This window comes from Cryptosporangium arvum DSM 44712, from assembly GCF_000585375.1.
GTDB lineage: Bacteria > Actinomycetota > Actinomycetes > Mycobacteriales > Cryptosporangiaceae > Cryptosporangium > Cryptosporangium arvum.
Genome location: NZ_KK073874.1, coordinates 4,619,251 through 4,675,525 on the forward strand (window position 1 = coordinate 4,619,251; position 56,275 = coordinate 4,675,525).

Consider the following 56,275-nt stretch of genomic DNA (forward strand, 5'->3'; position numbering starts at 1 on the left):
AGCCGGGATCCCAGCCCGCGGCCACCGACGCACGGCAGCGGGCCGGGTCGTCGCCGGCCGCGGTCAGCACCGCGGTCAGCAGCGGCACGCAGTGCCCCAGCGCCTCGACCGGCAACGGCCCGGTGGCCACCAGCGAGACCACCCCGTGCCCCACCGCCCAGATCCGCACCGCGAGGTCCAGCGGGTCGGTCTCCGGATCGAACCGGTCCGCCGCCCGCCGGGCCGCCAGCACCAGCCGCTCCAGCGTCGAGTCCGCGGCCCCCGAGTCCTCCAGGTCGAACGCGGCGTCGAACATGACCCGGTACAGGTCCGGGTGCTCCAGCGCGTTGCCCACGTACCCCGCGGCCAGCGCGGCCAGATCACGCACGGGATCGTCCGACGGCGCGACCCGCGCGAGCCGGGCGTCCAGGCGGGTGAACCCCTCCTGGCGCAGCGCCCGCCAGAGCCCGTCCATCCCGCCGAAGTGCGTGTAGACGGCCATCGTCGAGACCCCGGTGCCGGCCACCAGCGAGCGCAGCGTGATCGGCTCCCGCGTCCGCAGCATCTGCCCGGCACGTTCGAGCAGTGAAATCCGCACCGCCGGGTCTTTCGTTCTCGCCATTGCCGAACCATAGCATTGCAATGCTATGGTTCACGCCATGACGATCACCTTGCTGAACCCCGAAGGCCTGCCCCAGTCCGGCGTCTACCACCAGGTCGCGGTCGCCACCGGCTCCACGCACGTGTTCGTCTCGGGCCAGGTCGCCCGGGACGCCGACGGCGGGAGAGTCGGCGAGAACGACCTCGCCGCCCAGACCGAGCAGGCCTACCTGAACCTGTCGACGGCGCTGGGGGCCGCCGGCGCCACCCTAGGTGACGTCGCGAAAGTGACGATCTACGTCGTCGACTGGGCGCCCGAGAAGATGCCGCTGTTCCTGGAGGGCGTCGGCCGCGCGTTCGCGAGGCTCGGCGCCGCCCCGGTGCCCGCCGTGACCATGATCGGCGTCGCCGCGCTCGCCGAGCCCGACCTGCTGATCGAGATCGAGGCCACCGCCGTTCTCTAGTACGTCTCGATGACCTCGCCGGCGAACCGGCGGGCCGATTCGACCAGCGCGGCCTTGTCGCGGAAGTCGACGCCGTACTGCCACCACGGGGCGGCCTGGCACTCGGTGACGCCGGCCTCCTCCAGGCGGCGGTAGTCGTCCCGGCTGACGTTGCCCACCGGTCCGGCGATGATCTCGAACGGCTCGTCGGCGCGGCCGTACTCGGCTCGTAGCGCGTGCAGCCGCGCACACGCCTCGATGATCTTGTCGGGCGTCGTGTTGACCGAGATCCAGCCGTCGGCGACGCGCGCGGTGCGTTTCAGGGCGGGTTCGCTGTGGCCGCCGACGAGGATCTTCACCGGCGCCGACGGCGCCGGCGCGATCATCAGCCGGTCGAAATCGTAGTGCTTGCCGTGGTACTCCACCCACTCCGGGCCGTTGCCCGCGCACACGAGTTTGAGGATGTCGATGGCCTCGTCCACCCGGGCGCCCCGCGTGCGCATGTCGGTGCGGGTGAACGTGAACTCCTCCGGGATCCAGGAGAGCCCCACGCCGAACGCGAACCGGTTGTCGGACATCACCGCGATCGACGCGACCTGCTTGGCGGTGAGCAGCGGATCGCGCAGCGGGAGCTTGCAGACGTTCGTGTGGAACTCGAGCCGCGAGGTGACCGCGGCCATCGCCGGGATCGCGACGAACGGGTCGACGAACTCGGTCTCCGGTGGCCAGAACCGGCTGCCGTCCTTGGTGTAGGGGTACTTCGCCGAGACCTTCTCGGGGTAGAACACCGAGTCGGGCATGGCGACCGAGTTGTAGCCGCTCTCCTCCGCGGTGCGAGCGACATCGACCAGGTGCCGGGCGGGCAGCAGCGCCGCTGCGAGGGTCCACTTCATGGCCGAATTCTAGAACAGGTTCTAGATGCCTGGGGTAGTGCCTGCGCTACCCCGATTCGCCCGTAGGCTTCATCGTCGGCGGCGGCCCGCGCTCCTAGCGTCGGGGTATGCCTTCTGAACAGCGACAACAGCCCGCGGTGCGGGTGGAGAAGCTCACCCGGGTCTACGGGTCCGATCGGCAGTCGGTGACCGCGCTGGCCGGCGTCGACGCGGCGTTCGGACGCAGCACGTTCACCGCGATCATGGGTCCGTCCGGGTCGGGCAAGAGCACGCTGCTGCAGACCGCGGCCGGTCTCGACCGGCCGTCGTCGGGGCGGGTGTGGCTGGGCGACACCGAACTGTCCGGCCTGTCGGAGACGAAGCTGACGATGCTGCGCCGCGACCGCATCGGCTTCGTCTTCCAGGCGTTCAACCTGCTCGGCGCGCTCACCGTCGAGGAGAACATCCTGCTGCCGTCGCGGCTGTCCGGCGTACGGCCGGACCGGGCGTGGTTCGCCGAGGTCGTCCGCCGGGTCGGGTTGGACGACCGGCTGCGGCACCGGCCGTCCGAACTCTCCGGTGGCCAGCAGCAGCGCGTCGCGATCGCCCGGGCGCTCGTGACGCGTCCGGACGTGATCTTCTGCGACGAGCCGACCGGCGCGCTCGACACGCAGACCGCGGCCGACGTGCTCGCGCTGCTGCGTGCGCTGGTCGACGAGCAGGCGCAGACCGTCGTCATGGTCACGCACGACCCGGTGGCCGCCTCCTACGCCGACCGGGTGCTGGTGCTCGCCGACGGGCACGTCGTGCAGGACCTGCCCCAGCCGGGTGCGACGAAGATCGCCGAGATCCTCGCGTCGCTGGGGAAGCGGAGGGCGGCATGATCGCGCTCGCCGGACGGCTGCTGCGCCACCGCTGGGGAACGGCGGTCGCGACGCTCGTCGCGCTCGCCACCGGCATCCTGATCCTGACCGGCATGGGGACGCTCGTCGAGTCCGGTCTGCGCTACCGGGCCGAGCCGCACCGCTACGCCGCGGCCGACCTCGTCGTCGCCCGGCCGGAGGTGTCGCGCACGGTCAAGGAGTTCGGCGGGGACACCACGACCACGACCGTGCGGCTGCCGGACGGCGGCGCGGTGCCCTCGTCGCTGGCCGCGGAACTGGCGCGGGTGCCCGGGGTCACCGGGGTCGTGGCCGACGTGTCGGTCCCGATCGGCAACCTCGCGGCCACCGGTCGCGGCTGGAGCAGCGCGGACCTCGCCGGCGATCGCCTGGTGGACGGGTCCGCGCCCACCGCCGACGACCAGGTCGTCGTCGGCCGCGGCGCCGGGGCCCCGGGGCGCCCGATCGACCTGGTCGTCGGCGGGGTGCCGCGCCGGTTCACGGTCAGCGGCGTCGTCGGCGGCACCGCGTCGGTGTACTTCACCGACGCGCGGGCGGCCGCGCTGAGCCCGACCCCCGGCCTGGTCCCGGCGATCGCCCTGCGTGCGGACCCGTCGGCGGTGGCCGCCGTCACGACCCTCGCCGACGCGTCCGGGGCCGACGTCCTCACCGGCGACGCCAAGGGCCGCGCCGAACCGTCCGCCGAGCTCGACGCCCGCGACCTGCTGATCCAGCTGTCCGCGGCGTTCGGCGGGTACGTGGTGCTGCTCATCGGGTTCGTCGTCGCCGGCACGGTGGGGCTCTCGGTGCGTCACCGCCGCCGCGACCTGGCGCTGCTGCGGGCGATCGCCGCCACCCCCGGCCAGGTACGCCGGATGCTGCTGGCCGAGGCGCTCCTGCTCAGCGGCGTCGGCGCGATGATCGGTGTGCCGCTGGGCGTGCTCGCCACCCGGTGGGTGCACGGCCAGCTCGTCGGCCACAAGTTCGTGCCGGACTCGTTCCCGATCGCGCCCGGTGCGCTCGCCGCGCCGGCCGCGGTGCTCGCGACGACGCTCGTCGCGGTGCTGGCCACGCTGGCCGCCTCCCGCCGGGTCACCGCGATCAAACCCACCGAGGCGCTCGGCGAGGCCGCGGTGGAGACCGGACCCGGCAGCCGGGCACGGCTGGTCGCCGGGCTGGTGACGCTGGCCGGTGCGGCCACGCTGAGCACGACGACGCTCGGCACCGGCGGGGTGATCGCGGTCGCGACCGCCACCGGCATGCTGTACCTGTTCGTGATCGCGATCGGGCTGCTCGCGCCGTGGGTCAACCGGTTCGCCGCCCGCGTGCTCGCCCCGGTCCTGCGGGTCGTGTGGGGATCGAGCGGGTACCTGGCCGCGGCCAACCTGCGGGCCAACGCGCGGGGCGCGGCCACCGTGCTGACCGCGCTGGTGCTCGCCGTGGGCCTCGGCGGGTCGGTCTGGTTCCTGCAGGACAACCTCGAGCGCACCACCGTCGATCAGCGTCGCGACGGCACGCTGGCCCGGCACGCGCTGGTGTCCGGTGCCGGGCTGCCGGCCGCGGCGCTGGCCGACGTGCGTGCGGTGCCGGGCGTCACGGCCGCGACCCCGGTGCGCGGCACGGCCGTCGTCGTCCCGTCGTTCGACGGGCTCGAACCGGCCGCCGCGCAGGCCGTCGACCCCGCGGCGCTGGCCCGGACCGTCGACCTGGACGTCACCGAAGGCTCGCTCGCCGACCTCGGCCCGCGCACGGTCGCGGTGTCCACGCTGCGCGCCTCGTCGTCGAGCTGGGAACTCGGGGACGACGTGAAGCTCACGCTCGCCGACGGCACGCCGGTGACGCTGACGGTGGTCGCGATCTACCGGCGTGGCCTCGGGTTCGGCGACGTCACGATGTCGACGGCCACGGTCGCCGGGCACACCAGGACCGGTCTGGACGACCAGATCCTCGTCTCCTCGTCCCCGGGCGCGGACCGCGCGCTGGCCGCGGTCGCCGCCCGGTACCCCGGGAGCGCGCTCGTCGCCCGGGACGACCTCACCGCCGGCCTGGCCGAGGATCTGGCGATCAGCGCCTGGGCGAACAAGCTGCTGATCGGCGTCCTGGTCGGCTACGCGGCGCTGGCCGCGGCGAACACGATGGTCGTCGCGGCGCTGGCCCGGCGGCGCGAGCTCGCGGTGCTGCGCCTGGTCGGCCTGACCACGCGCCAGGTGAAGCGGATGGTGCACGCCGAGCAGGTGGGCCTGCTCGGGGCGGCGCTGGTGATCGGCGGGGCCGTCGCGGCCTGGACGCTGGCCTCGGTGGTGCGGGCGCTGACCGGCAGCCCGGTGCCGTACGTGCCCCCGCTCGGGATCGCCGCGGTGGCCGGGGGCGCGACGCTGCTGGCGTTGGCCACGACCGTGCTGCCGATCGGGCGCCAGCTGAGGACGCCACCGCTGGAACACATCGGGATCAAGGAATAAGTGAACCGGAATTCCGCAATACTGGGCCGGACACCGCGGTCGGAAGGGGCCATTGTGGATTCGCTTGCGCTGGACATCGCCGACGGGATCGCGACGGTCACGCTGAACCGGCCCGCGAAACTGAACGCGTTCACCCCGGGGATGGCCCGGGAGATCGTGGCCGCGTTCGACGCGACGGATGCGGACGACGCGGTCCGGGTGGTCGTCGTGACCGGGGCGGGCCGGGCGTTCTGCGCCGGGGCGGACCTGTCCGGCGGGCCCGACACGTTCGACCCGGAGCGTCCGGAGCGCCGCGAGCGCGACCTGATCGACGGTGCGCCGCGGGACCTCGGCGGGGTGGCGTCGATGCGGATCGCGGCGTCCACGAAGCCGGTGATCGGGGCGATCAACGGCCCGGCGGTCGGCGTGGGCGCCACGATGACGCTGCCGATGGACGTGCGCATCGCGGCCGAGTCGGCGCGGTTCGGGTTCGTGTTCGCCCGGCGGGGCCTGGTGCCGGAGGCCGCGTCGAGCTGGTTCCTGCCCCGGGTGGTGGGGATCTCGCAGGCGATGGAGTGGGTCGCGACCGGCCGGGTGTTCCCGGCCGCCGAGGCGCTGGCCGGGCGGCTGGTGTCGCGGGTCGTGCCGGACGCGGAGCTGTCCGGGGTCGTGCGGGGGATCGCGGCCGAGATCGTGCAGAACACGTCCGCGGTGTCGGTGGCGGCGTCCCGGCGGATGCTGTGGTCGATGCTCGGGGCCTCGTCGCCGTGGGACGCCCACCGGCTCGACTCCCGGGTGATCGCGGAGCTCGGTGCGAGCCCCGAGGTGGCCGAGGGGGTGGCGTCGTTCCTGGAGAAGCGCCCGCCACGGTTCCCGGGTTCGGCCCGCGACGCCGCCGGGCTCGTCCCGGACTGGCCGGGCCCGGTCCCCGGCTAGGCCCGGTCCCCGGCTAGGCCCGGTCCCCGGCTAGGCCCAGTCCGTCCCGGTGCGGGCCCGATAGGCGGCGACAGCGTCCTCCAGCGTCGGGAAGAAGTGGGCGGGGTCGATCGTGCGGGTCAGCCCGTACGCGTCGATCTTCGCCCTGACCGGGGTCTTCAGCTCGGCGAACACCAGCGAGATCCCGCGGGCGTCCAGCTCCTCGTCGAGGTCGGCGAGCATGTCGGCCGCGGTCGTGTCGACGTCGGTGATCGGTTCGGCCGCGACGACGATCCAGGTCGGACCGCTCCGGGCCAGCGTCCGGACCTGGTGGCGGAACGTGCGGGCGTTCGCGAAGATCAGCGGCGCGTCGAAGCGGAACAGCACCAGGCCGGGCAGGTGCGCGGCGTCCGGGTGCACGGTCGTGTCGTGGTACCCGGCGATGCCGTCGACGCGGCCGAGCACGGCCTGGTACGGCCACCAGACCCGGCGGAACACGTTGGCGACCGAGAGCGCCACCGCGATCGCGATCCCGGCCAGCACGTCGAGCAGCGCGACGCCGAGGAACGCGACCAGGGCCAGCGCGAACTCGGTCCGCCGCTGCCGCCGGAGTCGGAGGAGGCCGGGCAGGTCGGCCAGCGAGAACGACGCGGCGACGACGACCGCCGCGAGGATCGGCTGCGGCAGGTCACGGAGCAGCCCCGGCGCCAGCACCAGCATCAGCGTGATGACGATCGCGCCGACCACGCCGGTGAGCTGCGTTTTCGCGCCGGCCTGCAGGGCGACGGCGGTCCGCGAACCGCTGGTGCTCACCGGGAAGCCCTGGAACAGCGAGACGGTCAGGTTCGCCGCGCCGATGCCGAGCATCTCCTGGCTGCCGCGCACCTCCTGGCCGGTGCGCGCGGCGAACGCGGACGACGTCGAGATCGTGTCGGCCAGCGAGACCAGCGTGATGCCGAACGCGCCGCCGAGCAGCAGCGCGAGGTCCGACCAGACGAGCGCGGGCAGCTGCAGCGGCGGGAACCCGGCCGGGAGCGGCCCGACCACGCGGACGTCCAGGTCGAACGCCCTGGTCACGACGATCGCGGCCACGACCACGAGCAGCACGCCGGGCACCCGGGGCGCCCACCGTTGCAGCGCGAGGATCAGCGCGAGGCCCGCGGCCCCGACGAGGAGCGCGGCCGGCACGGTGTCACCGAGGCCGGTCACGAACCCGAGCGCGTCACCGCGGAGGTCGTCGGCGTCGACCGAGAAGCCGAACAGCTTCGGCAGCTGGCCGACCAGGATCGTGAGCGCCAACCCGTTGAGGTAGCCGATCTGGGTCGGGCGGGAGAGCAGGTCGGCGAGGAAACCCAGCTTCGCGACGCCCGCCAGCGTCAGCATCAGGCCGGTGAGCAGCGCCAGGCCGGACGCCAGCGCCACCGCCCGCGCCGGGTCGCCACCCGAGCCCAGCGTGCCGACGAGCACCGCGGCGATCATCGGGCCGAGCGACGAGTCGGGCCCCAGCACCAGCACCCGGGACGGGCCGAACACCGCGTAGGCGAGCAGGCAGAACACGGTCGTGTAGAGGCCGGTGATCGGGGGCAGTCCGGCCAGCTCGGCGTAGGCCATGCCCTGCGGCACCAGCAGCGCGGTGAGGACGAGACCGGCGACGAGGTCCCGGGGGAGCCAGGCGGCGCGGTAGGTGCGCACCACTTCGACGCCCGGGACCGCTCTCATCCGAGCGCGGCCAGCGCGAGGTCGACCAGGCCGTCGGCGTAGGACTCGGTGAGCGGCCCGGTGCGCAGCATCCAGCGATGGTAGATCGGCCCGAAGAGCAGCTCGACGGCCTGGTCGAGGTCCACGTCGGGGCGGACCTCCCGCGCGGTGCTCAGCCGCGCCTTCACCGCGTCGAGCTGCGGGCGGAGCAGGCGGTCGCGGACCTGTTCGGCGAGCGCGTCGTCGGAGAGCGTCTCGATCGTGAGCGCGCGCGTGGTGGCCGACAGCCGGGGGTCGGCGAACTCCGCGACCGTGGCCCGGATGACGGCCCGCAGGTCGGCGCGCAGGTCGCCGGTGTCGGGGAGCACCACGTCGGTCGCCGCGGTCTCGGTGAGCGCGTCGAGGATCACCGCGCCCTTGCTCCGCCACCAGCGGTAGATCGTCTGCTTGCCGACGCCGGCGCGCGCGGCGATGGCTTCGACGGTGAGCTCGGCGTAGGACGTCTCGCCGAGAAGTTCGAGTGCGGCGGCCAGGATCGCGCGCCGGGAGCGCTCGTTGCGGCGGCCGGGATCGGGAGTGGGCACGGCGGGATCCTACCTGATTGACGAGACGGCCCGTCTCGTCTTAACTGGAGGGCGAGACGATCCGTCTCGTCTCGGAGAGAGGACCAACGATGGCGCACATCGCGATGGTGAGCATCCCGGCCCACGGGCACGTCAACCCGAGCGCGGACCTGCTGCGCACGCTCGTCGCCCGCGGGCACCGGGTGACCTACGCCAACGACGACTCGTTCGCCGAGGCCGTCGGCGCGATCGGCGCCGAGCTCAAGCCGTACGAATCCACCCTGCCCGGCGTCTGGTCCGACGACCCGATCGAGCAGCTCACCGTGTTCCTCGACGACGCGATCGCGATGCTGCCGCAGCTCGAGGCCGCGTACGACGCCGACCGGCCGGACCTGTTCGTCTACGACATCGCCGGCGCGCCGGCCCGGCTGCTCGGCGAACGGTGGGGGATCAGATCGCTGCAGCTCTCGTCGACGTTCGTGGCCTGGAAGGGCTACGAGGAGGACACCGAGCCGATGGTCGACGCCCTGCGCAGCGATCCGCGCGGCGCGGACTACTACCGGCGGTTCTCCGCCTGGCTGGAAGCGGAGGGCTCGTCGGTGACCGACAGCCTGGCGTTCCAGGGGCGCCCGGCGCGGTCGCTGGCACTCATCCCGCGGGCCCTGCAGCCGCACGCCGACCGGGTCGACCCGGCCGTCTACACGTTCGTGGGGCCCGCCGTCGGCGACCGGGGGACGTGGGAGCGGCCGGACGCGGAGAACGTACTGCTCGTGTCGCTGGGGTCGGCGTTCACCCGGCACCCCGACTTCTACCGGCGGTGCGTGGCCGCGTTCGGGACGCTGCCGGGGTGGCACACGGTGCTCCAGATCGGGCGGGACGTCTCGGTGGACGAGCTGGGTGACCTACCGGCGAGCGTCTCGGTGCACCCCTGGGTGCCGCAGCTCGCCGTGCTGGAACAGGCCGACGCGTTCCTGACCCACGCCGGGATGGGCGGGAGCAGCGAGGGGCTCTACTGCGGGACGCCGATGATCGCCGCACCGCAGGCCGCGGACCAGTTCACGAACGCCGACCAGCTCGCCGCGCTCGGCGTCGGGCGGGTCGTCGACAGCGCGACGGTCACCGCCGCCGAGCTGCGTGCGGCGCTGCTCGAGCTCACCACCCCCGAGGTGGTCGCGCGCAGCGCCGCGCTGCGCGCGGAGGTGCGGTCGCAGGGCGGCGCCGAGCGCGCCGCCGACCAGGTCGAGGCCTTCCTGGCGTGATCCGGTGGCCGCGGTGGGCAGGATGGGGGCATGGTCACACCGCTCGCCCCCACCCTGCACCGCATGGCCATCGAGCTCGCCGCGATGGCCCAGAACGGGCTCACGTACAGCACCGACCACTACGACGCCGATCGGTACACGCGCATGCGCGCGCTCTCCGCCGAGCTGATGGGCCTCATCACCGACGCCGAACCGGCCGCCGTCGAGGCGGTGCTGGCGCTGGAGGCCGGCCACGCCACGCCCAAGGTGGACGTCCGGGGCGCCCTGTTCGACGACGAGGACCGGGTGCTGCTGGTCCGCGAGGCCCGGGACGGACGCTGGACGCTACCGGGCGGCTGGGCCGACGCGCTCGACCGCCCGTCGCACGCCGCCGAGCGCGAGTTCGCCGAGGAGGCCGGGCTGGCCGTGCGGGCGACGAAACTCGCGGCCGTCTACGACGGCAGCGTGCACAACGGCCACTCGCCGGCCGGGCCGTGGCACATCTACAAGCTGTTCTTCGTGATGGAACGGCTCGACGACGCCGCCCCGGTGGCCGGACTGGACGGCGAGACCAGCGACGTCGCGTTCTTCGCGCTCGACGCGCTCCCCGAGCTCTCGACCGCGCGCACCACCGCGCACCAGCTGCGCCGGGCGCTCGTCCACACCCGCGATCAGGCCGAACCGGCCGACTTCGACTGAGTCCGCATGGCCCAGGCGTCGGTGATCAGCTCGGTGAGGCGCTCGACGCCGACCCGCTCCAGGCGGCACATCACCAGCGGCAGCCCGTCGTAGGCGGGCGTGGTGAAGAACAGCTCGGGCTCGCCGAGCACCAGCGCCTGTTTCTCGGCCTCGTCGCCGACGTAGAGCACCGCGATGTCGGTGCGCAGCCGGCGAGGGCGGCCCGGGACCCGTTCCGGGTACGACCAGACGAACCCCTGGCCGCCGACGCGGAAATCGAAGCCGTCGCTGTCGATCTCGACGACGTCGGCCAGCCCCAGCGCGAGCGCACGCACGTCGTCCGCATCGGCCACGCGCACATCCTAGGGCCCGCGCTAGTGGCGGCGCGCCGCCTGTTCGGCCACGCGTCGCAGGCGGGCGGTCTGGTCGGTGGGGGAGAGGTGGCGGGGCTCGGGTTCGTCGTCGGGCCGGCGGCGGGTCTCCTCCAGGAACAGCCAGAGCGCCTCGACCGCGCTGACCCGCACGCCCGCCGCGGCCGCGGCCGCGACCCGGCGCCGCGTGATCCGCATCAGCGCGAGCCCGGCGAACGCGATCGCCGCCCCGCTGCCGGCCACCAGCGGAATCTGCAGGTCGGAGCCGGTGATCGGCAGTTCCTCGGTGTGCTCGGTGGTCTGCTCGCCCGAGTCGGCGGCGTCCGGGTCGGCGCTCTCCGCGGCCTCGAGCGTCGCCTCGGTGGTGGCTTCGGCGTGCGCCGACGCGGTCGCCTCGGCCGACGCCTCCGCGCTGGCCTCGGCCGACTCCTCGGCGGTCGCCTCCTCCGCGTGGTCGGCCGCCGGTGCCTGCGCCCCGGACGCGACACCTTCACTCGGCGCGGGCGCCATCGGCTGCGCGGCCGGCGGCGTCGCCCGGGCCGACGCCGCGCGGGCGGCCAGCATGTCGTCGGATCGGCCGCGCCAGAGCATGATGCTCAGCGCGACCGCCAGCGCGAGAAAGATCGCGGTGGCGCTGGCCAGGATGATCACCGCGGTGTCGCGGTTGCCGGCCGCGAGCGCGGGCAGCGGCGAAGGGGGTATGTGGTCAGACCGCTCGTGAGCCGAGTGCCGCGGTGGCTCGGAGTGATCCGCCATGGGCCGCCTCCTCAGTAACGGCGGGAATGTCCGTTAAGAGATGTGTACCCTGTTCGTTGGCAAAAGTCACCCTCGGAGTCCGGCCTCCCGGGCGAGCAGGCCGGCCTGGGTGCGGTTGTCGCACCCGAGTTCGAGCAGCAGGCGCGAGACGTACCCCTTCACGGTCGCCTCGGACAGGTGCAGCCGGCGCGCGATCTGCTGGTTGGAGAGCCCGGCGCCGAGACCGGCCAGCACCTCGCGCTCCCGCGCGGTGAGCGCCGCGACCCGCTGCCGGGCCCGCTCCCGGTCGGCCCCGGCCTCGATCAGGTGCCGCCTGGCCTCCGGCGAGAGCACCGTGGCCCCGCGAGCCGCCACCCGCACGAGCGCGACGAGGTCCTCCGGCGCCGTCGACTTGAGCAGGAACCCGACCGCACCGGCCTGCAGCGCGCGCAGCACGTAGTCGTCGACGTCGAACGTCGTCAGCGCGACGACCTTCGGCGGGGACGGCAGCGCGGTGACGCGAGCGGTCGCGGTGATCCCGTCGACGTCGGGCATCCGCAGGTCCATCAGCACGACGTCGGGCCGGAACCGGACGACGGCCTCGATCGCCTCCGCGCCGTCGTAGGCCTCGCCCACCACCTCGAGGTCGTCGGCCGCTGACAGCAACGTCCGCAGGTGCGCGCAGACCAGCCGCTCGTCGTCGACGAGCAGGACGCGGATCACCGCGGGAACCGGGCCCGCACCGCGAACCCGCCCCCGGGTTCCGGGCCCGAGTCGAAGTCCCCGCCGAGCACGTCGACCCGGTGCCGTAACCCGATCAGCCCGCTGCCCGCGCCGAGCGACACGAGGTCGGCGTCCGGCGGGCGGGGCGACGGCGCGTTCACCACCGACACCCGCACGTCGTCCGGCCCGTAGCGCACCGCGACCCGCACGTCGGCGCCCGGCGCGTGCTTGCGGACGTTGGTCAGCGCCTCCTGGACGACGCGGTAGAGCGCGCGCCGGACCCCCGGGGAGGACTCGCCGCTCTCGCCGTCCCAGCGCACGGTCAACCCGGCCGCCCGCGACTCGTCGAGCAGCGCGGGCAGGTCCTCGGACGTCTCCGGCCGGCCGGGCCGGGGTGAGTGCCCCGCGCCCTCGCGCAGCACCCCGACCAGCTCGCGCAGCTCCGCGAGCGCCTCGCACCCGGTCACCCGCAGCTCCTCGGCGGCCCCCCGGGTCCGGTCGTCGGTGGCCCGGGTGCGCAGCGCTCCCGCCTGCAGCACCAGCAGGTTGATGCGGTGGGTCACGACGTCGTGCATCTCGCTCGCCAGCCGGATCCGTTCGTCGGCGCGCGCCTGGTCGGCGAGCAGCTGCCGTTCCCGCTCGGCGCGTTCGGCCCGGTCGGTGAGCTCGTCGAGCAGGCTCCGGCGCGTCCGCGCGTAGAGCCCTAGCAGCGACGACACCCCGATCGCGACCGGCGCGGTGAACGGGTCGGTCACCTCCCACGCCCGCATGCCGACCAGGAACGTGGCGGTGAGCGCACCGACGACGAGCCAGCCGCGACGCGTCCCGGACGCCAGCACCGTGTAGGGGACCAGGAACGTCGCCCAGACCGGCACGACCAGGTTGGCCACCCCCACCCCGGCCGCGACCGCGACCGGCCACCGGCGGCGGGCGAACAGCGCGGTCGCCGCGAGGACCTGCACCGCGATGCGCACCGCCATCGGGGCGCCGAACGTGTTGCCGGCCGGGTCGGAGTCGGCGAGCTCGAGCAGGACCCCCGTGGCCGACGCGACGAGCACCAGCGCGGCGTCGACCCCCACCTCGAGCAGACGGCGGCGGCCCATGCCCGGAACCCTAGACGGGAGCGGCCGGGCGGGAGCGTGCGCGCGACGAACGAGGGGTCCGGAACCGACGAAAGTAGCGTCGTTTCCCGCCCGCCGGGCCTGCCGGTGACCGGCCGGTCCCGGCTGGGATCGAACGATGACCCAGTATCGCCGGATCTCCGCGATCGACGCGTTACGCGGCTTCGCCCTGGCGGGCATCGTCGAGTTCAACCTCGTCCAGATGAGCGGTTTCACCCGCCCCACCGGTGACGCGGCCGACCACCTCGGCGCGTTCGTCTGGGAGTCGGTGTTCATCCAGCGCTTCTTCCCGATCTTCTCGTTCCTGTTCGGGGTGAGCTTCGCGCTGTTCCTGCGCACCGCGTCCCGGCGGGCCGACCGGCCGCGGCTGGTCCTGCTGCGCCGGCTGCTGTGGCTCGGCGTCCTCGGCGCGCTGCACACGCTGCTGCAACACGGCGAGGTGCTGAAGTTCTACGCGGTGTTCGGCGTCGTCGTGCTGCTGCCCGCGTCCTTCCTGTCCCGACGCTGGACGCTCGGGCTCGGCCTCGTGCTCACGGTGGCGGGCTGGGTGTTCCTCAACGGCGTCGCGATCATCCCCGGCCTGTTCCTGCTCGGCCTGGCCGCGGCGCAGTACGGGCTCGCCGACACGCTCGAGCAGCGCACCCGGCACCTGGTGGCCGCGCTGCTGGTGGTGCTGCCGGTGGCCGCCTTCCTGGAGTGGTGGCAGTTCCAGGGCGGGGTGGGGCAGGCGCACATCGGCCGGGTCGTCTCGGCCGGCACCGTCGTCGCGCTGCTCTACGCGCTCGTCTTCCTGCTGCTGTTGCGCACGCCGATCGGCCGGCCGCTGGAGGCGGTGTTCGCGCCGATGGGCCGGGTCGCGCTGACCAACTACGTGCTGGCGTCGGTGCTGATCCTGGCCGCGGACCGGGCGTTCGACCTCGGCTCCGCGACGACCTACGGTCCGCTGGTGGCGGTCGGGGCCGGGATCGGTCTCGCGCAGGCGGCGCTGAGCGTGCTGTGGCTGCGACGGTTCCGGTACGGGCCTCTCGAGTGGGTGTGGCGGTGCCTCACCTGGTGGCAGTGGGTCCCGTTGCGCGGCCGGGCGACGTGAGCGCTACCCCGGCGGACAGCGGATCGCGCCCCGGTCGGCGGAGGACACCAGCGCGGCGTAGGCGCGCAGCGCGGTCGGGACCGGGCGGTCGCGGTGCCGGGGGCGGTAGCCGCCGGCCGCCTCCAGCGCGTCCCGGCGCGCGGCCGGCACGGCGTCGTCCACCGCGACGGTGATCGCGCGGGCCGGGAGGTCGATCGTGACCGGGTCCCCGTCCTCGACCAGCGCGATGACGCCACCCGCGACGACCACCGCCGGTCCGGTGAACGTGGAGACCGCGGCGTCGACCCCGGCGGTCGTCACCACGCACCCGTCGGGAGCGAGGTTGCCGCGCAGCACGGCGAGCCCGCCGTCGGCGGAGTACGCGTGCGCGACGTCGCCGTCGGCGGCGACCCCGGCGGCACGCGGCAGCGCGCGGGCGCCGGCCAGCCGGTACTCCGAGCTCGGGGCCTTCCTGACCGCGCGCCGCAAGCAGCTGGTGCGGGCGGAGTTCGACCTGCCGCCGGTCGGGCGCAACCGGACGACCGGGCTGCGGCGCGAGGAGATCGCCTACCGGGCCGCGCTGAGCGTCACCTGGTACACGTGGCTGGAGCAGGGGCGGCCGGTCAACCCGTCCCGGCAGGTGCTCGACGCGCTCGCGGTGACGATGCGCCTGTCCGCGGCCGAGCACGACTACCTGCTCTCGCTGGCCGGGTACGCGCCCGCGGCACCGGGCGGTCCCGCGCCGGCGGGCTCGGTGCCGGCCGAGGCGCCCGCGTCGCTGCGCCGCCTGCTCGACGCGCTGCTGCCCTCGCCCGCGTTCGCGGTGAGCGCCGACTGGACGATCGCCGCCTGGAACGCCGGGTACGAGGCCCTGTACCCGAACGTGGCGACGGTCGCGCCGGCCGACCGCAACCTGCTGCTCGCGATCTTCACCGACCCGTACGTCCGCGCCCTCCTGCCGGACTGGGACGTCACCAGCCGCCACTTCCTGGCCGAGTACCGCGCCGACGCCGGGCCGCTGCTCGGGCAGCCGGCGCACGTCGCGCTGATCGGACGTCTGCTCGCGGCGAGCCCCGGGTTCGCCGAGGCCTGGGCCGCACACGAGGTCGAGCGGTTCGCGTCCCGCGAGCGGCGCTTCATCCACCCTGTCGTCGGCGAGCTCCGGTTCGAACACCACTGGCTCGCCCCGTCCGACCAACCGGACCTGCGCGTGGTGGTCTACCTCGCCGACGGCGACCCGGCAACCATGCCCACGATGCGGACGCTGGTACCGTACGCCGGGTTCTGAACCGTGCTCAGCTGGGAGAACAAGTGTCGCCGATCGCGTTGCTGCGGGCCGCAGGGGTCTCGCTCGTCCTGGATCTCGCCGGCCCGGTTCCGGCCGTGCTGCACTGGGGCGCCGACCTCGGCGAGCTCGACCGGGCCGACCTGGAGGCGCTGCGCCTCACCGGCGTCACCGAGGTGCCGCACAACTCGCCGGAGGTGCCGCGCCGGCTGTCGCTGCTCCCGTTCGAGCGGGACATGTGGCCGGGCACGCCCGGCTACGCCGGTCACCTCGCCGGGACGCGCACCACGCCCCGCCCGGAGCCGCGCGCGGACGCGGTCGTGACCGGAAACGTGGTCGAGATCCCCCTCGCCGACCCGATCACCGGGCTGGAGATCGACGTCCGGGTCGAGCTGAACCGCTTCGGCCTGATCGAGCTCTCGCACGTGGTCCGGCGGCCCGCCGGCGACGCCGACGCGGACGTCCCGTTCGACTTCGGCGGTATCCTCGCGCAGCTGCCGGTGCCGTCGCGGGCCACCGAGATCCTCGACTTCACCGGACGCTGGGCCCGCGAGCGCCAGCCGCAGCGGCTCCCGGTCGTCGACGGCGCGCACCGGCGGGACATGCGCCGCGGCAAGCCGGGCCCCGGGTCGCCCTACCTGACGATGGTCGGCACCCACGGGTTCGCCGGACGTACCGGCGAGGTGTGGGGCGTGCACCTGGCGTGGAGCGGCGACACCACGTGGCTCGTCGAGCGGCTGCCCGAGCCGGCCGGCGCGGCCTCCGCCGTACTCGCGGCCGGTGAGCTGCTGCGGGCCGGCGAGGTGCGGCTGGGCCCGGGCGAGCAGTACACGTCGCCGACGGCGTTCTTCGGCTGGTCCGACCGGGGCACCGACGGGATCGCCGACCGGTTCCACGCCTACCTGCGGGCGCGGGCGTCACACCCGGCGCGGCCGCGGCCGGTGATCGTCAACACCTGGGAGGCGGTGTACTTCGACCACCGCCTCGAGCCGCTGCTGGAGCTGGTCGACCGGGCCGCCGAGATCGGCGCCGAGCGGTTCGTGCTCGACGACGGCTGGTTCCTCGGGCGGCGGGCCGACAACGCCGGGCTCGGCGACTGGCGCGTAGACCGCACGGTCTGGAAGGACGGGCTCGGACCGCTGGCCGACCGGGTCCGCGAGCGCGGCCTGGAGTTCGGCCTCTGGTTCGAGCCGGAGATGGTCAACCTCGACTCGGAGCTGGCCCGCAACCACCCGGAGTGGATCCTGGCGCCGGCCGAGGGCGTCGGGCCCGCGGAGCGTCAGCAGTACGTGGTGAACGTGGCCCACCCGGACGCGTACGAGTACCTGCTGAGCTCGATCAGCGACCTGGTCGCCGAGTACGGGATCGCGTACATCAAGTGGGACCACAACCGGCTGCTGCAGGAGGCGGTGTCGCGGGTCGACGGCCGGCCCGGGGTGTCGGCGCAGACGCACGCGGTCTACCGGCTGTTCGACGCGCTGCGCGAGCGGCACCCGGGGCTGGAGATCGAGTCGTGCTCGTCCGGCGGCGGCCGGATCGACCTGGGTATCCTCGCGCGCACCGACCGGGTCTGGGCGTCGGACTGCATCGACCCGGTCGAGCGCGTGCTGATCGACCGCTGGACGATGCAGCTGCTGCCGCCGGAGCTCGTCGGCATGCACGTCGGGGCGCCCCGGTCGCACACGACCGCGCGGGAGACCGACCTCTCGTTCCGGATGGCGTCCGCGCTGCTCGGGCACGCCGGGATCGAGTGGAACCTCAACCAGCGCAGCCCTGAGGAACTCGCGCTCATCACGTCGTGGATCGGGTTCCACAAGAGCATCCGGGACCTGGTCGCCTCGGGCACGGTCGTGCACGCCGACCTGGCCGACGCGGCGACGACGCTCACCGGCGTGGTCGCGCCGGAGCGCGACCACGCGGTGTTCGTCTACAGCCGGACCACGACCTCGCCGTCGACGCAGTCCGGGCGGGTCGTGCTGCCCGGGCTGGAGCCGTCACGCAAGTACGCGGTGCGGATCGTGACCGAGGCCGGCTCGCCCGCGTACGGGGCGCGGGTCGCCCCGCCGTGGACGGGGGAGTCCGTCGTGCTGGCGGGCTCGGCCCTCTCCGGCGTCGGGCTCGCCATGCCGACGCTGCACCCGGCCCAGGCGCTCGTCCTGGAGCTGCGGGCGCAGTAGCGGCCCGGACCCCGCGGGAACGGACGTGCCGGTCGACAGGTCGTCGCCCGCGCCCGGCCGGACGGCTCGCCCGGCCGGCCGGGCGCTCGGCCGGCCGAGCGCCCGGGCTCGAGCGCCCGGGCCGGCCCGGCTCGCCCGGCGCGCTGGGCGGACGGCCGCTAGGCTCGAGCCCGTGCTGCGCCCGGTGCGTGTCCCGCTGGCCTTCGCGACGCTCGTGGCGGCCGCGTCCACCGCGTACGTCCTGTTCGCGTCCGCGGCCGTGCAGCGGCAGCTGGACGCGGCCGGGGTGCCCGGCTGCCTGGACCCCAACGTCTGTTATCCGCACGGCGCCGCGCTGGGCGCGGTGCACGGGATCGAGATCACCGCCGCGCTCACGCCGGCGCTGATCGGCCTCGTGCTCGCGGCCGGCCTGCTCCGGCACGCGGCCCCGCTGGGCGTCGCGCTGCTCGCCGGAACCGTGCTGACCGGCGTGGTCGCCACCGTCCACCGGCTCGTCGGCGCGCGGTACACGGTGCTGGCCAGCGACACCTACGAGGGCTGGCAGCTCCTGCACCTGAACCATCCCGGGTTCATGATCATGGTGACGCTCGTGGTCACCGCCGTGGGAGCGGTGGCCGGGGCGCGCGCCACGCCGGTGCCGCGCGGGCGGTGGCCGCTCGCGCTGGCCGGCACGTACGCCGTGTTCGCGCTCGCCGGGGTGCTGGCGTGGCCGGTCGCCGGCCTGTTCGGTGCCGACGGCGGCCGGCCGGCCGGGCCGTTCGCCGCCGACATCGGTCTCTTCGACGGCCTCGGCTACGTCGCCGGCGCGCTGCTCGCCGGTCTCCTCGCCGTGCTCGTGTCCGCCGCCCGCCGGGAACGCGGTCCGGCCCCGGCGGCCGCCCCCGCGGCCTGAGCGCCCGGCGTCAGAACCGGACCGGCTGGCCGGTGGTCTCGAGCACGGCCATCCACAGGTCGCCGTGCGGGTCGACGTGGTTGCTCGTCGCGGTGGCCAGCTTGATCGGCAGGTTGATGAACCGGCCCCGGCGGCTGCCGACCATCATCGACGTGAACCCGGCCATCGCCGCGTGCGTCGCGGCCTGGGCGAGGCGGGTGCAGTACACCGCGTCGAACGCGTTGGCCGGCACCGAGCGGATCGCGTACCCGGGGTCGATGTAGCGCAGCGAGTACGGCAGGTCGCCGAGGCCGTCGCTGATCTCCTGGCGCAGGAACGCGCCGATGTCGCCGAGCTTGCGGTTGCCCGACGGGTCGGTGGCGGTCGAGGCCGGCAGCAGGTCCTGCCCGGCCCCCTCGGCCACCACGACGACCGCGTGCCCCTGCTCGGCGAGCTTCTTGCGAATTCCGGCCAGCAGCCCGTCGAGCGTGAACGGGACCTCGGGGATCAACGTGAAGTCGACGCCCTGCGCGACGAGCGTCGCGTGCGCGGCGATGAACCCGGAGTGCCGGCCCATCAGCTTGACCAGCCCGATGCCGTTGACGCCGGAGCTGGCCTCGGTGTGCGCGGCCTGGATCGACTCGGCGGCGCGCGCGAACGCGGTCTGGAACCCGAAGCTGTGGTCGATCCACGGGATGTCGTTGTCGATCGTCTTCGGGACGCCGACCACGGCGATCGGGAGACCACGGCGGGCGGCCTCGTCCGCGATCAGGGACGCGCCGCGCAGCGTGCCGTCGCCGCCGACCACGAACAGCATGTCGATCTTGTGCGCGACGAGCGTGTCGACCATCGTCGCCGGGTCCTGGCTGCCCCGGGACGTGCCCAGGATCGTGCCGCCGCGGGTGTGGATGTCGCGGACCAGGTCGGGCGTGAGGCGTACGGGGTCGGACCCGTCGGCCAGCCCGTGGTAGCCGTTCTTGAAGCCGAGCACGTCCCGGCAGCCGTACGCGTGGCGCAGGTGCAGCACGAGCGCCCGGATGACGTTGTTGAGCCCGGGGCAGAGCCCGCCGCACGTCACGATCGCCGCGGTGACCTCGGAGGGGTCGAAGAAGAGCTTCGCCCGCGGCCCGCCGGGGTTGAACGCCGGAAGGTCTTCGGTCCGCTCGACGCGCCCCTTGGCCATTCCGAGCGTGTCGTCGAGGAGGACCCGATCGGTCTCGGTGACGTAATGGACCGATTCTTGACGGTTCCCAAGCAATTCCTGTAACGGCGTATCTACTGTGCGTGTACCCAATCGGGTGATCAACAGGTCGTCATGCGTGATGGCCTGCAAGTCACTCAGTCGCACTGTTATTCCTCAGCCAGAAGCCCGTTACACCATCATGTACGGTATCGCACCGACAGGGGTTTCAGGGATCGATCAAGACCGTAGTGGCAGTTGGCCTTCTCTCATTTCGAACCCACCGGTGGTAAACGCCGTGATCACAATGGTGGTTGGAAATCGGGGGCCTGCCCGCTCAAAGGGGAAGCACGATGGGTTTGCCACGGATAGTCCGGGCATCATTACTGGTAGTAGCGGTGCTGCTCGCGGCCGTCGGGTGCGGCGATTCGAACTCGGAAAGCGACTCGACCAAGGACACGTCCGGTGGCCTGATCGGTATCTCGATGCCGACCGACGACCAGGCTCGCTGGGTCACCGACGGTGAGAACCTCACTTATCAATTCGAGCGTCTGGGCTATGCCGCCGACATGAAGGTGGCCGACGGTTCGGCGGCCCGGCAAATCCAGCAAATTCAGTCCATGATCGACGCCGGGGCCAAGGCATTGGTGATCAGCGCGGTCGACGGCAAGTCGCTCACCGGCGTGCTGGCCAAGGCGCACGAGGCCAAGGTCAAGGTCGTCGCCTACGACCGGTTGATCGAAGGCACCCCCGACGTGGACTACTTCGCCACGTTCGACGGCCAGCGGGTCGGCATCCTCCAGGCCACCTACCTCGTCGACGCGCTCAAGCTGCGCAGCGGCGGCGAGCCGGTCACGATCGAGCTCTTCGCCGGCTCGGCCGACGACAACAACGCCTCGGTCTTCTACAAGGGCGCGATGAGCGTGCTGAAGCCGTTCATCGACAGCGGCCGCCTCGACGTGCGCAGCGGCCAGACGGCGTTCAACCAGGTCACCACGAAGGCGTGGAGCGACGAGGTCGCACGTCAGCGGATGGCGAGCATCCTCAAGGAGCACTACGAGTCCGGTGACCTCGACGCGGTGCTCTCGCCGTACGACGGCATCTCGCGGGGCGTGCTGCAGGCGATCAAGGCGGCCGGCGCGAAGCGCCCGGTGATCACCGGGCAGGACGCGGAGATCGAGTCGGTCAAGCTGATCGCGTCCGGCCAGCAGGACCAGACGGTCTTCAAGGACACGCGCAAGCTGGCCGAGCTGGCCGCGACCCTCGTCGACACCTCGCTCAAGGGCGGATCGCCGCAGGTCACGGACACCACGCAGTTCGACAACGGCGTCAAGATCGTCCCGACCGCGCTGCTCCAGCCGGTCACGGTCGTGAAGGGCAACTACGAGAAGGTGCTGGTCGGCAGCAGCTACTACAGCGCCGCGCAGGTCGGTCTCGCGTCCTAGGGGACGTCCGCGATCACGGACAGCCGGTCGGCCGAGTGCCGATCGGTGTCCGGGTCGTAGAACGCCACCCCGAGGTGGCCGCGTTTGGCCGTGTACATCGCGATGTCCGCGTGCTGCAGCAGCTTCTCGGCGTCGGTGCTGGGGCCGGGGTAGCGGGAGATCCCGATGCTGCCGGACACGGCCACCGTGACGTCGTCGACGGTGGCCGGGCCGCAGAGCGCCGCGTGCACCCGCTCGCCGAGTTCGATCGCGGTCGCCCGGTCGGCGACGCCGGGCAGCAGCACGGCGAACTCGTCGCCGCCGAGGCGCGCGACCAGGTCGTTGCGCCGGGCCGCCCCGGCCAGGCGGGCCGCCACCTCGATCAGCAGCTGGTCGCCGGCGTGGTGGCCGAGCGTGTCGTTGACCTCCTTGAACCGGTTGAGGTCCAGCAGCAGGAGCGCCACCCCCACGTCGGCCTCGCGGTCGCAGCGGGCCAGGCACGCGTCGATGTGCTCGTGGAGCAGGGAGCGGTTGGCGGTGCCGGTGAGGCTGTCGTGGGTCGCCCGGTGGCGGCTCTCCTCGGCCAGCCGCTCGGCCCCGCGCTGGTAGGCCAGGAGCACCAGCGTGCTGAACAGGACGAGCACCAGGTCGATCGCGGAGATCACGCCGACGGCCACGAGCATCCGCTGGTTCGTGCGTTGCGCGTCACGCAGCGCGGCGCCGATCTCCAGGCTGTTGCGTGCGACGTTCACCGAGGCCTGTTTGCGCAGCGCTGAGGCGCTCAGCGCGGCCTGCTCGGCGTCCAGCAGCACCTCGGCGCGGTCACCCCGCTGGTCGGCGTCGACGAGCGCGCGCAGCGTGTAGCTGTACCCGCCGTAGGTGTTCTGCAGCGACCGGGCCTCGGCGGCGTCGGCGTCGTCGCCGTTCGCGACCAGCCACCGCAGGTTGGCCTCGGCCGACCCGATCGACGAGATCAGCGGCTGCTTGCCGACCTCGGTCTTGGACCGCACGAAGTCGATCAGCTGTTCGTACTCGATGCTGATCTTGAGATAGACGTCGCCCCACTGCCGGCTGTGTTCCTGGGTGTCGGCGATCCGCGTCATCGCGCCGGCCGAGCTGCGGGTGCTGAAGACCGCCAGGCCCGCCAGGACCGACAGGCCGATCGCCAGCGCGGTCACCGCACCGCGCGCGACGCCGCGTCTGCGCATCCACGCGATCCGCATCGGCGGATGTCTCCCCTCGGCCGCTCTCGAGAATCCCATCGACCGATCCGGGGCCGGGCTGAGTCTTCGCCGGTCGAAGGACTGAAATGCGGCGCTCCGCTGCCGATGGGCGGGGCGTGACCCGGGCCGTGCTCGCGCTGCTGCTGACGCTCGTCGCCCTCACCTCGTGCGCCCGGAAGCCCGGCGGGACGCCGGTGGCCGCGCTGGTCGTCGTCGGCACCGAGCTGACCACCGTGCAGCAGATGGTCCGCGGCTTCGCGATCGGGGTGAAGCAGATCGGCGGCGTCCGGCACCGGGAGTTCGGGCCGCGGATCGCCGACACCGCCCAGCAGCTGCGCGCGCTGCGGGCCAACCGGTCCCCGGCCCCGGACAGCTACACGGTGTTCACGTTCAACCCGGAGCTGCTCGCGGAGTCGCTGGCCGGGCTGAGCCGCGCCGGGATGCCGGTCGTGGCGCTGCAGTGTCCCCCGGCGCAGAGCTCCGAGGTACCGCTGCTGATCGGCAACGACAACCGGGCGGTGGGGGAGCTGCTGGCCCGCCAGCTCGCCCGCACGCTCCGCGGCACCGTGACCGGGACCCTGGTGCTCGGCAACCCCGCGCCCGGTGTGCAGACCTACGACGAGCGCGCGATCGGGTTCCGCGAGACCTTCGCCCGGCTGTTCCCGCGGGTGCGGGTGATCGGGCCGTTCGACACCAAGCTCGAACCCGAGATCAACCACGAGGCCTGGGACGTGCTGGTACGGGCGAACCCGCGGGCGATCGCGTTCGTCGGGGTCGGCGACGTCGACGCCGGGAACATCGTGCGGGCGCGCACGACCTACCGGGGGCAGTGGGCCGCCGCGGGCATCGGGCTGGGCGCCGACGGGTTGCACGCCGCCGCGACCGGCGACCTGGTGCTGGTCTCCGGCGAGACGTTCCTGCAGGGCCTGATCGCCGGCCGGCTGCAGGCCGCGCACCTGCGGTACGGCTCGGATCTGCCGGAGGGGTGGGTGCAGGTGCCGGCGCTGGTGGTCACCCCGGCCAACGCGCCGGAGATCATCGCGCGCCAGCGGTCGTCGGAGTCGGCCGCGGCCTGGTTCGCCGAACACGACCGGGACCTGCTCGAGAACCCCGCCCGCCACCTCCGCCCGCTCTCCGAGGCGGCGGTCGGCGCCTCGGGTTGAGCGCGCCCGGGCACGGGTCCGCGGGCCGGCGACACGCCGACCTAGTTGACGCCGCTCTCGTCGGCCAGGCGGCGGGCCTTGCGCAGCGCGTCGCGCCAGGCGATCGCCGGTGCCTTGCCGCGGTACTCGACCTCGCGGAGCTCGCCGAGATAGACGTCCTGGATCGCCGCGTCGGCCGGGGCCTCGTAGAGGCGGCGGGTGTGCCGGGCCGACGCGCTGAACACGTCGATCGTGCGCTGGCCGCCGAAGAACGGGTCGGCCACGGTCAACGCCGGCATCGCGTAGGTGGCCGGCGTCGACGGGAACAGCCGGGTGTCGGTGAACGCGCGGGCCTGGTTGCCGGGGTTCAGCAGCCACCGGATGATCCGGAAGGAGAGGTCCGGGTCGGACGCCGACGCCGGGATGCCGAGGAACGAACCGCCGATGTTCGTGTCGCCGGCCGGCCCGGTTGCCACCCGCCACTTCCCTCTGGTCAGCGGCGCCGCGCCCTCGATGTCCTGGGCGTGCCAGGCGGCGCCGAGCGAGACCGCGATCGAGCCGTCGGCCGCCAGCGCGGCCCACTCCGGGGCGTCGTTGTCGACGTGCGCGCAGAGCCCGTCGGTGCTGGCGCCGATCGCGATGTCCCAGGCCGAACGGATGTGGTTGCCGTCGCCGACGAAACGGTTGAGCTCGTCGACGAACCGGGTGCCCGACTGCGACACCGCGATCGTGAACAGCGTCATCGTGTTCGCGATCCAGAACGTGTCGGGCAGACGGCGGCGCAGCCGGGCGCCGAGCATCCGGAACTCCGTCCAGGTCCGCATCGCCGCGTCGACGTCGGCGGGCTCGGTGGGCAGGCCGGCCCGGCCGAACACGTCGGCGCGGTAGAACGCGGCGGTGGGCCCGATGTCGATCGGGATGCCGACCAGGCGTCCGTCGTTGGCCCGGCCCTGCTGCCACTTCCAGGCCAGGTAGTCGTTCTCGATCTCGTCCGCGCCGAGCGTCAGCAGGTCGACGAACAGGTCGGCCCGGGGGAGGTACGAGGCGAGGTCCTCACCCTTGATGCCGGTGATCGCCGGCACCCCGTCGGCCTTCGACAGCGCGGTGTCGAGGCCGGTCCGGAACACGCCGGCGTGCTCGGTGTAGGTGAGCCTGGTGTCGGGCGCGAAGCGCTTGACCGCGTCCGCGATCACGGCCGACGAGAGGCCGCCGGGCCAGCACCAGAGCGCGGTGCCGGTCGGTTTCCCGGCCCCGTCGTCACCGGAGCCGCACCCGGTCAGCGCCGCGACGGGCGCCAGCAGCGAGGCGGAGAGCACCTGACGTCGGCTGAGCCCCATAAAAACTGACAATAGCCAAATTCGCCCCGATAACGCGCTCACGGTCGTAGCGTGGGCTCGAGTTCTTCGAAGACCAGCCAGGTCCGGGTGCTCAGGACCCCGTCGATGCTCTGGATCTCGTCGAGCACCAGGCGGCGCAGCTCGGCGTTGTCGCGGCTGCGTACCAGCAGGATGACGTCGAACTCGCCGCCGACCAGGCCGATGTGCACGACACCGGGCAGTGCCTGCAGCCGTTCGCGCAGCGGCCGCCACTGGTGCTGGCTCAGGTTGAGCGTGATGTAGGCGGTGGTGCCGAGCCCGGCCGCGACCGGGTCGACGTCGGCGTGGAACCCGCGCAGTACGCCGGTCTCGCGGAGGCGCTCCACCCGGGCGTAGGCGTTCGCGCGGGAGACATGGACCTGTTCGGCGAGCGCGCGGATCGAGAGCCGGCCGTCCGCACGCAGCGCGGCGAGGATGCGGCGGTCGGTGTCGTCGAGGTCGGTGGCCATGTGTCTCGCGGGCCTTCCGGGAAGCGGGTGGGTGTTGGACGAACGGCTCGGGCAGGCCGCCTTTTCGGTGACATCTTCTCGCGATCCGGCCACCGGTTCCGTGCGAATGGCTTCCGGTGGAGCATCTATTCATGACACGTGATCCCGATCACTTGCTCCCGTCACGGTCCCCGGTCCAATTGATCGACGAGCACGGGGTCGCGGTCGGCGCCGACCGGCCCGACTTCCCGCCGCCCGCCGCGCTGCTCGACGCCTACGCCGCGCTCGTCGTCGGCCGGCGCTTCAACGAACAGGCGTACGCGCTGGTCCGGCAGGGGCGCCTGGCCGTCTACCCGTCCTCGCACGGGCAGGAGGCCTGCCAGGTCGCGGCGGCCCAGGTGCTGGCGGCCGACGACTGGCTCTTCCCGACCTACCGCGACGCGGTGGCGATCGTGACCCGCGGCGTCGATCCGGTGGCCACGCTGACGCTGTTCCGGGGCGACTGGCACACCGGGTACGACGCCACCGCGCACCGGGTCGCGCCGCAGACCACGCCGTTGGCCACCCAGCTGCTGCACGCGGTGGGCGTCGCGCACGCCGCGCGGCTGCGGGGGGAGCCGACCGTCGTCATGGCGCTGTGCGGGGACGGTGCCACGAGCGAGGGGGACTTCGCCGAGGCGCTGAACTTCGCCGCGGTGTTCGGCGCTCCGGTGGTGTTCCTGGTGCAGAACAACCAGTACGCGATCTCGGTGCCGCTGTCGAAGCAGAGCGCCGCGCCGTCGCTGGCGCACAAGGGCGTCGGCCACGGGCTCCCGGGTGAACGCGTCGACGGCAACGACGTGGCCGCGCTGCTGGCCGTGCTCACCGACGCGGTGGGGCGGGCCCGCGACGGCGGGGGGGCGCAGCTGATCGAGGCGCACACCTACCGCGTGGCCGCGCACACCAACGCCGACGATCCCGGGCGCTACCGGGTCGCGGCCGAGGTCGAGGAGTGGGTGGCGCGCGACCCGCTCGCCCGGGTGGCCACGTACCTGCGGGGCACCGGGGCACTGGACGACGCGCGGCAGGTCGCGTTCGACACCGAGGCCGAGCGGGTCGCGACCGCCCTGCGGGTCGAGACGACGCTGACGAAGGACCCCGGGCAGCTCTTCGCCCAGGTCTACGCGTCGCCGACCCCGCAGTTGCGTGAACAGGCCGCGCTGGTCCGCGACGAACTGAGCCGGGAGGTGGACGTCTGATGGAGAAGATCACGCTGGCCGGCGCGGTCAACAGCGCGCTGCGTGACGCGATGCGCGCCGACGAGAGCGTCGTGGTGTTCGGTGAGGACGTCGGCCCGCTCGGCGGCGTGTTCCGGGTCACCGACGGGTTGACCGCGGAGTTCGGGGCGGCGCGCTGCTTCGACACGCCGCTGGCCGAGTCGGGGATCGTCGGGATGGCGATCGGCATGGCGATGAACGGGTTCCGGCCCGTCGTCGAGATGCAGTTCGACGCGTTCGCGTTCCCGGCGTTCGAGCAGATCGTCAGCCACGTCGCGAAGATGCGGAACCGCACGCTCGGCGCGGTCACGCTGCCGCTCGTGATCCGGATCCCGTACGGCGGGGGCATCGGCGGGGTCGAGCACCACTGCGACTCGTCCGAGGCCTACTACGCGCACACGCCCGGGCTCCAGGTGTTCACGCCGTCGACGGCGGCCGACGCGTACGGCTTACTGCGCTCCGCGCTCACCGGCTCGGACCCGGTCGTCTTCATGGAACCCAAGAAGCTGTACTGGACGAAGGAGGAGCGCGATCCGTCCGGGACCGTGCCACCGCCGGGGCGCGCGGTGATCCGGCGGCCCGGCACCGACGCGACGCTCATCGCCTACGGGCCGGCCGTGCCGGTGGCGCTGGACGCCGCCGCGGTCGCGGCGTCCGAGGGGCGCTCGCTCGAGGTGGTCGACGTGCGGACGATCGTGCCGTTCGACGACGAGACCGTGTGCGGGTCGGTCGCCCGGACCGGGCGGGCCGTGGTCGTCGCCGAGGCGCCCGGGTTCGCGAGCGTGGCGTCGGAGATCGCCGCGCGGGTGTCCGAGCGGTGCTTCTCGTCGTTGTCCGCGCCGGTGCGGCGGGTGACCGGGTTCGACATCCCGTTCCCGCCGCCGGCGTACGAGTCGCTCTACCTGCCCGGCGTGGACCGGATCCTCGACACGGTCGACGACCTGCAGTGGGAGCTGGTATGAGCGCGCAGACGTTCGTGTTGCCGGACCTCGGCGAAGGGCTCACCGAGGCGGCGGTCGTGCGGTGGCTGGTCACCGAGGGCGACGCGGTGACGATCGACCAGCCGGTCGCGGAGGTCGAGACCGCGAAGGCGGTCGTGGAGGTGCCGACGCCGTTCGCCGGGACGGTGACCGCCCGGCACGTCGAGGTCGGCCACACCGCGACGGTCGGTGACCCGCTGCTGTCGGTGACCACCGACGAACCGGCCGGGTCCGGGAACGTGCTGGTCGGGTACGGCACGACGACCTCGACCGGCCCGCGCCGCCACCGCCGCCCGCGCGCCGCCGCCGCGCCGGTGGCGGCGGCCCCGCCTGCGGCGACAGCCGCGTCCCCGGTCGGGCTCCCGGTGACGTCCCCGGTCGGGCTGCCGGTCCCGGGTGCCGCGGAAACGGCGTCGTCGGCCGCGGCCGCGGGGGATCGGCCGCGGGTGGTGTCGCCGCTGGTGCGGCGGCTCGCGCAGGAGCGGGGCGTCGACGTGCGTACGATCCGCGGCAGCGGCCACGGCGGTCTGATCCTCCGCCGCGACGTCGAAGCCGCGTCTCCGGCCGCGTCCCGGGTCGAGGCGCCGGCCGCGGCGGCCGAAGCGCTCCCCGCCGTGGCTCCGGTCCCGGCGCGCAGCGGGGAGACGCGGGTGGAGCTCTCGCCGCTCGGAAAGGCCGCGGCGGGTGTGTTCGAGCGGAGCCGGCGCGAGATCCCCGACGTCACGATCTGGGCCGACGTGGACGCCACCCCGCTGGTCGAGCTCCGGGCCGGTGCCCCGGACGGCCCCGGCCTGCTCGCCTACCTCGCCCGGTTCACCGTGGCCGCGCTCCGCGAACACCCGGTCTTCAACGCCCGCTTCGACGCCGAGCGCCGCGAGACCGTCCACTCGCCGACCGTCCACCTCGGCCTCGCCGTCCAGGGTGCCAACGGCCTGGTCGTACCGGCCGTCCCGCACGCGGACACGCTCACCACGACCGGGCTGGACGCCGAGATCCGCCGCCTCACCGCCGCGGCGCGGAACGGCGAGGCGACCTCCTCGGCCGGCACGTTCACGCTGAACAACTACGGCGCGTTCCGGGTCGACGGCAGCACGCCGATCCTCACGCCCCCGAACGTCGGCATGCTCGGCGTCGGCCGGATCATCGACCGTCCCTGGGTGGTCGGCGGGGAGCTCGCGGTGCGCAAGGTGACCACGCTCAGCTTCGTCTTCGACCACCGGGTCTGCGACGGGCGGACCGCCGCCGACTTCCTCCGCGTGGTCGCCGACGCGATCGAGAACCCCGCGGCGGCGATCGCCCGCCTGTGATCGACGCAGTCGCCGGACGACGTCTACTTCGACCCGCGGTACGGCGGCCCGGGCTGCGCCGGAGCCGGGCTCGCCGGTGCCCTGGCGGCCATCGTCCTGGTACTGCGCACCCGGAGCCGCCGGCGGGGCGTCAGTGCTGGTTCTTGATGACGAAGTACGAGCCGCGGATCGTGCCGGCCAGCTTCGACTTCTGGCGGGCGAACTTGAACGACGCGAGCTCCTCGGGAACGTCCATCCCGTCCGCGAGCTTGAACCCGACCGCCCGCTTCCCGCCGTCGTCGAGCCCGTACATGACGTTGATCGAGAGGCCGCTCTCGTAGAACACGTAGGCCATCCGGATGTTCTCGACCTGGAACTCGGTCGCTTCGAGCGGGCGCGACGCGATCACGAGACCACGCTCGTCGGCGAGGATGCCGTGCACCCAGTCGACGACCGCCCTGGCCTCGTCCGCCGGTTCGACCGCGAAGACGTGGTCGTACTTGTTCTTGAAGTACCGGGCCTCGTTGGCGCGCAGGCCGGCGAGCGCGTCGGCGACCGGCGACGACTCGAGGCCGGCCGTCGACACGGTGGTGAAGTCCACGGCGTGGGACATGAGGTTCCTCCACGTGATCTCCGCCAGCGTAAGCGCCGGTGGATCACCCGCGGATGACGGACACGGCCATCGTGGTGGCCAGGTCGAGCAGCGCCGGGCGGGACACCGACGGTGGGCGCTGCAGGGCGATGCGCAGGCACGACGAGACCAGCACACCCATCGACAGGAACACGATCGCGTCCAGTTCGGCGGGGGTTGCGTCCGGGCGGTGGCGGCGGGGCAGGACGGTGGCCAGCGGGTACAGGTCCGCCTCGATCGAGGGCAGCAGGTTGGCCGTGGTGCCGGCCGGGGTGGCGTCGGCGATCGCGAGGATGACCGGCCGGTGCCGCTCGAACGCCGACACCAGCGTCTCGACGATCAGCCGCACCCCGTCGTCGAGGCCGAGGTCGATCGCGCGGGCCACCCCGTCCATCAGGTCGACGCTGATCGCGCGGACCGTCTCCTCGCGCAGCGCGGCGAGCACGTCGCCCTTGTCGGAGAAGTACCGGTAGAACGTGCCGGTGCTGACGTGCGCGCGGGAGGCGATCGCGGTCGTCGTCAGCCGGGCGGCGCCGTCGCGCTCGAGAAGGTGAACGGTCGCGTCGAGCAGGTCGCGTCGCATCTGCCGAGCTCGTTCTTGGACGGGCTGTATTCGCTGCTTACGCGCCATGTCAGTGAACACCGATTCGCAACCGCGAGAAGTGAATGGAAGGTGAGAATTCTTCACTTTACCCTCGGGTCATGATCCCCGAGGAGCTTCCGACCTCGGTGCGTGCCCGCGACGAGGCGGCCCGGCGGTTCGGTGCCTTCGCGGACACGTACTTCGAGGCGATGTGGGCCGGCGATCCGCTGGCGGACGCGTTCGTGGCCGACTTCGACACGCTCGGCCACGGTGCGGGCCTGAAGCTGCTGCGCACCGCGTGCCGCGACGGAGTGCCCGAGGGCGCGCCGCCGTCGCTGCGTGCCCTGTTCGACCAGCTCGAAGCCGTCCCGGCCTGGGTCGACTTCCCGGCCCTGGACGCCGCCTCCGCGCACGCCGCGCGGTACGTGCGCCAGTCCGGGATCGCGCTCGGGGCGGCGTCGCTGGTGAGCGGGTACGCCAACGCGGCGGCGTCGCGGCCGCTGGAGATGACCGGGCGCTACCTGGACAACGCGGGGGCGCGCACGATCGAGGTCGCGTCGTGGCTCGCCGCGGTCTCCGAGCCGGGCGGCCTGGGCCGGTACTCGACCGGGTTCGAGCTGACCGTGCGGGTGCGGATCATCCACGCGCTCGTCCGGCGGTCGCTCGCCGGGCGCGCCGACTGGGACGCGGCCGCGTGGGGCGTGCCGATCTGCCAGGCGTTCCTGGCCTACACGCTGGTCGAGTTCTGCCTGATCCCGCTCCGTGCGATGCGGGCGATCGGTGCCCCGCAGCGCCCGTTCGAGTCCGACGCCGCGTACGCGCGCTGGCGCTACCTCGGTTACCTGCTCGGCATCGACGAGGCACTGCTGCCCCGCGACCGCGGCGAGCAGGAGCGCCTGGAGGAGATCTACCTGCTGACCCGCCCGCCGGTCGACGAGTACTGCCGGACGCTCGTCGGTGCGATCAACACCGACTTCCTGGTGCCGGAGCTGGAGGGGCTGCTGCCGGGCCGCGCGCGGAGGCTCGCGCCGAACGTCGTCCACGGGCTGGAAAGGATTTTTGTCGGGGACGTGATCGCCGACGAGCTCGGCATCCCGGCGACGCGGCTCACCACCGTGATCCGGGCCGTCGGGCCGGTGTTACGGGTGGTCAACGGCGTGCTCGACCGCATCCCGGCGGCGCTGGCGGCACGCACCCGCGCCGGGCAGCGCTACCAGGCCGAACAGGACGCCCTGCTGCGCGCGAAGTACGACGTGCACCACGACCTGGTCGACGCCTCGCCGGCCACCGCGCGCAGCCATCCCGCCCGGGCGACCTGACCTTGATACCTAGAGCTACTATGCATCGCAGCTCTAGGTATAGGGAGGTCGGATGCGCATCACGAAGGACCTGGTCGCCGCGTCCGCTACGCCGTTGGTGCTCGGCATACTCGCCGACGGTGACAGCTACGGCTACGCGATCCTCAAGCAGGTCAACGAGCTGTCCGACGGTCAGCTCGAGTGGACGGACGGGCTGCTCTACCCCCTGCTCCACCGGCTCGAGCGGCTCGGGCACGTGGAGTCGTTCTGGGAGACCCCACCCGGCGGCCGCAAGCGCAAGTACTACCGGATCACCGGGCAGGGGCGCGCGGAACTGGTGGAGCAGCGCAAGCAGTGGGCCGCGGTCGTCGCGACGCTCCGCGGGGTGTGGGACTCGACCCGGATGCCGCCGCTCGCCTGGGAGGGTGGACGGTGAGCCCGGACCTGGAGACCCAGATCGCCGATTGGCGGGCGTACGCCGACCGCCGCCGGGAGCTGCACGGCACCGACACCGACGAGCTCGAGGACCACCTCCGCGCGCGGATCGCCGAGCTCACCGACGCCGGGCTGCACGCCGACGAGGCGTTCCTGATCGCGGTGAAGCGGATGGGCAGCCTCGACGACCTGTCGCGCGAGTTCGCGCGGGAGCACTCCGAGCGGCTCTGGAAGCAACTCGTGCTCCCGGGTGAGGAGGAGCGCGAGAAACCGCGCCGCGAGTTCGTCGCGGCGCTGATCTGCGCGGTGATCGCCGTCGTCGCGGTGAAGCTGCCGGTGCTCTTCGGCATCGGCCTGAGCGACGACGACGCCGACTTCTACGGGCGCAACGTCAGCCTGTTCGTGCTGCCGGCGCTGGCCGGGTACTTCGCCTGGCGACGCCGGGTGCCGCCCCGGGTCGTCGGCGTGCTGGCCGGGTTGTTCGTGCTGGGCGCGGTCGCGATCAACGCGTACCCGATGAGCGACGACTCGCAGAGCCTGGTCGTCTCGGCCATCCACCTGCCGCTCGCGCTGTGGCTGGTCGTCGGCATCGCCTACGTCGGCGGTGACTGGCGCGACGGCCGCCGGCGGATGGACTTCATCCGCTTCACCGGCGAGTGGGCGATCTACTACGCGCTGATCGGCCTGGGTGGCGGCGTGCTCCTCGCGTTCACGGTCGGGACGTTCAACGCGATCGGTCTCGACGCCGAGGTCGCGGTGTCCGAGTGGCTGCTGCCGTGCGGCGCGGCCGGGGCGGTCGTCGTCGCGGCCTGGCTGGTCGAGGCGAAGCAGAGCGTCATCGAGAACATGGCCCCGGTGCTGACCAGGGTGTTCACGCCGTTGTTCGCCGCCGCGCTGCTCGCCCTCCTGGTCGGGCTGGTCTGGACCGGCCGGCTGGACGTCGAGCGCGACGTGCTGCTGCTGTTCGACCTGATGCTCGTCGTCGTGCTGGGGTTGCTGCTCTACTCGATCTCGGCCCGCGACCCCGCGACCGGGCCCGGCTGGTTCGACCGGCTGCAGCTCGGGCTGGTGGTCGTCGCCCTGCTCATCGACGCGGTCGTGCTGGCCGCGATCACCGGGCGCATCACCGGGTGGGGCTTCACCCCGAACAAGACCGCGGTGCTGGGCGAGAACCTGATCCTGCTCGGCAACCTGGCCTGGACGGCGTGGCTCCTGCTGGCGTTCGTGCGGCACCGGGTGACGTTCGCGGCGCTGGAACGCTGGCAGACCCGGTACGTGTTCGTCTATGCCGGCTGGGCGTGGTTCGTGGTGCTGGTGTTCCCGCTGATCTTCACGTTCGACTAGGGAGGTCCTCCCAGCGCGGATCCGGGCCGAACAGGGCGGTGAGCGCCGCCGTACCGTCGGCCGTGACGCGGACCGCGCGGCCGGAGCCGACCCGCCTGATCCACGCGGTGCGCAGGAAGGCCGCGCAGAGCGCGGCCCCGGCGGCGCCCGCGAGGTGCGGGCGCCGCTCGGTCCAGTCCAGGCACCGCCGGGCCGTCGGGCGGCGGCCGGGGCGCAGCGGCGCCCCGAGCGTGTCGGTGAACCAGGCCGTGCCCGCCGGGGTCAGCACGTCGGCGTCCAGCAGGCCGTCACGGACCAGCGCGTCGGTGACGGCCACGCCGAGGCCGCCGGCCAGGTGGTCGTAGCACGTGCGTCCGCGGCGCAGCGCGGCGTCGGCGGTCACCGCACGCAGCCCCCGGGGCGGCGCCGGGCGGGGCTCCACCCGCGCCGACAGGTCCTCCAGCAGGTCGGCGACCGACGCGTCGGCCAGCGCCACGTAACGGTGGCGCCCCTGCCGGTGCTCGGTCAGCAGGCCGCCGCCCACCAGCCGGTGCAGGTGCGCGGTCGTGGTCGACGGGGCGACGCCGACGTGCCGGGCCAGCTCGCCCGCGGTCCAGGCCCGGCCGTCGAGCAGCGCCAGGCAGAGCGCGGCGCGGGTCTCGTCGGCGAGCAGCGACGCGATCGAGGCGAGGTCGCGGGCGGTGGTCACCGGGCCATTCTGCGCCCGGAACGGTTCGGCCGGCGCCGAACGGTTCGCGGCCTAGCGTCGGCCGGTATGAGCATCCTGACCGACCCGGCGTACCGCGTGCCGCCCGTCCCCGACGCCTCCCGCGGGGTCGCCTGGCTACGCGCCTCGGTGGCGCGCTTCAGCTCCGGTGAGGCCCACCGGCGGCGGCGGGCCCTCGTGGTCGCGCTGCTGGACACCGTCCCGCCGGAGTCCCTGCGGGGTGCCACCGGCCACCCGGTGGCGGTGCTGGCCCGCGCGCTGGAGCTGGACGTGCCGGTGGAGTGGGTGGCCGACGTCGCGCAGGCCTACCAGCCCGGCACCGGCGACGAGACCCGCGCCGACGACGCCACCGACCGGCTCGTCGCCCGCCTCGGCGGTGCCTACGACGAGGCCACCGCGGCTCGGATCGGACTGCTGGTGCAGGCCTGCGCGGCCACCGTCCACCTGGCCGAACGCGCCCGGACCGCCCCGCTCGACGTCGTGCTGCGCGACGACCCGCCGGCGCCGGCGACCCGACGGCTGGCCCCGGACGGCACGATCGTCCGGGTACCGCTCGCCGGCGACCTCGCGTTCGGCGCCGGCCCGCACGCCTGCCCCGGCCGGCCCCACGCGCTCGCACTGGCCTCAGGGGCACACCCTGACGACGACACGGCGAGGCCCCGGTAGCGCGGCGGGAAGTCCTCCCGGCGGGGAGGGTTACTCAGGGCGAGATTCGGTCACTGTATCCGTCGTGGTACTCGACAGAATGGCCGAGCTCAGCCGGATCGTCCTCGCCGACACCCCACTCGAGACGGTGTTGCTCCGGGTCGCCGAGGTCACTCGCGACGCCGTGCCCCGGGCCTCCGAAGCGTCGGTGACGTTGCTGGTCAACGACCGGCCTACCACTGCGGCGTCCACCGCCGGGCTGGCCAGGGCGCTGGACGAGCGGCAGTACGACCAGGGGTACGGGCCGTGCCTGGACGCCGCGCGCGGCGGCGAGGTGCTGGTCGTCGACGACATGGGCAGCGAGAAGCGCTGGCCGCTGTACGCGCCGCACGCCGTCGAGCTCGGGGTGTACAGCAGCCTCTCGTCGCCGCTTCCGGTGCAGCAGCACGTCATCGGCGCGCTCAACGTCTACAGCGTGGAGAAGGCCGCGTTCGACGAGGAGGCGGTCGCGCTCGCCGCGGTCGTCGCCGACCACGCGGCGGTCGCGGTCGCCAACGCGCACGCCTACACGACGGCCACCGAACTCGCGCACGGCCTGCGCGCCGCGATGGAGTCGCGGGCCGTGATCGAGCAGGCGAAGGGCATCCTCATCGCCGAGGGGCGGTGCTCGGCGGAGGAAGCCTTCGCTCAGCTCACCACGGTGTCCCAGCACACCAACCGCAAACTGCGCGACGTCGCCGCCGCTGTGGTCGCCCGCGCGCAGCGGCGTTCCTAGAATGCCGGGCGACCACGGCGGCGGCCCTCCTAGCGGGCGTTGCCCGGCCGGTTGCCGGTGTGCAGCGGCGGCGGGAAGTTCTCCGCGGCGGTGCCCGTCAGTACGGACGTCATCACGTCGCGCCAGACCGCGCCGGGCACCCCGGAGCCCCGGACGTTGATCGTGCCGTTGACCCGCGCCTCCGGGGGGATCGTGGTGCTCTCGCCCTTCCCGGCCCAGACCGCGGTGACCAGTTGCGGTGTGTACCCGACCACCCAGGCGTCGGACGAGCTGCCGTAGCGCTGCCCGCCGGACTTGGCCGCCGCCGGACGGCCGAGGCGCAGGGCCGGGTCGGCCGCGTACGCCTGCTGCAGCACGTAGGAGACGTCCCGGGCGACCGGGGCCTGGTAGACCGTCACCGCCTGCCCCTGGTTCAACGCGCGGTCGTAGAGCACGGTCTTGCCGTCCGAGTCGAGGACCTTGGTGACGAAGTACGGCTCGTGGTGGACGCCGCCGGCCGCGAACGTCCCGTAGGCCGACGCCTGGTCGAGCACCGACACCCCGTACCGGCCGAGCGCGATCGAGCCGTCGACCTTGGCGTCATCGGCCGGCTTCCCGTCCAGCGTCCTGATGCCGGCCTTCGCCGCGTCCCGGGCGACCTTCGTCGACCCGGTCGTGAGCGTCGCGCCCCAGAAGACCGATTCGACCGACTGCACGGTGGCGGTGGTGAGCGTGCACCGTGGCCCGCAGGACGCGCTGTTGTCCAGCGGCTTCGCGAGATCCTCGTACCGCTGCCCGGTGGTGCCGTCCCACCGCGAGTCGATGCTGTAGCCGTCCTGCACCGCGGTGGCCAGCACGAACGGCTGGAACGACGCGGCGGCCGGGTGGGGCGCGACCGACGAGGCCTGGTCGAGGTTGCCGTAGCCCCGCGCACCGCCGTAGTAGGCGCGCACGGCGCCGGACTTCGGGTCGAGCGCGACGACCGCGGCCTCCTCGCCCCGGACCCGGCTGCGGACGCTGGCGGTGACCGCTTTCTGCGCCCTGGGGCTGATCGTCGTGTAGACGGTGAGACCCGCGGTGTTGATGTCCATCGGGGAGAAGCCGAGCTTCATCAGCTCCGACTCGATGCGGGCCCCGAGCACGCCCGCGGAACCGGCGCGCCACTGGGAGCGCTGCGGCTGCGCGAGAACCTTCGGGTACTGCATCGACGCGCGGGCCGACCGGTCCAGGTCCCCGGCGTCGACCATCGCGTCGAGCACGGTGGTCCACCGGCTGCGCGCGGCGTCGGGGTTGCCGGACGGGTCGGAGCGTGACGGGTCGTCGATGGCCGCCGCGAGCACGGCACCCTCCTCGACGCTCAGCGTGCCGACGTCCTTACCGAAGTACGCCCGGGCCGCGCTCTGCACACCGAACGCGCCTCGGCCGTAGTAGATCGTGTTCAGGTAGCCGATCAGGAGGTCGGACCTGCTCATCGACTGCTGGAGCTTGACCGCGCGGATCGCCCGACCGCTGTACGCGGTGCGGCCCTGGCCGGACGAGATCGTGTTGCGCAGGTACTGCTCGGCCAGCGTCTCCTTGCCCGCGCTGCCGGCGACCAGGTAGCGCAGCGCGCGGAACGCACCGGAGAGCGTGTTCCCGGAGGTCTCGAAGTCCGGGTCCTGGGTGGCGATCACCGCCTGGCGCAGGTGTTCCGGCACCTGGTCGAGCGCGACCACGACGCGGTTCTCGGACGCGAACGTCGCGAGCGTCGAGTTGTCGGAGTACTTGATCTGCGTCGTTCCGGGGAGCCTCGCGATCGGCGGCAGATCGGTGCTGTTCCACACCACCACCCCGCCGATCGCGGTGAGGACCAGCCCGAGGACGACGACCACGGTCAGGATCCGCAGCCCGCGGGGCCGGCCTCGTCCGGTGGGCGGAGCGGGCGGGGGAGGGTCGTTCGGTGGCGGAGTGTCAGCCTCGTCGTTCCGCTCGGCTTCGACGACGTCGACCTCGGACTGATCACTACGCATCGCGCGATTCTGTTGTGGATTGCGGTGAAACGCAACCACACTGGTCACACGGGTTCGCCGGCCCGCCCGGGGAGCGCCGCGGCGGCGATCAGCATCACGACGGTGAGGCCGACGAACACGACGACGATGCGCCCGACGGCCTCGGTCAGCAGCGCCGGGGTGCGTGCGTGCGACCCCAGCACGGCGTTCACCAGCGCGCCGAACGCCGCCGTGCCGACCGCGCTGCCCATCGAGCGCAGGAACAGGTTGTTCGCGGTGACGACGCCCCGCTCGTGCCAGCCGACGCTCGACTGCGCCGCGATGAGCGTCGGGCTGGCGGTGAGGCCCATCCCCGCGCCGATCACGAAGCAGCAGGCGGCGACGAACCAGACGCTGCTGTGCTCGTCGAGCCGGAGCAGCAGCGCGGTACCGCCGAGGATGATCGTGGTGCCGATCAGCGCGCACACCCGGAACCCGAAGCGCAGGTAGATCCGGCCCGAGTTCGAGGCCGCGAGCGGCCATCCGATCGTCAGGGTGGCCAGCGCGAACCCGGCGACCAGCGGTCCGTGCCCGAGCGCCTCCTGCACGTACGTGGGCACGTAGGACGTGAGGCCGAACAGCACCGCGCCGAGCGTGAGCGACACCAGGCCGCTGGTGACCAACAGCCGGCGGCGGAAGACCCAGAGCGGGAGCACCGGTTCGGCCGCCCGCCTCTCCACCAGCACGAAAACCACGAGCAGGGCGACGCCGAGCGCGACGATCCCGAGGCCGGCCGGCGAGCCCCACGCCCAGCGCTGACCGCCCTCCAGCAGCGCGAGGATCAGCAGGGTCAGACCGGACGTGAGCAGGCCGGCGCCGGTGTAGTCGATCGACGGGCGGCCGCGCTCGACCCGCTCGGCGAAGTTACGCAGCACCATCAGCACCGCGAGCAGGCACAGCGGGACGTTGACGAAGAAGATCCAGCGCCAGGAGACGTACTCGCTGAACACCCCGCCGAGCGTGGGGCCGACGACCGCGGCCAGGCCCCAGATACTGGCCATGTAGCCCTGCACCACCGCGCGCTCCTCGGTGGTGTAGAGGTCACCGGCGATCGTGATCGTCATCGGCAGGATCGCCCCGGCCCCGAGGCCCTGAATCAACCGGAAGACGATGAGCGCGCCCATGCTCCAGGCGAAGCCGCACAGCACCGAGCTGATCAGGAACATCGTGATGCCGAACAGGATCACGGGCTTGCGGCCGAACAGGTCGGCGAGCTTGCCGTAGAGCGGCACGGTGACCGCCTGGGCGAGCAGGTAGATCGAGAACAGCCAGGGGAACTCGGTGAATCCGCCGACGTCGTCGACGATCGAGGGCACCGCGGTGGCGAGGATCGTCGAGTCGAGCGCGACGAGCGACGTGGAGAGCATCAGCGCGAGCAGGACCGGTCCGCGCTCGGAGCGCAGCCCGACGCTCGGGGAGGACTCCAGTTTCGTCACGATCGTTTCTCCCCCGGAGACGGTTGCGTCGTACAAACACTAGCCCGGGGGAGGAGGTCAGGAGATCCGGCGGCGGTAGACGGTGACCGCGCCGGCGTAGGCGACCACGAGGATGGCGAGGCACCAGGCCAGCGCGGTCCAGATGTCGTTCCCGACCGGCTGCTGGGCGAACAGGGCCCGGAGGGCGTCGACGATCGAGGTCACCGGCTGGTGCTCGGCGAACGCGCGCACCGGGCCGGGCATCGAGTCGGTGGGGACGAACGCCGAGCTGACGAACGGCAGGAACAGCAGCGGATAGCCGAACGCGCTCGCGCCGTCGGGGGTCTTCGCGGTGAGACCGGGGATGACGGCCGCCCAGGTCAGCGCGAGCGTGAGCAGCAACAGCATCCCGGCGACCGCGAGCCACGCGGTGAGCCCGGCCCCGGACCGGAACCCCATGACCAGCGCGACCAGCACGACCACGGCGAGCGAGACCGCGTTGGCGATCATCGACGTCAGCACGTGCGCCCAGAGCACGCTCGAGCGGGCGATCGGCATCGACTGGAACCGTTCGAAGATGCCGTTCTGGATGTCGCCGAAGAGACGGTAGGAGGTGTAGGCGATCCCCGACGCGACGGTCATCAGCAGGATGCCGGGGAGCATGTAGGACACGTACGACGCGGACCCGGTGTCGATCGCGCCGCCGAACACGTAGACGAAGATCAGCATGAAGACGATCGGGATGAGCGTGGTGGTGATGATCGTGTCGACGCTGCGGGTGACGTGGCGCAGCGACCGGCCGAGCAGCGTGGCGGTGTCCCGGACGAGAGTCATCGTTTGTCCTTCGCGGTGAGAGCGAGGAAGACGTCCTCGAGCGTCGGCTGCTTCTCGACGTACTCGACCTCGGCCGGCGGGAGCAGCTTCTTCAGCTCCGCCAGGGTGTCGTTGACCAGGATCCGGCCTTCGTGCAGGATCGCGATCCGGTCGGCGAGGTGCTCGGCCTCGTCCAGGTACTGCGTCGTGAGCAGGACGGTCGTGCCCTGTTCGGCCAGCTCCCGGACCGCGCGCCACACCTCGAGGCGGGACTCCGGGTCCAGGCCGGTCGTCGGCTCGTCGAGGAAGATGACCGGCGGGTTCCCGATCAGGCTCATCGCGATGTCGAGCCGGCGGCGCATACCGCCGGAGTACGTCGCCGCCCGCCGGCCGCCGGCCTCGGTCAGCGAGAACCGGCGCAGCAGGTCGTCGGCGATCGTCTTCGGGTCCGGGAGGTGCCGTAACCGCGCGATCAGGATCAGGTTCTCGCGGCCGGTGAGGATCTCGTCGACGGCGGCGAACTGTCCGGTGAGGCTGATCGAATCGCGGACCTCCCCCGGTTGGGTGGCGACGTCGAAACCGTTGACGCCCGCGCTGCCGCCGTCGGCCTTGAGCAGTGTGGACAGGATCTTCACCAGCGTGGTCTTGCCCGCGCCGTTGGAGCCGAGCAGCGCGAACACCGTGCCCCGGTCGACCGCGAAGTCGACGCCGCGCAGCACGTCGAGATCCTTGAACGCCTTGGTCACGCCGGTGACCCGGATCGCCGTGGTCATGACGCCGCCTCCACCGACCGCTGGACCACGATGTCGCCGAAGCTGGTGCGTGCCTTCACCTCGGCGCGGTTGTCGGTCTCGCGCGGCCCGCTGGTGGCGTCGAGTTCGTTGACGACCCGGCCGAAGTCGGTGTGCAGATCGAGGCGGGCGGCGGTGCCCGGGCTGATGCCGATCTCGATGCGCCCGGCGGCGGTCTTCAGCGTCGCGTCGCCGTGGACGACCTCGGCCAGTCGGATGTCCCCGACGGCCGTGCTGGCGGTGACCGGGCCGGTGGTGCGGGCGGCGGTGATCGCCCCGTTCGCGGACTTGGCGACAAGGGCAGCGCCGGCGGTGCCGATCCAGGTGTCGCCGTTGCTGTTCGACAGCCCGGCGCGACCGCCGACCGACTGCACCGAGAGGCGCCCGGACGCGGTCGTGAGGTCGGCGTCGCCGGCCACGTGCCCGGCCGAGACGACGCCGAGCCCGGTGGACGCGCGCAGCGAGGCCACGTCCTCGACCTGGAGGTCACCGGCGCCGCTCTTGAGCCGGGTGTCGCCGAGCGGGCCGGTGCAGCGGATCGCGCCGGCGCCGATCCGGGCGTCGACCGCGGAGCCGGCCGGGAGCTCGATCGTGACGTCGGGCAGCCCGGCCCGGCGGAACGGGCTGTACGAGCGCGGGCCGCGCACGGTCAGCCGCCCGGAGGTGAAGTCGACCTCGGTGTCCTCGGCGTCGCGGACGTCGCGGTCGCTGAACGCGTCGGCCGGGGCGATCGTGACGACGGTGTCGCGGCGGTCGCTCGCGATGACGCGGATCTCGCCGGCGACCATGTTGATGTCGGCCGAGATCGGCTGGGGTGTGTCGTAGGTGGGCACGGCGGTGCTCCTTCGGGTGAGGGTCATCGGACCCAGCCGGTGTAGCGCTGGCCGACGCTCGGGGGCGCGGTGGGTGGCGGGGTGGCGGTGCCGACGGCCGCGGAGGCGGTGCGGATCAACCAGGTGTTGATCGAGACACCGGCGCGGGCGGCGGCCTGTTCGACCCGCGTCTTGAGGTTCTCCGGCAGCCGCAGGCTGATCCGGACCATGGCGTCGTCCTCGCTGTCGGCCACCGGGGGCGCGACCGGGGCGGGGGCCTCGGCCGCGTCGGGCGGTGGGGGCGTCACGACGAAGGACGGCTCGCGCTGACGGAGACGGAGGTCCACCGAGCCGGGCGCGAGGTCCCGGGTGATCTCGGTGGCCGCCTCGGACAGCGCGTCGAGCAACGCGAGGCGCAGCGCGGACTCGAGCGGGGCGGTGAGCCGCTCCGCCAGTTCCCGGGCGTCCTCGCCGCCGGCCGCCGCGGCCAGAGCGAGTTCGTGACGAACGGCGTCGACGTACGGGCCAAGTTCCATGACGTCATGGTGGCATCAAAGTGATGCCATTCGCAACCACGATGATGCCAAGCGGCGGCGGGCGGCGCGCGGGGAGTTCCGCCCCGTGAGGGGGCCGCAGTGGCGGCGTCGTGACGCGGCGCTCCCGGGCGCACCGTTTTTTGGAGGATTCCTACAACGGTTCTGCGGCACCATGCGCGGTCCGCTCCATTGGTGTGCCCTCCGGAATCGAGCAAGGTAGATACCAGTCTGTCTGTACTGGGAGATGGGGAGAGCGCGCCGGTGTTCAGTCGAGTGGCCATCGTCAACCGTGGGGAAGCCGCGATGCGACTTATCCACGCCGTCCGGGACCTTTCGGCCGAAACCGGGGTGCGGATCGAGACGGTCGCGCTGTACACCGACGCCGACCGGACCGCCACGTTCGTCCGGGAAGCAGACATCGCCTACCCGTTGGGCCCCGCGTCGGCCCGCCCGTACCTGGACCTCGCGGTGCTCGAGAAGGCGCTGCGGGACGTCGAGGCGGACGCGGCGTGGGTCGGCTGGGGCTTCGTCGCCGAGGACCCGGCCTTCGCCGAGCTCTGCGACCGCATCGGCGTGACGTTCGTCGGCCCGAGCGCCGACGCGATGCGCAAGCTCGGCGACAAGATCGGCGCGAAGCTGATCGCCGAGGAGGTCGGCGTCCCGGTGGCGCCGTGGAGCCGGGGCGCCGTGGCGACCCTGGCCGACGCCCTGGAGGCCGGTGAACGCATCGGCTACCCGCTGATGCTCAAGGCCACCGCGGGCGGCGGCGGCCGCGGTATCCGCCGGGTCGACTCCGGCGACGACCTCGCCGACGCCTACGAGCGCACCAGCCAGGAGGCGTTGCGCGCGTTCGGCTCCGGCGTGGTGTTCCTGGAGCGCCTGGTCACCGGCGCCCGGCACGTCGAGGTGCAGGTCATCGCCGACGGCCAGGGCACCGCCTGGGCGCTCGGGGTGCGCGACTGCTCGGTCCAGCGCCGCAACCAGAAGATCATCGAGGAGTCGGCGTCGCCGGTGCTCGGGGCGGCCCAGGTCGACGAACTGAAATCCTCGGCCGAGCGGCTGGCGGTCAAGGTCGGCTACCGAGGGGCCTGCACGGTGGAGTTCCTCTACCACCCGGGCGAGAAGCTGTTCGCGTTCCTCGAGGTCAACACCCGGCTCCAGGTCGAGCACCCGATCACCGAGATCACCACCGACACCGACCTGGTCCGCCTGCAGCTGCACGTGGCCGGCGGCGGTCGCCTGGAGGGCACGCAGCCGCTGGAGAAGGGCCACGCCGTCGAGGCCAGGCTCAACGCCGAGGACCCCGACCGCGACTTCGCGCCCGCACCCGGCCGCATCACGCGTCTGGCGCTGCCCGCAGGGCCCGGCATCCGGGTCGACACCGGCGTCAGCGAGGGCGACACGATCCCCGCCGACTTCGACTCGATGATCGCGAAGATCATCGCTTACGGCCGCGACCGCGACCAGGCGCTGGCCCGCCTGCGCCGCGCGATGCGCGAGACGACCGTGCTGATCGAGGGCGGCGCCACCAACAAGAGCTTCGTCCTGGACCTGCTCGACCAGCCCGAGGTGGTCGACGCGAGCGCCGACACCGGCTGGATCGACCGCGTCCGCGCCGAGGGCCGCCTGGTCAGCTACCGGCACGCAGGCGTAGCGCTGGCCGCGGCCGCGATCGAGGCGTACGAGGACGAGGAGGAGATCAGCAGGCAGCGGCTGTTCGCCACCGCCCACGGTGGCCGGCCGCAGGTCCGGCACGACCCGGGCCGTCCACTCGACCTGAAGCTGCGCGGGGTCGGCTACCGGGTCAGCGTGGTGCGGGTGGGCCGGCGGACGTTCCGGGTGGGGTTCGCCGACGGCGTCTCCGCCGACGTCGAAGTGGACCGGTTCGACACCCACAGCGGCCAGATCGTCGTGAACGGCCGGCGGTTCCGGCTGGTCACCGCGGTCCACGGACCGGTGCACCTGGTCGAGGTCGACGGGGTCACCCACCGGGTGAGCCGCGACGAGGGCGGCGTCGTGCGGTCGCCGGCCCCCGCGCTGGTCGTGGCGACACCGCTCACGGTCGGTGACGAGGTCGAGTCCGGCGCGCCGATCGTGGTGCTCGAGTCGATGAAGATGGAGACGGTACTCCGCGCGCCGTTCAAGGCCCGGGTGCGTGAGTGCCCGGTGTCGGTGGGCAGCCAGGTCGAGGCCGGTGCGCCGCTGCTGCGGCTGGAACCGCTCGGCGACACGGACGAGGCCGAGGCGTCGTCGGACGAGGCGGTCGAGATCGACCTCCCGGCCGCGCCGGCCGCCGCCACCGCGGACCGGTGCCTGCAGGACCTCCGCAGCCTCCTGCTCGGTTTCGACGCCGACCCGAACGACGCCAAGCGGGCCCTCTCCGACTACCTGTCCGCGCGCACCGACCTGGCGGGCGAGCTCGACCTGCTCACGGTCTTCTCCGACCTGTCCGAGCTCAGCCGCAACCGTCCCCGCAGCGAACTCGACGTGGAACCCGGCAGCCCGGTGCACAGCCCGCGCGAGTTCTTCCACAGCTACCTGCAGAGCCTCGACGCCGACCGCGCCGGGCTGTCCCCGGGCTTCCGCGCCCGGCTCGAGAAGATGCTGGCCCACTACGGCGTCAGCGGGCTCGACCGCACGCCCGAACTCGAGGACGCGGTCTTCCGCATCGTCCTCGCGCAGCAGCACGTCACCAGCAACGTCGCGATCGTCTCCGAGTTGCTGCGCCAGTGGCTGGCCGGCCCGCCGCCGGTGGAGGCGCTGAGCGAGCCGGCCGGGCTCACGCTCGCGCACGTCATCGAGGCGACCCAGGTGCGGTTCCCGACCGTGTCCGACCTGGCCCGGGGCGTGGTGTTCCGCTGGTTCGCCCAGCCGCTGCTGCGCCGCACCCGCGCGACGGTCTACGCCGAGGTGCGCGACCACCTGCGTTACCTCGACGCGCACCCCGACGCGCCGGACCGCGCCCAGCGCATCCAGTCGATGGTGGCGGTCGCCGAGCCGCTGGTGCGCCTGGTGGGCCAGCGCACCGGCCGCACCGACCGCGACCACGCGCCGCTGCTCGAGGTGCTCACCCGCCGTTACTACGGCAACCGGGGCCTGTCCGGCGTCGGCTCGCGCGACGTCGCCGGCCACCGGTTCGTCACGGCCGAGTTCCTCGGCTCCGACGACGTGGAGCGCGTCGTCACGACCGCGGTCGACATCTCCGGGCTGGCCGGTGCGCTCGAGGCCGTCGCGCGGTTCGACGGGCCGCTCGCCGCCGACCTCTACGTCACCTGGGACGACCAGCCCGACGCCGACGCGATGGCGGCACGGTTGGACGGCCTGGTCGCCGGGGTCGCGCTCCCGGACGGGGTCTCGCGGATCACGCTGACGGTCGCCGGGACCGCCGGTGCCCGCATGCACCACCACTTCACGTTCCGCCGGGGTGCGTCCGCGTTCACCGAGGACCGGCTCATCCGGGGCCTGCACCCGCAGATCGCCGAGCGGCTGCAGATCCAGCGCCTGCGCGAGTTCGACCTGACCCGCCTGCCCTCCTCGGACGAGGAGATCTACCTGTTCCGGGCGGTCGCGCGCAGCAACCCGTCCGACGAGCGCCTGATCGCGATGGGCCAGGTCCGCGACCTGACGCCGCTGCGCGAGACCGACGGCCGGCTGATCGCGCTGCCGGCGGTGGAGGACGCGGTCACCGCCGGGCTCGACGCGATCCGCGCGGTCCAGGCCCAGCGGCCGCAGAACAAGCGTTTCGACACCAACCGCATCATGCTCTACGTCTGGCCGCCGACCGACCTGTCGCCGGACGAGCTCGAGGCGCTGGTGCAGCGCGTGCTGCCGACGACGGCCGGGGCCGGCCTGGAGGAGGTCGAGTTCGTCGGCCGCCAGCGCGACGAGGCCGGTGACCTGGAAGAGCTGTCGGTGCGCATCGGCTTCGACCCGGGCCGGGGCATGCGGCTGGACGTGGGCGCACCGTCCACCGAGCCGATCCTCCCGCTCGACGACTACCGGCAGAAGGTGCTGCGGGCCGCGCGGCGCGGCACCGTGTACCCGTACGAGCTGACCGGGCTGCTGGGCTCGTTCGTCGAGTACGACCTGGTCGACGGCGCGCTCGTACCGGTGGACCGCCCGCGCGGGCGCAACAGCGCGGCGATCGTCGTGGGCGTCGTCACGACACCGACCGAGCGTTACCCCGAGGGCGTGACCCGGGTGGTGCTGCTCGGCGACCCGACGAAGGCGCTCGGTGCGCTGTCGGAGCCGGAGTGCGCGCGGGTGATCGCGGCCCTGGACCTGGCCGACTCGATGCGGGTGCCGCTGGAGTGGTTCGCGCTCTCGGCCGGTGCCCGGATCTCGATGACCTCCGGCACCGAGAACATGGACTGGGTGGCTGCCGCGCTCAAGCGGATCGTCGAGTTCACCCAGGCCGGGGGCGAGATCAACATCGTCGTCGCGGGCATCACGGTCGGCGCGCAGCCGTACTGGAACGCCGAGGCGACGATGCTCATGCACACCAAGGGCGTCCTGATCATGACGCCGGACTCGGCGATGGTGCTCACCGGCAAGCAGTCGCTGGACTTCTCCGGCGGCGTGTCGGCCGAGGACAACTTCGGCATCGGCGGCTACGACCGGGTGATGGGCCCGAACGGGCAGGCGCAGTACTGGGCCCCGAACCTGCCGGCGGCGCGCGACGTGCTGATGAAGCACTACGACCACACGTACGTGGTGCCGGGGGAGTCGGCGCCGCGCCGGGCGTCCACCGTGGACGCCGTCGACCGCGACATCTCCTCGTTCCCGCACGCGATCGTGGAGAGCGACTTCCGCACGGTCGGCGAGATCTTCTCGGCCGCGCACAACCCCGACCGCAAGAAGCCGTTCGACATCCGCACCGTGATGCGCGCGCTGTCCGACCAGGACCACCCGGTGCTCGAACGCTGGGCCGGGATGGCCGACGCGGAGACCTCCGCGGTGCAGGACGTGCACATCGGCGGCTGGCCGGTCTGCCTGATCGGCATCGAGTCCCGGTCGGTGCCCCGGCGGGGCTTCCCGCCCACCGACGGCCCCGACACGTACACCGCCGGGACGTTGTTCCCGCGCTCGTCGAAGAAGACCGCGCGCGCGATCAACGCGGCGTCGGGCAACCGGCCGCTCGTCGTGCTGGCGAACCTGTCCGGCTTCGACGGCTCCCCGGAGTCGATGCGCCGGCTGCAGCTGGAGTACGGCGCCGAGATCGGGCGGGCGATCGTCAACTTCTCCGGGCCGATCGTGTTCTGCGTGATCTCGCGCTACCACGGCGGGGCGTTCGTGGTGTTCTCCAAGGCGCTGAACCCGTCGATGACCGTGCTGGCGCTGGAGGGCTCGTTCGCGTCGGTGCTGGGCGGCGCGCCCGCGGCGGCCGTCGTCTTCTCCGGCGAGGTCAACAACCGCACCGCGACCGACCCCCGGGTGGCGTCGCTGCAGGCGCAGATCTCGTCGGCCGGCGGCGCCGAGCGGGCCGCGCTGAGCGCGCGCCTGGCCGAGGTGCAGTCGGGGGTGCGGGCCGAGAAGCTCGGTGAGGTCGCGGCCGAGTTCGACCGGGTGCACAGCATCGAGCGCGCGGTCGAGGTGGGCTCGGTGGACGAGATCGTGTCGGTCGCGTCGCTGCGGCCCCGGATCATCGCGGCGCTGGACCGGGGGATGGGGGTGTGAGCGTCGTCGTCATCCACACCGACGGGGCGTGCGTCCCGAACCCCGGGCCCGGCGGGTGGGGCGCCGTGCTCCGCTACGGCGACGCGGTGAAGGAGCTGCGCGGCGGCGAGGCCGGCACCACCACGAACAACCGGATGGAGCTGATGGCCGCGATCCGGGCGCTGGAGGCGCTGACCCGGCCGTCGCGGGTCCAGCTGCACACCGACTCCTCGTACGTGCAGCAGGGCATCACCAGCTGGATGGCGAAGTGGAAGCGCAACGGCTGGCTGACCGCGGCCCGCCAGCCGGTGAAGAACGCCGACCTGTGGGTGCGGCTGGACGAGGCGATCGGGGTCCACGAGGTCGAGTGGAAGTGGGTGAAGGGCCATGCCGGCGACCCCGGCAACGAGCGTGCCGACGAGCTCGCCGGCCTGGGGCTCCGCGAGAGCGTTGCCGCCGTCTGACACGATCTGAGCTGTGAAAACCGCTCGTCTGGGCATCGTCGTCGGATTAGTGGTAGTAGGTTTGGTGGCTTTTGTCGGGTGGCGGTTCGTGTGGCCGATGGTGGGGCCACCCGGGCCGCGCCCGGCGTTCCAGCTGCCGGTGCCGTGCGGCGAGCGCTGGCAGCTCGGCACGTACCCCGGCCACGACGACTACGACGTCGACTTCTTCCCGCTGGACGGCGAGGAGTGGGGGCGCCCGGTGCTGGCGTCGTTCGGCGGCACGGTGAGCGTCGCCGGGATCAACGGGACGCTCGGGGGCCGCACACCGTCCGACCCGTCCGGCCCCCGCGGTACCGGCGGCGGCTACTGGGTGACGATCGACCACGGGGGACAGTGGAAGACGCAGTACCTGCACCTGCTGGAGCCGCCGCTGGTCGCCGAGGGTGACCGGGTCACCCGGGGCCAGCAGATCGGCCGGCTCGGCAGCACCGGCAACTCCGGGGCCCCGCACCTGCACTACGAGCAGCGCCGGGGCTGGTCGAAGGTCGAGACCCACTTCGACGGCCGGCCCTCCGGCATCACGACCGACGACCGCGAGTACACGACCGTGCTCGTGAGCAGGAACTGCTGATCCGTTCCCCGATGCCGGGGTGGTCGGGGCACTGTTCACGAGGCTCGTTTTCGACGTCGGGCCGATGGTCGACGGGCGCAGGAGTACCGGCCGGCCCGGGCCACGCGGGCGTTGAGCGGCGGGGTGGCCGGGGGCCTCGCTCCGCTCCGCGGGCGTTGGGCCTGGGGCGTCGATCCGCCGCGCCGGCGTTCGTCAGTGGTCCGTCGCGGGCCGCTCGGGGATGAGGGGGCCGCCGAGGGCGAGGGTCAGGTCCCGTTGCGCGGGGTCGAGGCTCCGGCGGGCGGTGTTCACGAACGCCACCTGAGCCGCGACGAGCGCGCGCAGGAGCGTCTCCCATTCCTGCGCGTCGCGGCGGCCGCTGTGGACCCGCGCGTCCAGCTCCACGAGCGCGACCCCCACGGGCGTGAGCGCCGCGACGACCTCCTCGTCGGCGACGAGGCTCACCTCGGTGAGCGCACCACCCCAGCGCGACCAGTCCACATCGGTCGCCGGAAGGGTGCCCAGGTAGGCGCGCCGGAGATCGAACTCGACCCGCGCGTACTCGCGCAACAGGTTCCGGTACGCGGCGGCCTTGGTGTCCTTCCGCCAGTGCTGGCTCTGGCTGCGCCGGGTGAGAAACCCCCCGGCGAACACCCCCGCGAGCGTGCCGATCATGCTTCCCGCCACTGTCACCACCACGGTCCAGGACACACCCCCACGGTGCCGAACCACGCGGCGCCCGCGCAAGCTCCCAGCCGATGGCCGACGGACCCCGTCGCCTTCGCACGGCACCGGTCCGTCGATCCATCCGGCTGTGATGGGGCCGGGCCATCCGGCTGTGATGGGGCCGGGCGGCGTGGCTACCGGGGTTTGTTGGGGTCGGGTCGCGTGGCTATCGGGGTGTGATGGGGTCGGGTCGCGTGGCTATCGGGGTGTGATGGGGTCGGGTCGCGTGGCCGCCGGGCTGTGATGGGGCCGGGGTGCGTGGCCGCCGGGCCGTGATGCGGGCGGGGTGCGCGGCCGCCGGGAGAGGAGTCGGTCGGGACATCGGGCTGACGGGCCATGGAGCTGTCGCGCTCACATGCTGTCGGCCCACCGTTCCATCGTGCTGGGTGGCGGGGCTGTGGGGTGGGGCCTGCGTGGTGGGGCTGCGTGGTGGGGCTGCGATGCCGCTTAGCCGGTGGCCGCTGGGCTGTGGGGTTTCGGGCCTCAAGTGTCAGGGTCATCGAGCTGTCGCGCTCATCTAGCGTCGGTCCACAATCCGACGGGCTGCGGTGCCGCTGGTCCACTGGGCCGTTCGGCTGTCGACCATCGAGCTCTCGCGTTCAAACGATGCCGGTCCATCGGTCCATCGGTCCACCGGGCTATCGGGCTATCGGGTCGCGAGGCGGTCGGGCCGCGCCGCAGGGCCATCGGGCACCCCAGGCCGTCGAGTTGTCGTGCTCACAGGCTGGCGGTTCGCCGGTTCATCTAGCTGCAATGCGGCCGGGCCATCGGCTTGCGATGTCGCCGAGTAGTCGGGTCTGGGAGGCCGTTGGGCTGCGAGGCCATCGGCCATCGGCCTCCGAGCGCCAGGGCTGTCAGGCCATCAAGCTGTCGCGCTCATGTGGCGCCGGTCCAGCCCGGCACCGGACTGTGATGCAGTCGAGCTGTGCGGCCATCAGCTGCTGGCCGCTGGGGCGCCTGGCCATCGCGCCGCTGGGCCGTCGGGCTGAGGGCCGTCGGGCTGGAGGCCGGCGGACCGTCGGGCTGCGATGCCGTCAGGCCACGGGCTTTGCCGTCAGGCCACGGGCTTTGCCGTCGGCCCGCTGGCTTGGCTGTCTGGCTGCGATGCGCTGGCCGTCGGCCCGCTGGACCGACAGACCGCTAGGTCAGGAGGTGCGACCCGGTGGGCTAAGGGGCGAACGGGCTATTGGGGTTTGATTCGGGGTCGGCCCGGGTGGTTCGGGGCGGTTAGGCGTGGCTGGCGGCGGCGGGTGGTGGCGCGGACGGCCAGGCCGGCGGCGAGGAGGAGTAGGCCGGCCGCGGCGGAGCGCAGCACGGCCTCGCCGGTGAGGGGCAGGCCCGGGCCGGAGTCGAGCGGGAGGGCGCGGCTGAGTGGGTGGCCGGAGAGTGCGTTTCCCTGGGCGGTGACGATGTGGTGACCGTGGATCCCGGCGGGTAGCCGGGTGCGGAAGGTGGCTCGTCCGGTTCGGTCGGCTACCGCGGTGCCGAGGAGGACCGGGGTGGAGCGGAGCCAGAACGCGACGGGGTCGTCCGGGCGGAAGCCGACCGCGGTGAGGGTCAGCGTGCCGTCGCGGCGGGAGCCGGTGAGGTGGGCGGCCGGGCCGAGGAGGTCGGCGGGGGTTGCCGGGGCGCTCATGGGGCTGGGCGGTGAGGCGCCCGCGGGCGAGAGCGCGGACACGCTCACCCGGTAGACGGTGGTGTTCGTGAGGTTGCCGAGGACGCAGCCGGTCGCCGGGGCGGCGACGGTGCAGGCCTCGCCGCCGGGCTGTGCGGTGGCGGTGTAGGCGGACACCGGTGCGCCGTGGGTCGCCGGTGGGCTCCAGGTCACCGCGATCGCCTGGTCGCCCGCGACCACCCGCGGTCGCGCGGGCGCATCCGGCCGCCGCACCCCCGGCGAGGGGGCCGGCCCCGGCGACCCCGTATCGGGCGATCCCGGCCCCGGCGACCAGGGCGTCGGCGTTCCCGGCCCCACCGACTCCGAGGCCGTCGAGGTCGGCCCAGGCGATCCCGGCCCAGGCGATCCCGGCCCAGGCGATCCCGGCATAGGCGAGGTCGGCACGGGCGAGGCAGGCACAACCGAAGGCGTTACAGGCGTTCCCGGACCCGGCGTTCCCGGCCCCGGCGTTCCCGGCACCACTGAAGTCGGCGCCACCGTTCCCGGCGCCACCGGAGTCGTCGCCGGAGGAGTGGTCACCCCCGGCCCGCTCGTCCCAGTCGCACTACTCACCGGCCCCGTCGTCGTCACCACGGCTGTCGTCGTCGCAACCGGCGTAACGGTCGGCGACGGCACCGACCCCGGCGACGCCGAAGCGGAGTCGCTCGGCGTCACCGACGGCGCCGGCGCGGTGCGAACGATCGTGGCCAGAGCGCTCGCCGCCCCCGCGGTGATCGTCACCGTGTCGGTACCGTCCACCGCCCCCGTCGCACAGAAGCGGGCGGTCCCGTCGGCCTCACTCATCACCTCCCCCTCCCCGGGATTGGCGCCACCGACCCGGAAGCCCACGTACACCCCCGCCGCCCCCACCGCGGCGGTGACGCACGCGCTCGCGCCGGTGGCCACGGTCTGCGTGGCCAGGTCCGGCGTCACCGACGTCACGGTCCCGACCGGCGTCAACCCCGCGCCACCCGGATACGCGTACGACACGTAGTTGTGCGAGCCGTACACGACCACGCCGAAGCGAGCGTCGGCCCGGACGACGTGTGGTCCCTCGCCGACGCGCACCTGCGCCGAGGAGAACCCGCTCGAACCCACCGGCGCGAACGACCCGGCGGCCAGCGGGGCCCCGTCCAGCCGGACGCTGCTCACCGCCCCGGCCGGCACGGTCAGGTTCATCGCGTTGAACGGGAACACGGTCTGCGGGGTGTCGGGCAGGTACACGGGCACGCTGAACGCGTACTCCGCGAGGTACTGCTCGGCCGGCGGCACGAGCGTCATCGCGGGGTCGCCGTAGGTCCCGTTCAGGCCCCAGCCGGTGTACGCGCCGCGCACCAGGTACTGCGCGGCCAGGGCCGGCCGGCTGGTCGCGATCACCGTCCCGCTGTTGCCGGTGGTCCCCAGCACCTGCTCGAACGTCTGTCCGGCCGAGAGCGTCGCCACGACCGTGCCGTTCACGCGCACGACGGTGCCGTCGGCGTCGGCCACCACCCGCACCGGGTCGCCCCCGGCGTCCTTCGCGAACCGCACCGGCAGGAACGTCGTCCCCCAGGCCGACACCGGCGGCAGCTGTTCGAACAGCTGATCCGATCCGCCGCCGGACCCGATCACCCCGCAGTCGTTGCCGGCGAACACCGCGACCGGCGCCACGGCGGTCACCAGCGACCCGGTGACGTCGTAGCCCACCCCGGCGGTCACCGTGTACGCCTCACCCCGGTTCACGGTCACGACGTACGGTGTCCCGGCCGTGCGCGCGCCCAGACGCGCGTACGGCGTGACGGTCACCGCGGTGCCGTCCTGCGTGCCGACCACGATCAGGCGGCTCGGGCAGGACGCGCTGACCGTGCCGTAGGACGCCGCCCGGTAGCGCGTGCCGAGGTGCGCGGTGGGCAGCGCGGTGAACCCGTCCGCGCTCGTCGTGTTGGAGTTCAGACCCTGCACGCTCACCGGTTTCGCGGCCGTGACGTGGATGCCGACGTTCGTGGTGGCGTCGGCGCCCGAGGCCGCGAGCGTGGCGTCCACCGGGATGCGGGTGGGCGCGCCCGGAGTGACACCGAACGCGGTCGACGTGCCGTTGGGCCAGGTCACCGTCCCGGTCGTGGCCTCCGCGCCGGTCACGTACAAGAACAAGGCCACCGCACTCGTCGACGAGTTGCTGCTGAACGCCACCCAGAAGTCACTGCCGACGCTCGACGCGGGAGCCGCCGCCCGCGCGCCCGAGAACCAGAGCCCGGACACCACGACCCCGGACACCACGACGAGGCACAGCGCGACCACTGCGCTGAGTCGTCCCCGCCAAGCGCCCATAACTGCACAAATAGTAATTCACAGCAGGCCGGCCAGCCGGTACAGCACCAGCGAACCGGCCACCGCGACGTTCAGGCTCGCGCCGCTGCCGACCATCGGGATCTCCACCGTCACGTCGAGCACCTCCAGGGCCTCCGGCGGGATGCCGCTCTGCTCGTGTCCGAGGACGACCACGGTCCGGCGGCGCGCGGCCGGCAGATCGGCGAGCCGCACGGCCTCGTCGGCCAGCTCCACCCCGACGATCGCCGAGCCGGCCGCACGCTGCGTGCCCAGCCAGCCCACGACGTCCCGGCCGAGCCGGTGCACGCACGCCGGCCGCCGGAGCGTGTTCCCGCGGGCCAGCGCCTCGTCGACCCAGGGCAGGCGCGGCACGGCCAGGCACGCGCCGACCGCGTCGCAGGTCCGCAGCAGCGTGCCGAGGTTCGCGCCGTGCAACGGCCAGAGCGGCGCGGCGATCAGATGGTCCCAGCAGCGGTGCGGCCGGGCGCGTCGCTGCCGGCGCAGTTCACGGGGGCTGCGCACCCGGGGCGCGCTCACCGGAGCGCTACGACGACCGCCTCACCACCGAAAGTCATGCGGTGAGGATACGGGAGCGGCCCGGCGGAGCGCCTCCGGTTAAGTCACGGCTTGCGGGCCACGCCCGCGTACATCGCGGAGTCACCGTGCGGGACGCCGAGCGCCTTCTCGTCCGGGTGCCACTCGTTGGTGAGCGTGACCCCGGGATCGACCAGCTCGTAGCCCTCGAAGAACTTCTCCACCGCGCCCTTGTCGCGCAGCGCGACGAAGATGCCCTGCTCCCGGTACGCCGCGGCCGCCCGGTGGATACCCTCGCCGATGTCCCCGGTGGCGGTCGAGAGCGCGAGGAAACTTCCGCTCGGCAACCGGTCCATCAGGCGGCGGACCACCGCGTAGGCGACCTCGTCCGGGATGAACTGCACGACCGCGATCACCGAGAGCGCCACCGGCTGCGTCAGGTCGAGCGTGTCGGTGAACTCCGGCGACGACAGGATCGACTCCGGGTCGGTGAGGTCGGCGTCGACGTAGACCGTCCGGCCCTCGGCCGAACTCGTCAGCAGCGCCCGGGCGTGCGCCAGCACGATCGGGTCGTTGTCGACGTAGACGACGCGCGACTCCGGGGCGACGGCCTGGACCACGTCGTGCAGGTTCGGCGCGGTCGGGATGCCGGTGCCGACGTCGAGGAACTGCCGGATGCCGGCCTTCTCGGCCAGGTACCGGACCGCCCGGTTCATGAAGTACCGGTTCTGCTGCATCGACGTCCGCACGCCGGGCCAGCCCGCCAGCGACAGGTCACCCGCGGCGCGGTCCGGCGGGAAGTTGTCCTTGCCGCCGAGGATGTAGTCGTAGATCCGCGCGGAATGCGGTACGTCGGTCCGTAAGTCCACCCCGGTCTGCTCGGGGTCGGGCCTCATCCAGGCCGGGGTCGACGCGCTCATCGTCACCGAATCCTTCTCCGCGGCGGCTTCCTCGGCACGGATAGTAGCCACAGTAGACAACGTCCTTACACTCGCCCCATCCGCCACTGCCGACGGAGACACCTGTGCAGCGCTTACGTTCCGTACCGGCATCGGAGTGGGCCCTGCTCGCTGCGTTGCTGCTCATCGCGGTCGCCACCCGCTACGTCGGACGGGACTACGTCACCGGCGACATGGAGATCTTCTTCCAGTGGTACGCCCACCTGGAACAGAACGGTCCGGGCTCGCCGATCGGCAACTACAACGCGCCGTTCCTGTACCTGCTGATGCTCGCCGGGTGGCTGCCCGGCGAACTCCTGTACAACCTCAAGGCGATCTTCGTCCTGTTCGACGTGCTGCTCTCCTGGTACGTCTTCCGCATCGTGGGCCTGCGCTACGCCGGGTGGCGGGTGCCGGCGGCGGCCGCGCTGATCGTCGCGTTCCTGCCCACGGTCGTGATCAACGCGTCGATGTACGGCCAGTGCGACTCGATCTGGGCGTCGTTCGCCGTCGGCGCGCTCTACCACCTGCTGCGCGGTTCGCACTGGGTCGCGGTGTCGTTCTGCGCGCTGGCCTACGCGTTCAAGCCGCTGGGCATCTTCATCGTCCCGACGCTGGCGCTGCTCCTGCTGGCCGGGAAGGTCCGCTGGCGCACGCTCCTCGCGTTGCCGCTGGTGTACGTCGCGGTCGACGTCCCGATCATGCTGCTCGGACGGGACCCGGTCGAGGTGCTGACCCTCTACTTCCACCAGTTGGACGACCCCGCCCGGCTGACCCGCGGCGGCCCCACCGTGTTCCAGTTCTTCGACGTGCGCACCGGCGCGCTGGAACTCGCGTCGCTGGGGACGCTGCTGGCCGGGGCCGCGGTGCTGGGAATCTGCTGGGTGCTGATCGCGACCCGCACCGAGCTCGACCACACCCGGATCGTCACCGCGGCGGCGAGCTTCGCGCTGATCGTGCCGTTCCTGCAGCCCCGGATGCACGAACGGTACTTCTACCTCGCCGACGTCCTGACGCTGATCCTCGCTTTCCACGTGCCGAAGCGCTGGTACCTGCCGCTGATCGTGCAGGCCGCGTCGTTCCTGTCGTACCTGCCGTTCATGCTGCGGGGTGGCCCGCCCGGCACCTACCTGGACCGCAAGTGGCTGGCCGCGCTGATGCTCGTCGCGCTGGTGCTCACCACCTACCAGCTGCTGCGTGACGTCCGCGGGCGCGATCTGTTCGCGGAGACGCCCACGCCGCCGGAGGCCGACTCTTCCTCGGCGGGGCCACCCGACGGGGACGTTGCCGGGGGATCGGCCGGACCGCCCGAGGGTGGAGCCTCCGGGAAGCCGGCGGACCCGCCCGCCTCCGCCGCCCCAGGGCCCGACCGCGGCGGCCCGGCCCGTCCGGGCGGCTCACCGGCACTGAGCGGCACCTGACCCCGCCAGCCTGTCCTGCGCCGTCCCGTCCCGTCCCCGTGTGCCCGCGTCCCGCGTTGTCCCGTCCCGCGCTGTCCCGTCCCGCGCCGGTGTGGCCCCGCGTCCCGCGCTGCGCGTCCCGCGCGGTCCCGTCCCACGCCGTCCCGCGTTGTCCCGTCCCACGCCGTCCCGCGTTGTCCCGTCCCGCGTTGCCCCGTGCCGCGCCGGTGTGGCCACGCGTCCCGCGCTGCGCGTCCCGCGCGGTC

At 73.1% G+C, this 56,275-nt stretch carries 49 protein-coding genes and 1 pseudogene; 24 read left to right on the plus strand and 26 right to left on the minus strand.

The window, feature by feature from the left end; genetic code table 11:
• The coding region (locus CRYAR_RS20685) for a TetR/AcrR family transcriptional regulator (protein ID WP_063725739.1) at window positions 1-601 on the minus strand (601 nt) is incomplete at its 3' end.
• A 37-nt stretch (window positions 602-638) separates the two neighbouring features.
• Between CRYAR_RS20685 and CRYAR_RS20690 the strand changes: the two genes are divergently transcribed.
• On the plus strand, window positions 639-1,043 hold the full coding sequence (locus CRYAR_RS20690) for a RidA family protein (protein WP_035865532.1): 405 nt from the start codon (window positions 639-641) through the stop codon (window positions 1,041-1,043).
• On the opposite strand, the gene CRYAR_RS20695 is transcribed toward CRYAR_RS20690, so the two are convergent.
• On the minus strand, window positions 1,040-1,915 hold the full coding sequence (locus CRYAR_RS20695) for a TIGR03619 family F420-dependent LLM class oxidoreductase (RefSeq protein ID WP_035853310.1): 876 nt from the start codon (window positions 1,913-1,915) through the stop codon (window positions 1,040-1,042). The two genes, CRYAR_RS20690 and CRYAR_RS20695, sit on opposite strands and share 4 nt — an antisense overlap.
• 107 nt (window positions 1,916-2,022) lie before the next feature.
• Between CRYAR_RS20695 and CRYAR_RS20700 the strand changes: the two genes are divergently transcribed.
• Genes CRYAR_RS20700 through CRYAR_RS20710 form a run of 3 tightly spaced genes read left to right on the plus strand, consistent with a single transcriptional unit; the run spans window position 2,023 to window position 6,149 of the window.
• Window positions 2,023-2,778: an ABC transporter ATP-binding protein gene (locus CRYAR_RS20700; protein ID WP_035853312.1), complete on the plus strand. Its 756-nt coding sequence runs from the start codon at window positions 2,023-2,025 to the stop codon at window positions 2,776-2,778.
• Window positions 2,775-5,234 carry an ABC transporter permease gene (locus tag CRYAR_RS20705; RefSeq protein ID WP_035853313.1) on the plus strand — a complete coding sequence of 820 codons (2,460 nt, stop codon included), beginning with the start codon at window positions 2,775-2,777 and terminating at the stop codon, window positions 5,232-5,234. The genes CRYAR_RS20700 and CRYAR_RS20705 overlap by 4 nt, the downstream gene beginning before the upstream one ends.
• A gap of 54 nt (window positions 5,235-5,288) precedes the next feature.
• Window positions 5,289-6,149 carry an enoyl-CoA hydratase-related protein gene (locus CRYAR_RS20710; protein ID WP_211247559.1) on the plus strand — a complete coding sequence of 287 codons (861 nt, stop codon included), beginning with the start codon at window positions 5,289-5,291 and terminating at the stop codon, window positions 6,147-6,149.
• A gap of 30 nt (window positions 6,150-6,179) precedes the next feature.
• Here CRYAR_RS20710 and CRYAR_RS20715 read toward each other — a convergent pair whose 3' ends face one another.
• Both CRYAR_RS20715 and CRYAR_RS20720 read right to left on the minus strand, forming a co-directional pair.
• A complete protein-coding gene (locus tag CRYAR_RS20715) occupies window positions 6,180-7,847 on the minus strand; it encodes a SulP family inorganic anion transporter (protein ID WP_035853314.1) in 1,668 nt (555 codons plus the stop codon).
• On the minus strand, window positions 7,844-8,410 hold the full coding sequence (locus CRYAR_RS20720) for a TetR/AcrR family transcriptional regulator (RefSeq protein WP_035853315.1): 567 nt from the start codon (window positions 8,408-8,410) through the stop codon (window positions 7,844-7,846). The genes CRYAR_RS20715 and CRYAR_RS20720 overlap by 4 nt, the downstream gene beginning before the upstream one ends.
• 89 nt (window positions 8,411-8,499) lie before the next feature.
• On the opposite strand from CRYAR_RS20720, the gene CRYAR_RS20725 reads away from it, so the two are divergent.
• Together CRYAR_RS20725 and CRYAR_RS20730 are read left to right on the plus strand one after the other, a co-directional pair.
• Window positions 8,500-9,648, plus strand: coding sequence for a macrolide family glycosyltransferase (locus tag CRYAR_RS20725; protein WP_035853321.1), 1,149 nt, complete (start codon window positions 8,500-8,502; stop codon window positions 9,646-9,648).
• 30 nt (window positions 9,649-9,678) lie between these two features.
• A complete protein-coding gene (locus CRYAR_RS20730) occupies window positions 9,679-10,326 on the plus strand; it encodes an NUDIX hydrolase (RefSeq protein ID WP_035853346.1) in 648 nt (215 codons plus the stop codon).
• Here the strand turns inward: CRYAR_RS20730 and CRYAR_RS20735 are convergent.
• The 4 genes from CRYAR_RS20735 to CRYAR_RS43375 all read right to left on the minus strand — a co-directional run bounded on the left by CRYAR_RS20735 (window position 10,299) and on the right by CRYAR_RS43375 (window position 13,237).
• Entirely contained in the window at window positions 10,299-10,658 is a 360-nt protein-coding gene (locus tag CRYAR_RS20735; RefSeq protein ID WP_035865538.1) for an MmcQ/YjbR family DNA-binding protein, read from the minus strand. The two genes, CRYAR_RS20730 and CRYAR_RS20735, sit on opposite strands and share 28 nt — an antisense overlap.
• Before the next feature lie 21 nt (window positions 10,659-10,679).
• Entirely contained in the window at window positions 10,680-11,432 is a 753-nt protein-coding gene (locus CRYAR_RS20740) for a hypothetical protein (RefSeq protein ID WP_035853353.1), read from the minus strand.
• A gap of 66 nt (window positions 11,433-11,498) precedes the next feature.
• Window positions 11,499-12,134 (minus strand): response regulator, encoded by a 636-nt coding sequence (locus CRYAR_RS20745; RefSeq protein WP_035853357.1) that lies wholly within the window; start codon window positions 12,132-12,134, stop codon window positions 11,499-11,501.
• Window positions 12,131-13,237, minus strand: coding sequence for a sensor histidine kinase (locus CRYAR_RS43375; RefSeq protein ID WP_051570726.1), 1,107 nt, complete (start codon window positions 13,235-13,237; stop codon window positions 12,131-12,133). The genes CRYAR_RS20745 and CRYAR_RS43375 overlap by 4 nt, the downstream gene beginning before the upstream one ends.
• Before the next feature lie 136 nt (window positions 13,238-13,373).
• Between CRYAR_RS43375 and CRYAR_RS20755 the strand changes: the two genes are divergently transcribed.
• A complete protein-coding gene (locus tag CRYAR_RS20755; RefSeq protein WP_035853368.1) occupies window positions 13,374-14,345 on the plus strand; it encodes a DUF418 domain-containing protein in 972 nt (323 codons plus the stop codon).
• 3 nt (window positions 14,346-14,348) lie between these two features.
• On the opposite strand, the pseudogene CRYAR_RS20760 reads toward CRYAR_RS20755, so the two are convergent.
• Window positions 14,349-14,720: pseudogene (locus CRYAR_RS20760) on the minus strand (hypothetical protein); the annotation flags it as partial.
• Window positions 14,721-14,820: 100 nt separating this feature from the next.
• Between CRYAR_RS20760 and CRYAR_RS20765 the strand changes: the two are divergent.
• The 3 genes from CRYAR_RS20765 (at window position 14,821) to CRYAR_RS20775 (ending at window position 18,678) form a co-directional block, all read left to right on the plus strand.
• Window positions 14,821-15,612 (plus strand): helix-turn-helix transcriptional regulator, encoded by a 792-nt coding sequence (locus tag CRYAR_RS20765; protein ID WP_211248086.1) that lies wholly within the window; start codon window positions 14,821-14,823, stop codon window positions 15,610-15,612.
• A 23-nt stretch (window positions 15,613-15,635) separates the two neighbouring features.
• Complete coding sequence (locus CRYAR_RS20770) at window positions 15,636-17,786, plus strand: alpha-galactosidase (RefSeq protein WP_211247560.1); 2,151 nt, start codon at window positions 15,636-15,638, stop codon at window positions 17,784-17,786.
• 172 nt (window positions 17,787-17,958) lie between these two features.
• Window positions 17,959-18,678 (plus strand): hypothetical protein, encoded by a 720-nt coding sequence (locus CRYAR_RS20775; RefSeq protein WP_035853384.1) that lies wholly within the window; start codon window positions 17,959-17,961, stop codon window positions 18,676-18,678.
• A 10-nt stretch (window positions 18,679-18,688) separates the two neighbouring features.
• Here the strand turns inward: CRYAR_RS20775 and CRYAR_RS20780 are convergent, their stop codons facing one another.
• Complete coding sequence (locus CRYAR_RS20780) at window positions 18,689-20,005, minus strand: ATP-dependent 6-phosphofructokinase (RefSeq protein WP_084700750.1); 1,317 nt, start codon at window positions 20,003-20,005, stop codon at window positions 18,689-18,691.
• Between the two features lie 230 nt (window positions 20,006-20,235).
• On the opposite strand from CRYAR_RS20780, the gene CRYAR_RS20785 reads away from it, so the two are divergent.
• Window positions 20,236-21,282, plus strand: a complete 1,047-nt coding sequence (locus CRYAR_RS20785; protein WP_211247561.1) for a substrate-binding domain-containing protein — start codon at window positions 20,236-20,238, stop codon at window positions 21,280-21,282.
• On the opposite strand, the gene CRYAR_RS43380 is transcribed toward CRYAR_RS20785, so the two are convergent.
• Window positions 21,279-22,469, minus strand: coding sequence for a diguanylate cyclase (locus CRYAR_RS43380; RefSeq protein ID WP_169745067.1), 1,191 nt, complete (start codon window positions 22,467-22,469; stop codon window positions 21,279-21,281). The genes CRYAR_RS20785 and CRYAR_RS43380 overlap by 4 nt on opposite strands.
• A gap of 101 nt (window positions 22,470-22,570) precedes the next feature.
• Here CRYAR_RS43380 and CRYAR_RS20795 point away from each other — a divergent pair, with 101 nt between their 5' ends.
• Window positions 22,571-23,647: a sugar ABC transporter substrate-binding protein gene (locus tag CRYAR_RS20795; protein WP_084700754.1), complete on the plus strand. Its 1,077-nt coding sequence runs from the start codon at window positions 22,571-22,573 to the stop codon at window positions 23,645-23,647.
• A gap of 41 nt (window positions 23,648-23,688) precedes the next feature.
• Here CRYAR_RS20795 and CRYAR_RS20800 read toward each other — a convergent pair whose 3' ends face one another.
• Window positions 23,689-24,963, minus strand: a complete 1,275-nt coding sequence (locus tag CRYAR_RS20800; RefSeq protein WP_035853405.1) for an ABC transporter substrate-binding protein — start codon at window positions 24,961-24,963, stop codon at window positions 23,689-23,691.
• Window positions 24,964-25,001: 38 nt separating this feature from the next.
• The gene (locus CRYAR_RS20805; RefSeq protein WP_035853409.1) at window positions 25,002-25,451 is read right to left on the minus strand and encodes an Lrp/AsnC family transcriptional regulator; all 450 of its coding nucleotides are present in this window, start codon (window positions 25,449-25,451) and stop codon (window positions 25,002-25,004) included.
• Between the two features lie 131 nt (window positions 25,452-25,582).
• On the opposite strand from CRYAR_RS20805, the gene CRYAR_RS20810 reads away from it, so the two are divergent.
• Genes CRYAR_RS20810 through CRYAR_RS20820 form a run of 3 tightly spaced genes read left to right on the plus strand, consistent with a single transcriptional unit; the run spans window position 25,583 to window position 28,973 of the window.
• Entirely contained in the window at window positions 25,583-26,668 is a 1,086-nt protein-coding gene (locus tag CRYAR_RS20810) for a thiamine pyrophosphate-dependent enzyme (protein ID WP_035853410.1), read from the plus strand.
• Window positions 26,668-27,648 (plus strand): alpha-ketoacid dehydrogenase subunit beta, encoded by a 981-nt coding sequence (locus tag CRYAR_RS20815; RefSeq protein ID WP_035853413.1) that lies wholly within the window; start codon window positions 26,668-26,670, stop codon window positions 27,646-27,648. The genes CRYAR_RS20810 and CRYAR_RS20815 overlap by 1 nt, the downstream gene beginning before the upstream one ends.
• Complete coding sequence (locus CRYAR_RS20820) at window positions 27,645-28,973, plus strand: dihydrolipoamide acetyltransferase family protein (protein ID WP_035853417.1); 1,329 nt, start codon at window positions 27,645-27,647, stop codon at window positions 28,971-28,973. Before CRYAR_RS20815 ends, CRYAR_RS20820 begins: the two co-directional genes overlap by 4 nt.
• A 130-nt stretch (window positions 28,974-29,103) precedes the next feature.
• Here CRYAR_RS20820 and CRYAR_RS20825 read toward each other — a convergent pair whose 3' ends face one another.
• Both CRYAR_RS20825 and CRYAR_RS49030 read right to left on the minus strand, forming a co-directional pair.
• Window positions 29,104-29,565, minus strand: coding sequence for a hypothetical protein (locus tag CRYAR_RS20825; protein ID WP_035853423.1), 462 nt, complete (start codon window positions 29,563-29,565; stop codon window positions 29,104-29,106).
• Between the two features lie 43 nt (window positions 29,566-29,608).
• Window positions 29,609-30,166, minus strand: coding sequence for a TetR/AcrR family transcriptional regulator (locus CRYAR_RS49030; RefSeq protein WP_035853430.1), 558 nt, complete (start codon window positions 30,164-30,166; stop codon window positions 29,609-29,611).
• A 119-nt stretch (window positions 30,167-30,285) separates the two neighbouring features.
• Here CRYAR_RS49030 and CRYAR_RS20835 point away from each other — a divergent pair, with 119 nt between their 5' ends.
• From CRYAR_RS20835 to CRYAR_RS20845, 3 genes are read left to right on the plus strand one after another with little or no spacing between them, the layout of a single operon-like run.
• The gene (locus CRYAR_RS20835; RefSeq protein ID WP_051570728.1) at window positions 30,286-31,485 is read left to right on the plus strand and encodes an oxygenase MpaB family protein; all 1,200 of its coding nucleotides are present in this window, start codon (window positions 30,286-30,288) and stop codon (window positions 31,483-31,485) included.
• Between the two features lie 52 nt (window positions 31,486-31,537).
• Window positions 31,538-31,900 (plus strand): PadR family transcriptional regulator, encoded by a 363-nt coding sequence (locus CRYAR_RS20840; protein ID WP_035853435.1) that lies wholly within the window; start codon window positions 31,538-31,540, stop codon window positions 31,898-31,900.
• Window positions 31,897-33,243 (plus strand): permease prefix domain 1-containing protein, encoded by a 1,347-nt coding sequence (locus CRYAR_RS20845; protein WP_211247562.1) that lies wholly within the window; start codon window positions 31,897-31,899, stop codon window positions 33,241-33,243. Before CRYAR_RS20840 ends, CRYAR_RS20845 begins: the two co-directional genes overlap by 4 nt.
• Here CRYAR_RS20845 and CRYAR_RS20850 read toward each other — a convergent pair.
• The gene (locus CRYAR_RS20850; protein WP_035853440.1) at window positions 33,230-33,931 is read right to left on the minus strand and encodes an ArsR/SmtB family transcription factor; all 702 of its coding nucleotides are present in this window, start codon (window positions 33,929-33,931) and stop codon (window positions 33,230-33,232) included. The genes CRYAR_RS20845 and CRYAR_RS20850 overlap by 14 nt on opposite strands.
• Before the next feature lie 66 nt (window positions 33,932-33,997).
• Here CRYAR_RS20850 and CRYAR_RS20855 point away from each other — a divergent pair, with 66 nt between their 5' ends.
• Together CRYAR_RS20855 and CRYAR_RS20860 are read left to right on the plus strand one after the other, a co-directional pair.
• Window positions 33,998-34,615, plus strand: a complete 618-nt coding sequence (locus tag CRYAR_RS20855) for a hypothetical protein (RefSeq protein ID WP_035853448.1) — start codon at window positions 33,998-34,000, stop codon at window positions 34,613-34,615.
• A 64-nt stretch (window positions 34,616-34,679) separates the two neighbouring features.
• Complete coding sequence (locus tag CRYAR_RS20860; RefSeq protein WP_211247563.1) at window positions 34,680-35,369, plus strand: GAF and ANTAR domain-containing protein; 690 nt, start codon at window positions 34,680-34,682, stop codon at window positions 35,367-35,369.
• A gap of 29 nt (window positions 35,370-35,398) precedes the next feature.
• Here CRYAR_RS20860 and CRYAR_RS20865 read toward each other — a convergent pair whose 3' ends face one another.
• The 6 genes from CRYAR_RS20865 to CRYAR_RS20890 form a co-directional block, all read right to left on the minus strand.
• Complete coding sequence (locus CRYAR_RS20865; RefSeq protein ID WP_035853465.1) at window positions 35,399-37,357, minus strand: transglycosylase domain-containing protein; 1,959 nt, start codon at window positions 37,355-37,357, stop codon at window positions 35,399-35,401.
• Between the two features lie 44 nt (window positions 37,358-37,401).
• On the minus strand, window positions 37,402-38,742 hold the full coding sequence (locus CRYAR_RS20870; RefSeq protein ID WP_084701955.1) for an MFS transporter: 1,341 nt from the start codon (window positions 38,740-38,742) through the stop codon (window positions 37,402-37,404).
• A gap of 126 nt (window positions 38,743-38,868) precedes the next feature.
• Window positions 38,869-39,624, minus strand: a complete 756-nt coding sequence (locus tag CRYAR_RS20875) for an ABC transporter permease (RefSeq protein ID WP_035853470.1) — start codon at window positions 39,622-39,624, stop codon at window positions 38,869-38,871.
• A complete protein-coding gene (locus CRYAR_RS20880) occupies window positions 39,621-40,376 on the minus strand; it encodes an ABC transporter ATP-binding protein (RefSeq protein ID WP_035853473.1) in 756 nt (251 codons plus the stop codon). Before CRYAR_RS20880 ends, CRYAR_RS20875 begins: the two co-directional genes overlap by 4 nt.
• Window positions 40,373-41,227: a DUF4097 family beta strand repeat-containing protein gene (locus CRYAR_RS20885; protein WP_035853480.1), complete on the minus strand. Its 855-nt coding sequence runs from the start codon at window positions 41,225-41,227 to the stop codon at window positions 40,373-40,375. The genes CRYAR_RS20880 and CRYAR_RS20885 overlap by 4 nt, the downstream gene beginning before the upstream one ends.
• A 23-nt stretch (window positions 41,228-41,250) precedes the next feature.
• Window positions 41,251-41,742, minus strand: coding sequence for a toxin-antitoxin system HicB family antitoxin (locus tag CRYAR_RS20890; protein ID WP_035853484.1), 492 nt, complete (start codon window positions 41,740-41,742; stop codon window positions 41,251-41,253).
• Window positions 41,743-42,003: 261 nt separating this feature from the next.
• On the opposite strand from CRYAR_RS20890, the gene CRYAR_RS20895 reads away from it, so the two are divergent.
• The 3 genes from CRYAR_RS20895 to CRYAR_RS20905 are packed head-to-tail and all read left to right on the plus strand — an operon-like array spanning window position 42,004 to window position 48,471.
• Window positions 42,004-47,418: an ATP-binding protein gene (locus CRYAR_RS20895; RefSeq protein WP_035853487.1), complete on the plus strand. Its 5,415-nt coding sequence runs from the start codon at window positions 42,004-42,006 to the stop codon at window positions 47,416-47,418.
• Complete coding sequence (gene rnhA / locus CRYAR_RS20900; RefSeq protein ID WP_035853490.1) at window positions 47,415-47,861, plus strand: ribonuclease HI; 447 nt, start codon at window positions 47,415-47,417, stop codon at window positions 47,859-47,861. Before CRYAR_RS20895 ends, rnhA begins: the two co-directional genes overlap by 4 nt.
• Before the next feature lie 13 nt (window positions 47,862-47,874).
• The gene (locus tag CRYAR_RS20905) at window positions 47,875-48,471 is read left to right on the plus strand and encodes a M23 family metallopeptidase (RefSeq protein WP_211247565.1); all 597 of its coding nucleotides are present in this window, start codon (window positions 47,875-47,877) and stop codon (window positions 48,469-48,471) included.
• A gap of 192 nt (window positions 48,472-48,663) precedes the next feature.
• Here the strand turns inward: CRYAR_RS20905 and CRYAR_RS43385 are convergent, their stop codons facing one another.
• The 4 genes from CRYAR_RS43385 to CRYAR_RS20925 all read right to left on the minus strand — a co-directional run bounded on the left by CRYAR_RS43385 (window position 48,664) and on the right by CRYAR_RS20925 (window position 54,567).
• The gene (locus CRYAR_RS43385) at window positions 48,664-49,161 is read right to left on the minus strand and encodes a hypothetical protein (RefSeq protein ID WP_157017931.1); all 498 of its coding nucleotides are present in this window, start codon (window positions 49,159-49,161) and stop codon (window positions 48,664-48,666) included.
• A gap of 1,198 nt (window positions 49,162-50,359) precedes the next feature.
• Entirely contained in the window at window positions 50,360-53,137 is a 2,778-nt protein-coding gene (locus CRYAR_RS43390; RefSeq protein ID WP_157017933.1) for a fibronectin type III domain-containing protein, read from the minus strand.
• A gap of 18 nt (window positions 53,138-53,155) precedes the next feature.
• Window positions 53,156-53,674: a TrmH family RNA methyltransferase gene (locus tag CRYAR_RS20920; protein ID WP_035853494.1), complete on the minus strand. Its 519-nt coding sequence runs from the start codon at window positions 53,672-53,674 to the stop codon at window positions 53,156-53,158.
• 83 nt (window positions 53,675-53,757) lie between these two features.
• Window positions 53,758-54,567 carry an SAM-dependent methyltransferase gene (locus CRYAR_RS20925; RefSeq protein ID WP_035865577.1) on the minus strand — a complete coding sequence of 270 codons (810 nt, stop codon included), beginning with the start codon at window positions 54,565-54,567 and terminating at the stop codon, window positions 53,758-53,760.
• 128 nt (window positions 54,568-54,695) lie between these two features.
• Here CRYAR_RS20925 and CRYAR_RS20930 point away from each other — a divergent pair, with 128 nt between their 5' ends.
• Complete coding sequence (locus CRYAR_RS20930) at window positions 54,696-56,030, plus strand: hypothetical protein (protein ID WP_157017935.1); 1,335 nt, start codon at window positions 54,696-54,698, stop codon at window positions 56,028-56,030.
• Window positions 56,031-56,275: the final 245 nt, after the last annotated feature.

Excerpts from the sequence above, each read along its gene's own strand:
- CRYAR_RS20690 (WP_035865532.1), top strand. The coding sequence starts at position 639 with ATGACGATCACCTTGCTGAACCCCGAAGGCCTGCCCCAGTCCGGCGTC.
- CRYAR_RS20865 (WP_035853465.1), bottom strand. The coding sequence starts at position 37,357 with ATGCGTAGTGATCAGTCCGAGGTCGACGTCGTCGAAGCCGAGCGGAAC.
- CRYAR_RS20795 (WP_084700754.1), top strand. The coding sequence starts at position 22,571 with ATGCGGCGCTCCGCTGCCGATGGGCGGGGCGTGACCCGGGCCGTGCTC.
- CRYAR_RS49030 (WP_035853430.1), bottom strand. The coding sequence starts at position 30,166 with ATGCGACGCGACCTGCTCGACGCGACCGTTCACCTTCTCGAGCGCGAC.
- CRYAR_RS20835 (WP_051570728.1), top strand. The coding sequence starts at position 30,286 with ATGATCCCCGAGGAGCTTCCGACCTCGGTGCGTGCCCGCGACGAGGCG.
- CRYAR_RS20810 (WP_035853410.1), top strand. The coding sequence starts at position 25,583 with ATGACACGTGATCCCGATCACTTGCTCCCGTCACGGTCCCCGGTCCAA.
- CRYAR_RS20840 (WP_035853435.1), top strand. The coding sequence starts at position 31,538 with ATGCGCATCACGAAGGACCTGGTCGCCGCGTCCGCTACGCCGTTGGTG.
- CRYAR_RS20820 (WP_035853417.1), top strand. The coding sequence starts at position 27,645 with ATGAGCGCGCAGACGTTCGTGTTGCCGGACCTCGGCGAAGGGCTCACC.
- CRYAR_RS20815 (WP_035853413.1), top strand. The coding sequence starts at position 26,668 with ATGGAGAAGATCACGCTGGCCGGCGCGGTCAACAGCGCGCTGCGTGAC.
- CRYAR_RS20725 (WP_035853321.1), top strand. The coding sequence starts at position 8,500 with ATGGCGCACATCGCGATGGTGAGCATCCCGGCCCACGGGCACGTCAAC.
- CRYAR_RS20740 (WP_035853353.1), bottom strand. The coding sequence starts at position 11,432 with ATGGCGGATCACTCCGAGCCACCGCGGCACTCGGCTCACGAGCGGTCT.
- CRYAR_RS20730 (WP_035853346.1), top strand. The coding sequence starts at position 9,679 with ATGGTCACACCGCTCGCCCCCACCCTGCACCGCATGGCCATCGAGCTC.
- CRYAR_RS43380 (WP_169745067.1), bottom strand. The coding sequence starts at position 22,469 with ATGCGCAGACGCGGCGTCGCGCGCGGTGCGGTGACCGCGCTGGCGATC.
- CRYAR_RS20805 (WP_035853409.1), bottom strand. The coding sequence starts at position 25,451 with ATGGCCACCGACCTCGACGACACCGACCGCCGCATCCTCGCCGCGCTG.
- CRYAR_RS20870 (WP_084701955.1), bottom strand. The coding sequence starts at position 38,742 with ATGCTCTCCACGTCGCTCGTCGCGCTCGACTCGACGATCCTCGCCACC.
- CRYAR_RS20700 (WP_035853312.1), top strand. The coding sequence starts at position 2,023 with ATGCCTTCTGAACAGCGACAACAGCCCGCGGTGCGGGTGGAGAAGCTC.
- CRYAR_RS20925 (WP_035865577.1), bottom strand. The coding sequence starts at position 54,567 with ATGAGGCCCGACCCCGAGCAGACCGGGGTGGACTTACGGACCGACGTA.
- CRYAR_RS20880 (WP_035853473.1), bottom strand. The coding sequence starts at position 40,376 with ATGACCACGGCGATCCGGGTCACCGGCGTGACCAAGGCGTTCAAGGAT.
- CRYAR_RS43375 (WP_051570726.1), bottom strand. The coding sequence starts at position 13,237 with ATGGGCCGCCGCCGTCTGCTCGAGGTGGGGGTCGACGCCGCGCTGGTG.
- CRYAR_RS20705 (WP_035853313.1), top strand. The coding sequence starts at position 2,775 with ATGATCGCGCTCGCCGGACGGCTGCTGCGCCACCGCTGGGGAACGGCG.
- CRYAR_RS20695 (WP_035853310.1), bottom strand. The coding sequence starts at position 1,915 with ATGAAGTGGACCCTCGCAGCGGCGCTGCTGCCCGCCCGGCACCTGGTC.
- CRYAR_RS20875 (WP_035853470.1), bottom strand. The coding sequence starts at position 39,624 with ATGACTCTCGTCCGGGACACCGCCACGCTGCTCGGCCGGTCGCTGCGC.
- CRYAR_RS20800 (WP_035853405.1), bottom strand. The coding sequence starts at position 24,963 with ATGGGGCTCAGCCGACGTCAGGTGCTCTCCGCCTCGCTGCTGGCGCCC.
- CRYAR_RS20890 (WP_035853484.1), bottom strand. The coding sequence starts at position 41,742 with ATGGAACTTGGCCCGTACGTCGACGCCGTTCGTCACGAACTCGCTCTG.
- CRYAR_RS20715 (WP_035853314.1), bottom strand. The coding sequence starts at position 7,847 with ATGAGAGCGGTCCCGGGCGTCGAAGTGGTGCGCACCTACCGCGCCGCC.
- CRYAR_RS43390 (WP_157017933.1), bottom strand. The coding sequence starts at position 53,137 with ATGGGCGCTTGGCGGGGACGACTCAGCGCAGTGGTCGCGCTGTGCCTC.
- CRYAR_RS20855 (WP_035853448.1), top strand. The coding sequence starts at position 33,998 with ATGAGCATCCTGACCGACCCGGCGTACCGCGTGCCGCCCGTCCCCGAC.
- CRYAR_RS20825 (WP_035853423.1), bottom strand. The coding sequence starts at position 29,565 with ATGTCCCACGCCGTGGACTTCACCACCGTGTCGACGGCCGGCCTCGAG.
- CRYAR_RS20755 (WP_035853368.1), top strand. The coding sequence starts at position 13,374 with ATGACCCAGTATCGCCGGATCTCCGCGATCGACGCGTTACGCGGCTTC.